The 57269-nt window shown below is 53.3% G+C and carries 56 protein-coding genes, 3 tRNA genes, 1 pseudogene and 1 other annotated feature (1 of these 61 only partly in view); of the genes and pseudogenes, 34 read left to right on the top strand and 26 right to left on the bottom strand.

Annotated features, from left to right (window positions below; translation table 11 throughout):
* Window positions 1-82: 82 nt before the first annotated feature.
* The 3 genes from yjiA to O9K67_RS21285 all read right to left on the bottom strand — a co-directional run bounded on the left by yjiA (window position 83) and on the right by O9K67_RS21285 (window position 3475).
* Window positions 83-1039: a GTPase gene (gene yjiA, locus O9K67_RS21295; protein WP_061497939.1), complete on the bottom strand. Its 957-nt coding sequence runs from the start codon at window positions 1037-1039 to the stop codon at window positions 83-85.
* 10 nt (window positions 1040-1049) lie between these two features.
* Complete coding sequence (locus O9K67_RS21290) at window positions 1050-1253, bottom strand: YbdD/YjiX family protein (RefSeq protein WP_061497937.1); 204 nt, start codon at window positions 1251-1253, stop codon at window positions 1050-1052.
* 68 nt (window positions 1254-1321) lie between these two features.
* Complete coding sequence (locus O9K67_RS21285) at window positions 1322-3475, bottom strand: carbon starvation CstA family protein (RefSeq protein ID WP_061497935.1); 2154 nt, start codon at window positions 3473-3475, stop codon at window positions 1322-1324.
* A 349-nt stretch (window positions 3476-3824) separates the two neighbouring features.
* On the opposite strand from O9K67_RS21285, the gene tsr reads away from it, so the two are divergent.
* Together tsr and O9K67_RS21275 are read left to right on the top strand one after the other, a co-directional pair.
* Complete coding sequence (tsr, locus tag O9K67_RS21280; RefSeq protein ID WP_061497933.1) at window positions 3825-5489, top strand: methyl-accepting chemotaxis protein; 1665 nt, start codon at window positions 3825-3827, stop codon at window positions 5487-5489.
* Between the two features lie 87 nt (window positions 5490-5576).
* Window positions 5577-6389, top strand: coding sequence for a GNAT family N-acetyltransferase (locus O9K67_RS21275; RefSeq protein ID WP_061497931.1), 813 nt, complete (start codon window positions 5577-5579; stop codon window positions 6387-6389).
* A gap of 3 nt (window positions 6390-6392) precedes the next feature.
* Here O9K67_RS21275 and opgB read toward each other — a convergent pair whose 3' ends face one another.
* The 8 genes from opgB to O9K67_RS21235 form a co-directional block, all read right to left on the bottom strand.
* Complete coding sequence (gene opgB, locus O9K67_RS21270) at window positions 6393-8684, bottom strand: phosphatidylglycerol--membrane-oligosaccharide glycerophosphotransferase (protein WP_061497930.1); 2292 nt, start codon at window positions 8682-8684, stop codon at window positions 6393-6395.
* A gap of 222 nt (window positions 8685-8906) precedes the next feature.
* Complete coding sequence (locus O9K67_RS21265) at window positions 8907-9398, bottom strand: DUF2501 domain-containing protein (RefSeq protein WP_061497928.1); 492 nt, start codon at window positions 9396-9398, stop codon at window positions 8907-8909.
* Window positions 9399-9474: 76 nt separating this feature from the next.
* A complete protein-coding gene (gene dnaC, locus O9K67_RS21260; RefSeq protein ID WP_061497926.1) occupies window positions 9475-10212 on the bottom strand; it encodes a DNA replication protein DnaC in 738 nt (245 codons plus the stop codon).
* Window positions 10213-10214: 2 nt separating this feature from the next.
* Complete coding sequence (gene dnaT, locus O9K67_RS21255; RefSeq protein WP_061497924.1) at window positions 10215-10754, bottom strand: primosomal protein DnaT; 540 nt, start codon at window positions 10752-10754, stop codon at window positions 10215-10217.
* A 135-nt stretch (window positions 10755-10889) separates the two neighbouring features.
* Window positions 10890-11318, bottom strand: a complete 429-nt coding sequence (locus tag O9K67_RS21250; RefSeq protein WP_020456446.1) for an organic hydroperoxide resistance protein — start codon at window positions 11316-11318, stop codon at window positions 10890-10892.
* Window positions 11319-11398: 80 nt separating this feature from the next.
* Window positions 11399-11848, bottom strand: a complete 450-nt coding sequence (locus O9K67_RS21245) for a MarR family winged helix-turn-helix transcriptional regulator (RefSeq protein ID WP_061497921.1) — start codon at window positions 11846-11848, stop codon at window positions 11399-11401.
* Between the two features lie 351 nt (window positions 11849-12199).
* Window positions 12200-12673, bottom strand: a complete 474-nt coding sequence (locus O9K67_RS21240; RefSeq protein ID WP_061497919.1) for a threonine/serine exporter — start codon at window positions 12671-12673, stop codon at window positions 12200-12202.
* Window positions 12664-13440 (bottom strand): threonine/serine exporter family protein, encoded by a 777-nt coding sequence (locus tag O9K67_RS21235; RefSeq protein ID WP_061497917.1) that lies wholly within the window; start codon window positions 13438-13440, stop codon window positions 12664-12666. Before O9K67_RS21235 ends, O9K67_RS21240 begins: the two co-directional genes overlap by 10 nt.
* Before the next feature lie 537 nt (window positions 13441-13977).
* Here O9K67_RS21235 and O9K67_RS21230 point away from each other — a divergent pair.
* Both O9K67_RS21230 and bglJ read left to right on the top strand, forming a co-directional pair.
* Entirely contained in the window at window positions 13978-14691 is a 714-nt protein-coding gene (locus tag O9K67_RS21230) for a helix-turn-helix domain-containing protein (RefSeq protein ID WP_061497915.1), read from the top strand.
* Window positions 14692-14711: 20 nt separating this feature from the next.
* Window positions 14712-15326, top strand: coding sequence for a DNA-binding transcriptional activator BglJ (gene bglJ / locus O9K67_RS21225; protein WP_061497913.1), 615 nt, complete (start codon window positions 14712-14714; stop codon window positions 15324-15326).
* Between the two features lie 51 nt (window positions 15327-15377).
* Here bglJ and O9K67_RS21220 read toward each other — a convergent pair whose 3' ends face one another.
* On the bottom strand, window positions 15378-15836 hold the full coding sequence (locus O9K67_RS21220; protein WP_061497911.1) for a YbaK/EbsC family protein: 459 nt from the start codon (window positions 15834-15836) through the stop codon (window positions 15378-15380).
* Between the two features lie 339 nt (window positions 15837-16175).
* Between O9K67_RS21220 and O9K67_RS21215 the strand changes: the two genes are divergently transcribed.
* Complete coding sequence (locus tag O9K67_RS21215; RefSeq protein WP_061497909.1) at window positions 16176-17516, top strand: PTS sugar transporter subunit IIC; 1341 nt, start codon at window positions 16176-16178, stop codon at window positions 17514-17516.
* Between the two features lie 42 nt (window positions 17517-17558).
* Here O9K67_RS21215 and fhuF read toward each other — a convergent pair whose 3' ends face one another.
* Both fhuF and O9K67_RS21205 read right to left on the bottom strand, forming a co-directional pair.
* Window positions 17559-18347: a siderophore-iron reductase FhuF gene (gene fhuF / locus O9K67_RS21210; protein ID WP_061497907.1), complete on the bottom strand. Its 789-nt coding sequence runs from the start codon at window positions 18345-18347 to the stop codon at window positions 17559-17561.
* Between the two features lie 102 nt (window positions 18348-18449).
* The gene (locus tag O9K67_RS21205; protein WP_061497906.1) at window positions 18450-19514 is read right to left on the bottom strand and encodes a GGDEF domain-containing protein; all 1065 of its coding nucleotides are present in this window, start codon (window positions 19512-19514) and stop codon (window positions 18450-18452) included.
* 216 nt (window positions 19515-19730) lie between these two features.
* Here O9K67_RS21205 and O9K67_RS21200 point away from each other — a divergent pair, with 216 nt between their 5' ends.
* Window positions 19731-20009 (top strand): DUF1435 domain-containing protein, encoded by a 279-nt coding sequence (locus O9K67_RS21200; RefSeq protein WP_061497904.1) that lies wholly within the window; start codon window positions 19731-19733, stop codon window positions 20007-20009.
* 33 nt (window positions 20010-20042) lie between these two features.
* Here the strand turns inward: O9K67_RS21200 and O9K67_RS21195 are convergent.
* The 4 genes from O9K67_RS21195 to rsmC form a co-directional block, all read right to left on the bottom strand.
* Window positions 20043-20129, bottom strand: a tRNA-Leu gene (locus tag O9K67_RS21195).
* Window positions 20130-20160: 31 nt separating this feature from the next.
* Window positions 20161-20247: transfer RNA gene (locus tag O9K67_RS21190), tRNA-Leu, on the bottom strand.
* 28 nt (window positions 20248-20275) lie between these two features.
* A tRNA-Leu gene (locus tag O9K67_RS21185) sits at window positions 20276-20362 on the bottom strand.
* Window positions 20363-20528: 166 nt separating this feature from the next.
* Window positions 20529-21557: a 16S rRNA (guanine(1207)-N(2))-methyltransferase RsmC gene (rsmC, locus tag O9K67_RS21180; protein WP_061497902.1), complete on the bottom strand. Its 1029-nt coding sequence runs from the start codon at window positions 21555-21557 to the stop codon at window positions 20529-20531.
* A 261-nt stretch (window positions 21558-21818) separates the two neighbouring features.
* Between rsmC and O9K67_RS21175 the strand changes: the two genes are divergently transcribed.
* The 8 genes from O9K67_RS21175 to O9K67_RS21140 all read left to right on the top strand — a co-directional run bounded on the left by O9K67_RS21175 (window position 21819) and on the right by O9K67_RS21140 (window position 28272).
* Window positions 21819-22232, top strand: a complete 414-nt coding sequence (locus tag O9K67_RS21175) for a DNA polymerase III subunit psi (RefSeq protein WP_061497900.1) — start codon at window positions 21819-21821, stop codon at window positions 22230-22232.
* Complete coding sequence (gene rimI, locus O9K67_RS21170; RefSeq protein ID WP_061497898.1) at window positions 22201-22641, top strand: ribosomal protein S18-alanine N-acetyltransferase; 441 nt, start codon at window positions 22201-22203, stop codon at window positions 22639-22641. Before O9K67_RS21175 ends, rimI begins: the two co-directional genes overlap by 32 nt.
* A gap of 16 nt (window positions 22642-22657) precedes the next feature.
* The gene (yjjG, locus tag O9K67_RS21165) at window positions 22658-23335 is read left to right on the top strand and encodes a pyrimidine 5'-nucleotidase (RefSeq protein WP_061497896.1); all 678 of its coding nucleotides are present in this window, start codon (window positions 22658-22660) and stop codon (window positions 23333-23335) included.
* A gap of 92 nt (window positions 23336-23427) precedes the next feature.
* Complete coding sequence (prfC, locus tag O9K67_RS21160) at window positions 23428-25017, top strand: peptide chain release factor 3 (protein WP_061497893.1); 1590 nt, start codon at window positions 23428-23430, stop codon at window positions 25015-25017.
* Between the two features lie 385 nt (window positions 25018-25402).
* On the top strand, window positions 25403-26020 hold the full coding sequence (osmY, locus tag O9K67_RS21155) for a molecular chaperone OsmY (protein WP_061497892.1): 618 nt from the start codon (window positions 25403-25405) through the stop codon (window positions 26018-26020).
* A gap of 128 nt (window positions 26021-26148) precedes the next feature.
* On the top strand, window positions 26149-26310 hold the full coding sequence (locus O9K67_RS21150; protein ID WP_007373037.1) for a DUF1328 domain-containing protein: 162 nt from the start codon (window positions 26149-26151) through the stop codon (window positions 26308-26310).
* Between the two features lie 118 nt (window positions 26311-26428).
* Complete coding sequence (locus O9K67_RS21145) at window positions 26429-27493, top strand: patatin-like phospholipase family protein (RefSeq protein WP_061497889.1); 1065 nt, start codon at window positions 26429-26431, stop codon at window positions 27491-27493.
* Window positions 27490-28272: a TatD family hydrolase gene (locus tag O9K67_RS21140; protein WP_061497887.1), complete on the top strand. Its 783-nt coding sequence runs from the start codon at window positions 27490-27492 to the stop codon at window positions 28270-28272. Before O9K67_RS21145 ends, O9K67_RS21140 begins: the two co-directional genes overlap by 4 nt.
* On the opposite strand, the gene O9K67_RS21135 is transcribed toward O9K67_RS21140, so the two are convergent.
* Together O9K67_RS21135 and O9K67_RS21130 are read right to left on the bottom strand one after the other, a co-directional pair.
* Complete coding sequence (locus O9K67_RS21135; protein WP_061497885.1) at window positions 28261-29124, bottom strand: YjjW family glycine radical enzyme activase; 864 nt, start codon at window positions 29122-29124, stop codon at window positions 28261-28263. The genes O9K67_RS21140 and O9K67_RS21135 overlap by 12 nt on opposite strands.
* The gene (locus tag O9K67_RS21130) at window positions 29096-30646 is read right to left on the bottom strand and encodes a YjjI family glycine radical enzyme (protein ID WP_061497883.1); all 1551 of its coding nucleotides are present in this window, start codon (window positions 30644-30646) and stop codon (window positions 29096-29098) included. Before O9K67_RS21130 ends, O9K67_RS21135 begins: the two co-directional genes overlap by 29 nt.
* 252 nt (window positions 30647-30898) lie before the next feature.
* On the opposite strand from O9K67_RS21130, the gene deoC reads away from it, so the two are divergent.
* From deoC to deoD, 4 genes are all read left to right on the top strand, one after another.
* Window positions 30899-31678: a deoxyribose-phosphate aldolase gene (gene deoC, locus O9K67_RS21125; protein WP_061497882.1), complete on the top strand. Its 780-nt coding sequence runs from the start codon at window positions 30899-30901 to the stop codon at window positions 31676-31678.
* A 96-nt stretch (window positions 31679-31774) separates the two neighbouring features.
* On the top strand, window positions 31775-33097 hold the full coding sequence (gene deoA / locus O9K67_RS21120) for a thymidine phosphorylase (protein WP_061497880.1): 1323 nt from the start codon (window positions 31775-31777) through the stop codon (window positions 33095-33097).
* A gap of 51 nt (window positions 33098-33148) precedes the next feature.
* Window positions 33149-34372 carry a phosphopentomutase gene (gene deoB / locus O9K67_RS21115; RefSeq protein ID WP_061497878.1) on the top strand — a complete coding sequence of 408 codons (1224 nt, stop codon included), beginning with the start codon at window positions 33149-33151 and terminating at the stop codon, window positions 34370-34372.
* 63 nt (window positions 34373-34435) lie between these two features.
* Window positions 34436-35155 (top strand): purine-nucleoside phosphorylase, encoded by a 720-nt coding sequence (deoD, locus tag O9K67_RS21110; protein ID WP_061497876.1) that lies wholly within the window; start codon window positions 34436-34438, stop codon window positions 35153-35155.
* 83 nt (window positions 35156-35238) lie between these two features.
* Here the strand turns inward: deoD and lplA are convergent, their stop codons facing one another.
* Window positions 35239-36255 (bottom strand): lipoate--protein ligase LplA, encoded by a 1017-nt coding sequence (gene lplA, locus O9K67_RS21105; protein WP_061497874.1) that lies wholly within the window; start codon window positions 36253-36255, stop codon window positions 35239-35241.
* 49 nt (window positions 36256-36304) lie between these two features.
* The gene (locus tag O9K67_RS21100; protein WP_061497872.1) at window positions 36305-36949 is read right to left on the bottom strand and encodes a YtjB family periplasmic protein; all 645 of its coding nucleotides are present in this window, start codon (window positions 36947-36949) and stop codon (window positions 36305-36307) included.
* A 118-nt stretch (window positions 36950-37067) separates the two neighbouring features.
* On the opposite strand from O9K67_RS21100, the gene serB reads away from it, so the two are divergent.
* Genes serB through nadR form a run of 3 tightly spaced genes read left to right on the top strand, consistent with a single transcriptional unit; the run spans window position 37068 to window position 40686 of the window.
* Entirely contained in the window at window positions 37068-38039 is a 972-nt protein-coding gene (gene serB, locus O9K67_RS21095; RefSeq protein ID WP_061497870.1) for a phosphoserine phosphatase, read from the top strand.
* Window positions 38040-38047: 8 nt separating this feature from the next.
* Window positions 38048-39430 carry a DNA repair protein RadA gene (gene radA, locus O9K67_RS21090; RefSeq protein ID WP_061500194.1) on the top strand — a complete coding sequence of 461 codons (1383 nt, stop codon included), beginning with the start codon at window positions 38048-38050 and terminating at the stop codon, window positions 39428-39430.
* Window positions 39431-39459: 29 nt separating this feature from the next.
* Window positions 39460-40686 carry a multifunctional transcriptional regulator/nicotinamide-nucleotide adenylyltransferase/ribosylnicotinamide kinase NadR gene (gene nadR / locus O9K67_RS21085; RefSeq protein WP_061497868.1) on the top strand — a complete coding sequence of 409 codons (1227 nt, stop codon included), beginning with the start codon at window positions 39460-39462 and terminating at the stop codon, window positions 40684-40686.
* Between the two features lie 11 nt (window positions 40687-40697).
* Here nadR and ettA read toward each other — a convergent pair whose 3' ends face one another.
* A complete protein-coding gene (gene ettA / locus O9K67_RS21080) occupies window positions 40698-42365 on the bottom strand; it encodes an energy-dependent translational throttle protein EttA (protein ID WP_071890613.1) in 1668 nt (555 codons plus the stop codon).
* A 218-nt stretch (window positions 42366-42583) separates the two neighbouring features.
* Between ettA and sltY the strand changes: the two genes are divergently transcribed.
* Together sltY and trpR are read left to right on the top strand one after the other, a co-directional pair.
* A complete protein-coding gene (sltY, locus tag O9K67_RS21075; protein WP_061497864.1) occupies window positions 42584-44524 on the top strand; it encodes a murein transglycosylase in 1941 nt (646 codons plus the stop codon).
* Between the two features lie 74 nt (window positions 44525-44598).
* Window positions 44599-44928 (top strand): trp operon repressor, encoded by a 330-nt coding sequence (gene trpR, locus O9K67_RS21070; protein WP_061497861.1) that lies wholly within the window; start codon window positions 44599-44601, stop codon window positions 44926-44928.
* On the opposite strand, the gene yjjX is transcribed toward trpR, so the two are convergent.
* Entirely contained in the window at window positions 44919-45434 is a 516-nt protein-coding gene (yjjX, locus tag O9K67_RS21065) for an inosine/xanthosine triphosphatase (RefSeq protein ID WP_061497860.1), read from the bottom strand. The genes trpR and yjjX overlap by 10 nt on opposite strands.
* 99 nt (window positions 45435-45533) lie before the next feature.
* On the opposite strand from yjjX, the gene gpmB reads away from it, so the two are divergent.
* Window positions 45534-46181, top strand: a complete 648-nt coding sequence (gene gpmB, locus O9K67_RS21060) for a 2,3-diphosphoglycerate-dependent phosphoglycerate mutase GpmB (RefSeq protein WP_061497859.1) — start codon at window positions 45534-45536, stop codon at window positions 46179-46181.
* Here gpmB and robA read toward each other — a convergent pair.
* A complete protein-coding gene (gene robA / locus O9K67_RS21055; RefSeq protein ID WP_061497858.1) occupies window positions 46178-47053 on the bottom strand; it encodes an MDR efflux pump AcrAB transcriptional activator RobA in 876 nt (291 codons plus the stop codon). The genes gpmB and robA overlap by 4 nt on opposite strands.
* A gap of 214 nt (window positions 47054-47267) precedes the next feature.
* On the opposite strand from robA, the gene creA reads away from it, so the two are divergent.
* From creA to creD, 4 genes are read left to right on the top strand one after another with little or no spacing between them, the layout of a single operon-like run.
* Window positions 47268-47741, top strand: a complete 474-nt coding sequence (creA, locus tag O9K67_RS21050) for a protein CreA (protein WP_061497856.1) — start codon at window positions 47268-47270, stop codon at window positions 47739-47741.
* A gap of 4 nt (window positions 47742-47745) precedes the next feature.
* On the top strand, window positions 47746-48441 hold the full coding sequence (gene creB, locus O9K67_RS21045) for a two-component system response regulator CreB (RefSeq protein ID WP_061497848.1): 696 nt from the start codon (window positions 47746-47748) through the stop codon (window positions 48439-48441).
* Window positions 48441-49865, top strand: coding sequence for a two-component system sensor histidine kinase CreC (gene creC, locus O9K67_RS21040; protein ID WP_061497846.1), 1425 nt, complete (start codon window positions 48441-48443; stop codon window positions 49863-49865). The genes creB and creC overlap by 1 nt, the downstream gene beginning before the upstream one ends.
* A gap of 57 nt (window positions 49866-49922) precedes the next feature.
* Window positions 49923-51302 (top strand): cell envelope integrity protein CreD, encoded by a 1380-nt coding sequence (gene creD / locus O9K67_RS21035; protein ID WP_061497841.1) that lies wholly within the window; start codon window positions 49923-49925, stop codon window positions 51300-51302.
* Between the two features lie 40 nt (window positions 51303-51342).
* Here creD and arcA read toward each other — a convergent pair whose 3' ends face one another.
* Window positions 51343-52059: a two-component system response regulator ArcA gene (gene arcA / locus O9K67_RS21030; protein ID WP_061497839.1), complete on the bottom strand. Its 717-nt coding sequence runs from the start codon at window positions 52057-52059 to the stop codon at window positions 51343-51345.
* Between the two features lie 94 nt (window positions 52060-52153).
* On the opposite strand from arcA, the pseudogene yjjY reads away from it, so the two are divergent.
* The 6 genes and pseudogenes from yjjY to thrC form a co-directional block, all read left to right on the top strand.
* Window positions 52154-52293, top strand: a pseudogene (gene yjjY, locus O9K67_RS21025) (YjjY family protein).
* A gap of 401 nt (window positions 52294-52694) precedes the next feature.
* On the top strand, window positions 52695-53381 hold the full coding sequence (locus tag O9K67_RS21020) for a tRNA/rRNA methyltransferase (protein WP_061497837.1): 687 nt from the start codon (window positions 52695-52697) through the stop codon (window positions 53379-53381).
* 210 nt (window positions 53382-53591) lie between these two features.
* Complete coding sequence (gene thrL, locus O9K67_RS21015) at window positions 53592-53660, top strand: thr operon leader peptide (protein WP_134319007.1); 69 nt, start codon at window positions 53592-53594, stop codon at window positions 53658-53660.
* Window positions 53599-53716, top strand: a sequence feature (Thr leader region). It overlaps the preceding gene by 62 nt.
* Before the next feature lie 24 nt (window positions 53717-53740).
* Window positions 53741-56203 carry a bifunctional aspartate kinase/homoserine dehydrogenase I gene (gene thrA / locus O9K67_RS21010; RefSeq protein WP_061497835.1) on the top strand — a complete coding sequence of 821 codons (2463 nt, stop codon included), beginning with the start codon at window positions 53741-53743 and terminating at the stop codon, window positions 56201-56203.
* Between the two features lies 1 nt (window position 56204).
* Window positions 56205-57134, top strand: coding sequence for a homoserine kinase (thrB, locus tag O9K67_RS21005; protein ID WP_061497833.1), 930 nt, complete (start codon window positions 56205-56207; stop codon window positions 57132-57134).
* A 3-nt stretch (window positions 57135-57137) separates the two neighbouring features.
* Window positions 57138-57269, top strand: the start of a protein-coding gene (thrC, locus tag O9K67_RS21000) for a threonine synthase (RefSeq protein WP_061497831.1). Its footprint extends 1155 nt past the window's final position; only the first 132 of its 1287 coding nucleotides appear in the window; its start codon is at window positions 57138-57140; the stop codon falls past the right edge of the window.

Below are 57269 nucleotides of genomic sequence, written 5' to 3'. Positions count from 1 at the left end.
TACGGTTCAGCGTTATTGTCCGGTTGTCCTTCCCATAGGAGGGGAGGGGATCGTACGGTTCAACATTATCACCGCGGTTTGCTTATTTCCGTAGATCCGCAAACGCTGCTCTGATTTCCTCTTCCGGCAACTGCACGCCGATAAACACCAGTGTGCTGTGTGGGGATTCATCGCCCCACGGGCGATCCCAGTCGGCGCTATACAGGCGTTGCACGCCCTGGAACAGCAGACGGTTGGGCTCGCCATCGATCCAGAGCATCCCTTTGTAGCGCAAAAGTTTTTCCGCAAAGCTCAGCAGCAGGCTCTCCATCACGCGGGAGACTTCGCTGATGTCCACCGGGTAGTCCAGTTCGACGACGATCGAATTAATGTCGTTCTGCTTGTCGGCAATAAAGTGGAAGCGTGGTTTGGCCGCCACCACGTTCTCTTCCAGCATAAAACCGTTGGTATTAAATAGCTGCGCCAGCTCGATATCGCCGTGAGTGACGGTGTAAAGCGGTGCGCGGGCGTTAATGCGGCTCAGCCGTTCGCGCAGTTTTTCGCTCTCGCCAGCCACATCGGTTTTGGTCAGCAGAATGCGATCGGCATAACCGACCTGCGACTGCGCCAGCGTGAACTGGTTCATCTGCTCATCGGCATGCACGGCGTCAACCAGCGCGATCACGCCGTCCAGCAGGTAGCGCTGGCAGAGGATCTCGTGGGAGAAGAAGGTCTGAATGATTGGACCGGGATCGGCCATACCGGTGCATTCGATCACCAGCCTGTCAAAGGCGATATCACCACGATCGAGGCTATCGAGCAGGTCCAGCAGCGCATCTTCCAGTTCATTGGAACGACTACAGCAGATACAGCCATTAGTCAGGGTTTTGATTTGCGTGGCGCGATCGCCAATCAGTTGATCGTCGACGGAGACGTCACCGAATTCGTTTTCGATAACGGCGATTTTGTAGCCGTGCTGCTCGTTGAGAATATGGCGTAAGAGGGTGGTTTTGCCTGCGCCGAGAAAACCGGTCAGCAGGGTCACTGCAATGGGGGTCATACATTCTCCTTTAGCAACAGCGGACGCCGCCCTTGCCGTCGCCGCCATAACGCGCCTGCTGGCGTTCGCGGAAAAATTCTTCATAGGTCATGTACGGTTTGTCCGGATGGTTGGTGTGCATATGCTCAACATAGTTGTCATAGTCCGGGATGCCAATCAGCATCTTTGCCGCCTGACCGAGGTACTTTTTTGCTTCGCCTAAGTTACCAAACATTATTTGTTCCGGATATATGTGGGGGCCGGATGGCTCCCCCTTAGAGGGAGCCATCCGGCCTGGTTACATCAATGATGGGAGGAGGTTTTCACGCCGCCTTCCGGCACTGGCACATACGGCGTCTCTTTGTCGGTACGTACCTTGTTGTTACGTACGTTCAACCAGGTTTTGATGCCGTAGAAGATGATGCTGTAAACCACCACCAGGAACAGAATACTCAAACCGGCATTGGTGTAGTTGTTCACCACGATATGGTTCATATTGGCAATCTGTTGCGCCGTCAGCTCGCTGCCGCCCGCGGCAATCTTCGCTTTGTACTGGTTAGCCATATACAGGAAGCCTTCCAGTTGCGGGTTGGTGCTGAACAGTTTCAGGCCCAGCGCCCAGGTGGTGCACAACAGCAGCCACATGGCAGGAACCACAGTAACCCAGATGTATTTGGTGCGCTGCATTTTCACCAGGATAACTGTGCCGAGCAGCAGGGCAACGGCAGCCAACATCTGGTTAGAGATACCGAACAGCGGCCACAGGCTCTTCACGCCGCCCAGCGGATCAACCACGCCCTGATACAGCAGGTAGCCCCACAGGCCCACGCAGCCCGCAGTACCAATAATGCCGGCAACCAGCGAGTCAGTTTTCTTCAGAACCGGCACGAAGTTCCCCAGCAGATCCTGCAACATAAAGCGGCCTGCACGAGTACCTGCATCCAGCGCGGTAAGAATAAACAGCGCTTCGAACAGGATACCGAAGTGGTACCAGAAGCCCATATCCGCCATTGGCATGATTTTGTGGAACACATGAGCGATACCCACGGCCAGCGTCGGCGCGCCACCCGCACGGTTCAGTACCGACGGCTCGCCGATGTCTTTTGCGGTTTGCAGGATCTGTTCCGGCGAAATCACAAAGCCCCAGGAGCTGACCGTTGCCGCCGCATGTGCGGTGACATCTTTCAACTGCGCCAGAATCATCGGCGCATTCTCACCACCCAGTTCATGCAAGTTCGGCATAGTAATACCGAGGCCTGCCGGCGGGGTGTTCATCGCAAAGTAAAGGCCCGGTTCGATAATGGACGCGGCAACCAGCGCCATCACCGCCACAAAGGATTCCATCAACATTGCGCCGTAACCGATAAAGCGGGCGTCGGTTTCGTTCGCCAGCAGTTTCGGCGTGGTGCCGGATGCGATCAGCGCATGGAAGCCAGAAACGGCGCCGCAAGCGATGGTGATAAACAGGAACGGGAACAGCGCGCCTTTCCACAGCGGGCCGGTACCGTCAATGTACTGCGTCACCGCTGGCATTTTCAGTTCCGGGTTGAGGATCACAATACCCAGCGCCAGACCGACGATCACGCCGATTTTCAGGAAGGTCGCCAGATAGTCACGCGGTGCGAGGATCAGCCATACCGGCAGCAGTGCAGAGATAAAGGCATAACCAATCAGCGCGAAGGTGATGGTGGTGTCTTTAAAGGTCAGCGCCGGGCCCCAGTACGGATCGTGAGCGATAATACCGCCGAACCAGATGGAGGCCACCAGCAGCACAATCCCGATAACCGAGACTTCACCCACGCGGCCTGGGCGCAGGAAGCGCATGTAAATACCCATAAACAGGGCAATCGGCACGGTAGAGCAGACGGTAAACACGCCCCACGGACTTTCCGCCAGCGCTTTCACCACGATCAGAGCCAGCACCGCGAGGATGATGATCATAATCAGGAAGCAACCAAACAGTGCAATGGTCCCCGGCACGCGGCCCATCTCCTCTTTGACCATCTCGCCAAGCGAGGCGCCGTTACGGCGGGAAGAGATAAACAGCACCATAAAGTCCTGCACGGCACCGGCCAGTACCACGCCTGCCAGCAGCCATAGCGTGCCCGGCAGGTAACCCATTTGTGCGGCCAATACCGGCCCGACCAACGGACCTGCGCCCGCGATAGCGGCAAAGTGGTGGCCAAACAGCACGTAGCGGTTGGTTGGCACATAGTTAAGACCATCGTTATTGATCACCGCTGGTGTGGCGCGGGTCGGGTCGAGTTTCATCACCTTTTGGGCGATGTAGAGGCTGTAGTAGCGATATGCCACCAGATAAACGGAGACGGAAGCGACCACGATCCACAGGGCGCTTACGTGCTCGCCCCGCCGTAACGCAATAACCGAGAGACAGAAAGCACCGATAATCCCGAGGATCACCCAGGGCACGTGCTTGAAGAGTTTTTTAGTATCCATATCAGACCTGGCTTTTAGCAGAAAAAGAGAATCGGATGTGAGGTGTCGTAAAGGCTGTATGCTGGCCACGATCATGACAAATTACGCGCGCGAAACGGCGACGATTTGGTTGAGTGGTTAGAAATGGACGCTAAGCGGTAATGGAATCGGAGTGAGCGGTTTTTACACGCGCTACGTGGCGGAAAATGTGTGATGGCGATCACTCGGAACCCTTGGTGGGCGCGGGTTGAGTACGTTTCAGGTCGGCTGCATTACGACTATTGTTTTGGTGAATATTAGCACGATGAGCCATAAAGTTTTCTTATTCCAGGCCGAAAATCTTACATCTGTCTATATGGAAAGAGAAAACATGTTAAATCGCATTAAACTTGTGACCAGTTTGTTACTGGTATTAGGATTATTTGGCCTTTTACAGCTCACCTCCGGCGGCTTGTTCTTCAACGCGCTAAAGCAGGACAAAGAAAACTTCACCGTATTGCAAACCATTCGTCAGCAACAATCTACGCTGAACGCCAGCTGGGTAGCGCTGCTGCAAACCCGTAATACCCTGAACCGCGCGGGTATTCGCTACATGATGGATCAGAACAATATCGGTAGCGGTGCCACTGTGTCGGATCTGATGCAGATTGCCAGCACTTCACTGAAACAGGCGGAAGTGAACTGGGCTGCTTACCAGGCGCTGCCGCGCGATCCGCGCCAGAGCGACGAAGCCGCAGCAGAGATCAAACGTAACTACGATATCTATCACAACGCACTGGCGGAGCTGATCCAACTGCTGGGTGCCGGCAAAATTAATGACTTCTTTGACCAGCCGACACAGCGTTACCAGGACGGTTTCGAGAAACAATACGTCAACTACTTGCAGCAGAACGATTCCCTGTATGAAACTGCCGTCAATGCGAGCGAAAGCTCCTATGGTTCTGCGATATGGATCATTATTACCGTCCTGATCGTGGTACTGGCGGTGATCGTCGGCGTATGGGCAGGGATCAAACGTGCATTGATTGCGCCGCTGAACCACCTGATCGACAACATTCGCCATATTGCCGGTGGTGATCTGGTGCAGCGTATTGAAGTGCAGGGCTCTAACGAAATGGGCGTGCTGGCGGACAGCCTGCGTCACATGCAGAGCGAGTTGGTGCGTACCGTCAGCGATGTGCGTAACGGTGCGAACGCCATTTACAGCGGCGCGAGCGAAATTTCGGTGGGTAACAACGATCTCTCTTCCCGTACCGAGCAGCAAGCCGCATCGCTGGAAGAAACGGCAGCCAGCATGGAAGAACTGACCGCAACGGTTAAACAGAACGCCGAAAACGCCCGTCAGGCTAGTCATCTGGCATTGAGCGCATCTGAAACCGCGCAGAAAGGCGGAAAAGTGGTGGACAACGTGGTGCAGACCATGCGAGACATCGCCGCCAGTTCGCAGAAAATTGCTGACATTATCAGCGTGATCGACGGCATTGCTTTCCAGACCAACATCCTGGCGCTCAACGCCGCGGTAGAAGCGGCGCGTGCAGGTGAACAGGGGCGTGGTTTTGCGGTGGTTGCGGGCGAAGTGCGTAACCTCGCGCAGCGTAGCGCCCAGGCAGCCCGTGAAATCAAGAGCCTGATTGAAGACTCCGTTGGTCGCGTTGAACTGGGCTCCACGCTGGTGGAAAGCGCCGGTGAGACGATGGATGAAATCGTCAATGCGGTCACCCGTGTGACCGATATTATGGGCGAAATCGCGTCTGCTTCTGATGAGCAGAGCCGCGGTATCGACCAGGTGGGTCTGGCGGTTGCCGAGATGGATCGCGTGACTCAGCAGAACGCCTCGCTGGTAGAAGAATCCGCTGCTGCTGCCGCTGCGCTGGAAGAACAGGCCAGCCGCCTGACGCAGGCAGTTGCCGTGTTCCGCATTCTGCAGGAACAGCGTAAAGCGGGGGCCGCCGCTTTCGCCAAAGCCGCACCGGTTGCCTCCCAACCGCGTAAAGTGGCCGCGACGGATACTGGTGACAACTGGGAAACCTTCTGATTGTTCTCTGCGCCCTGTAGTCCAGGGCGCATTCTCTCCAGGCTTCGCCGTGCTATTCTCTGGAAAAGCATTCTGCGGAGAAGCCTTATGCACCTCATTGCCGTTCCTGCCCTTCACTACAGTTGCGAGCAACTGGCCGCGATTGTCGGCGACTGCTTTGAAGGCTACAGCGTGCCGTTTTCGCTGCCGCCTGCGGTCTTTGCCCAGCGCTTTATTGCCGAAGGATTAAGTCTGGTGGATTCTTGCGTCTGGCTGGCGGATGAAACGCCTGCTGCCGTGGCGCTGATCACCCGACGCGGCGTCTCCGCCCGGTTAGCGGCATTTGCAATTCGCCCCGCGTACCGGGCGAAAGGGCAAGGAAAACGTCTTCTTGCGCCGCTAATGGCTGCGTTGCGCGAGCGGGGTGTCGTGAACATGCAACTTGAGGTGATTCAGGAGAATCATCCCGCCGTGACGCTCTATCGCAATCTGGGCTTTGTGATGACTCAGGAACTATACGGTTTTCAGGGCGCTGCGGATGCATCTGTGCAATCGGTGGCGTTACAGGCGCTTGACCCGCTGGAGGTGGTGCGCAAAGCGACGGGCGAGAGCAATGCTATGCTGTCATGGATGGTCGATCCCCTTTCTTCAGTGTCACTGCCTGCGCTGGCCTTTGAGTACCGCAAACATGCGTATGCGGTATTGGCTACCCATATGGAGAAGCCGCAACTGCGGTTTATCTATGTTGAGCCGGAGTACCGGCGTAAAGGATTCGCCAGCGAATTACTGCGCGCATTAAATCAGCGTTTCCCCGGACTGAGCACCTCTGTGGTCGTGCCCGCCCGTTTTACGCCGCTATTTACGCGTGCTGGCTATCTCCTTATGCCGATCAGTCAGTATGAGATGAAGGCCGACCTGTAGCGGTCAGCCTTCGCGATCAACGATTTTGAGTTCAACAAGGCCAATGCCCAGCTTGCGCGGTGAGTGACCAAGAATATTCCCCTCATTGCTGGATTGCGGCGCAGGCGGGGCAATCACTAGTGTGTTGCTGCGCGATGGATTGCTGAAACTCAGGGTTGTGGTACTCAGCTCGCTTCCCAGGGTTAATGTTTGCTCTTCAGAACCCACGCGCACCGGGATGGGGCGGTTAGCGTTAGGGCCAAACGCTTTGGCGGTGATGACCAGCGCGAATTTTTCTGGCAACGGGTGGTCGTACTCAATCTTCACTTCGTCGGCAAGATTTGCGTTGGACCAGCGTCCCCAGCTCTCCGGACGGGAGAGGCCGCTGAAGTGTTTGACGTCTTCCGGCGCGCCTGCAACGTTAAATACAAAACTGTCGGCTTTATAACGGATGCTATCGTCGACGATCTTCAGCGTATCCACGTTATGTTGGTAGCGTTCAGCGCTGATCACCGTCTCTTGAAAGTCGGTTTTCCCTTTCCATTGTGCTTTATCCACCTGCTGGACGCGCTGTTCTCCGCCAAGCTGCCCTTGTGAAACGCACCAATCGGTAGAAAGTGCCAGATCCGGCGACCACAAGCGCGCCATTTTGTAGCACTGATCGATCCAGACAAAGTTGTCGCGCGGGGCGAAATCCGCCAACTGGAAACGTAGTGGTGCGGAATATTCGCTTTCCGGCAGGGGCTCAATACGTTTATCCCCGACGCGCACCAGCAACGGCAACCGGAACTGGCTCCCGGAGAACGAGACCATTTGTTTATTCTGGTCGATAGTGAACGCTTTCATCTCGTTCGGGAAGTTCCACAGGCGAATGATCTCCGGCTTCCAGGCCAGCACTTTCTCTTTCATATTCAGGAACACGCCGGACAGTGACTGCCCGGAGAGACTGCTACGCCCAAGGCCAAGGTAGTTATCCCCGCCAAGGATATCCAGCACGGTGGCACCATTATCCAGCGTGCTGCGTTTGATGCCGGAGATATCCTGCTGGGGTTCATCACCTCGGATCACAAAAAAGAGATTACTGCGATCTGCTTTGTTCAGATATTTCCATGCGGTGTTGTTCATCGCCAGGTGGTCTGACGACACGACAATCACCGTATCCTTAAACCATGGCGATGCTTTGATCTTGTTAATCAGCGCGGCAATATGCTGCTGGCTACAGGTGACGGCGCTGAAGGACTGATTCGGCTTGCCGTCGTAGTGGTAGCTTTTGCGCGTGCAGGTGCGGGAAATAAACCCGTCCGGGTGGTGAGTGTCCACCGTCAGGGCAAACAGAGAGAAGCGCTTACCGGCGCGGGAAAGCTCTTCATACTGTCGCCATACCGCATCCAGCACGGTATCGTCATAGAAACCCCAGTCATTGCGGTAGTTCGGGTCGTCAACCTGCTTTTTAAGCTCTTCTGCACCGGTGAGATAGTCAAAACCGTGCGATTTCAGGAACACATCTTTACCGGCAAAGCGCAGGTTTGCCCCCTGAATAAAGTGATTCTCGTAGCCAGAATTTTTCAGGATGTCGCCAAGACACAGGTTTTGCGGAAAGAAGGTGGAAACGGATGCGGAGGCATTACCTTCAAACGGTGCGAACAGCGGAATGCCGCACTGAGACGACACCATGCCTGCAATCGTGTAGTCCGTACCTGGCAATTGCTGGGTGTGACTGAAGTCGATGCTTTCCTCTTTCAACGCGCCCAGTTCCGGCGTAAGCCCCGGAAACGCCTCATCATTAAAGTAGGTGCGCTCCAGGCTTTCACCATAGATATAGACCAGATTCAGGTGCGGGGACGGAATCGACTTTGCCGGTTCTTTGTAGTAAGTCAGAAAATCCGGATCGCCGCCGCGCGTCTGGGATTTCACCAGTTCTGTAATTTGACGAAATGCCGGGCTGGCATCCACGGAACCAAGCGCCAGCACCAGAGCCAGCAAGCTGTAACCCATATGATGTGGACGATGACAACGACGGCTCAGTACCCAACCGAGTGCGCAAAATACGGCAAACAGCGCCAGCGCGAGGCCCGCGCCGGGAAGCAGGTATTTGCTGACGCCAGCACCGGTCAGGCTGTTGGTCAGCGTATAGAGTACCGCATCGTTAATACCATCGCCGGTAAAATAGTGGCTGGCAAATAAGGTGATATTTAACAGGATAAAGAAACCGAGGACCAGCAACGTAGCGGTGAACCACCAGGTGTTACGACCCGCTTTCCAGGCGTAAGTCGCCACGGAGGCGAGAAACAAAGCAACAGAAAGCAATTCAGACAACCGTCATCCCCCATCAATGCCAGACATGTTGCTGGCTATTAATCTTTGTAACAGGACGTACAATTTAATATTCATGTCACATACCTGCAATTGTAGTGTCACTTTATTCCCGGTTTATTCAGAATTGGTTTAGAAAGGCGGCAGGGTGATCGCCGTCGCTTTGGCGACGAAAAGGTAGGGCAGGGGAAGAAAACGCCGCGTTGAGAGCAACGCGGCACAGGGTCAGGAGAGGAAGTTGACGCCCTGTTTGAGAACGATATCGCAGGCTTTTGATTTCACTTTTTCCGCCAGCGGCGTGTTGCCAATATTACTCAGATTCAGTTGCTCACCGTTTTTGGTGTTCAGCATTCCCTGAATCCCTTCCAGATAGTTGGTGTCCTGTTTTTGTTCCGTTGTTCCCAGACCCAGTTTATCCAGTACCTGATTTTTCACGTTTTCAGTGTTGGTCAGCGAGGAGAGTTTGTTTTTGGCGCACCAGGTCATGATACCTGCGGCGTTGTTCATGGTTCCGGCGCTGAGCGCCTGGTTGCCGCCGTTAAGCAGGCCGGTCAGGGAGGAGAGCGACAAACCGCCTTGTTGCGAGGCAGAATTATTCTGGCTGAGCTGGCCGGCAGCGCTGGAAAGCGTGTCCTGCCAGGACGCCGCATGGGCAAAACCGGTAAACAGGGTGCTGCTGATAACAGCGGTGCAAAGCAGGCGTTTGGCGAATTTCATGTCGTGCAGATCCTGATGTATGACGAGAGCGCCCAGTATACACCCGGGCGCGGGAAGCCTACGGAGGGGAAAACTCTCAATACTCTTTGCCGGTGACGCGGCTGCGATAACTCTCCCAGTTGAAGATCACCCACAAGCTATTGCCCAAGCGCATCCTGTCCATGACGCGTTCGCCCAGCAGTTTGTTCATCTCATCAAGGTTGCTGTTGGTCAGCATGCCGGTTGGGCGTTTGGATGATGAGCGGCGGTCGACAATCTGGTTAATGATCACTTTTTCGTAGCGGGACTCGGTTTGCATACCGATCTCGTCGATCACCAGCAGATCAACCGAACTTAAATCGTTCAGTAACTGCTCTTCGCTGCTTTCACGGTTGCCGAATGTCTCTTTCATGGCAGACATAATGTCGGCAACGGTAATGATCAGCACCGATTTGCCGCGTAATAACAACTCGTTGCAAATGGCGGCCGCAAGGTGATTCTTACCGGTTCCTGGCTTGCCAGAAAAGATAAAGCTGGCGATATTGCCCTCAAACTCTTCGACATATTGCCGTGCCTGACTCAGGGCGCGCATCTGACCTTCGGTTTCAATGCGGTAGTTGTCGAAGGAGCAGTTTTGATGAAGCGGACGAATGCCGGAGCGGTTAAAGGTGCGCTGCATTTTCATGGCGCGGTTTTCACGCTCCAGCGCCGCCGAACGGATTTCGCCCTGTTGTTTCTGCCAGGCCATTAACTCTTCGCCTGTTTTAAATGCAGGTTGGGTATTGGCGGGCATCATTTTTTGCAGACGTTTCATCAATTCGCCGACGTTTTTCATCGTTATCCTCTAAAGCCTGGTGGGATTTGACTGTCCGGTTCTGAAAGGGTGTTGATATCGCGCTTTGCTGCGCCATTCTGGCTGGCACGCCCTATTTGCAGGCTACGCGCCAGTTTTTGCTGCCATTGTACATGGTGGAAGACTTTGCCTTCCGCCTGCCAGTATGCGACGAAAGACGCCAGTTCTTCCGGCGTAACCGGCTGCGCCAGCGCGATGCCCCATAGCGCGGCCAGACGCTGGAAGTCAGCATCGGGCTGCCAGCCCGCATACATAGCAAATTTCCCCATTGGCACGTTTACCGGCGCGGCGCTGGGTTCTTCGTAGAACTGCGCATCTAATGCAATATCGCTGGCCGGGCGCGAAAGCTGCGCCTCCAGCGCCAGCAATTGCTCGAGTCGCTGTGGCGTAACGGCATAAAACGCGGGGCTGTTATTGGCAAAAACGGCGATTGCGCCACCTTCCGTGCGGGCCAGTACGCTGGCATGATCGCGCATAAGCTCATCAATGCCGATGACATTTGACGTCAGAATTCTGGAAGACATAACGCGTTCTCAAACTGGAATACAACGGATACGGTGCACTGCGTTTTCCACGCAGAGATAATGACACATAGTAACACAGGGAAGGGAAAGGACAGTACAGCAGGAAAAAGCCGGGTTGCCCCGGCTCTGAAGCGGTTATGCGATAATGTTCAGGGTCACATCGATGTTACCGCGGGTCGCGTTGGAATACGGGCAAACGATGTGCGCTGCGTCGACCAGTTTTTTCGCTTCTGCCGCGTCCATCCCCGGCAGGTGAATGTTCAGTTTGGCTTCGATACCAAAACCGGTTGGCAACGGACCGATACCCACTTCGCCTTCGATAAAGGCGTCTTTAGGCATGGCGATTTTGTCGCGGCCGGCAACAAATTTCATTGCACCGAGGAAGCAGGCGGAGTAGCCCGCAGCAAACAGCTGTTCCGGGTTGGTCACTTCACCGCCCGCACCGCCCATCTCTTTCGGTACGCCCAGTTTGACGTCCAGTACGCCGTCAGAAGAGGTTGCGCGGCCATCACGGCCGCCGGTGGCTTTGGCTTTGGCGGTATAAACGACTTTTTCTAAAGACATGACAGGTTCCTTATTATCTTGAGTGCTTGCTATAAAATAGCGTGCTATTTATCTGTTGGCGAAAACGCCCGTAAGGGCGCTTAAGCCAGGTGAAACCGCTGACGAAGTTGTTCCAGTTGCTGTTTGATGTCCCGCAGGGTTGCGTTGTCACACGCCATCGCGCAACTGATCGATTCCGGAATAGAGGCGGCTTGTTGCTGTAACGCGCGCCCACTTTCGCTTAATGTGATCACCACCTGACGCTCATCCTGGCGCGAACGCTGACGTGAAATCAGCCCGGCGCTTTCGAGGCGCTTTAACAGCGGCGTGAGTGTGGCGGAATCCAGAAACAGGCGTTCGCCAATGTCCGACACGGTCACATCGTCTTTCTCCCACAACACCAGCATGACCAGATATTGCGGATAAGTCAGGTTCATCGGCGCCAGTAGCTGCCGGTAAAGCTTATTCAGAGCCAGGTTTGTTGAGTAAAGCGCAAAGCAAAACTGGTTATCTAACGCGAGTTGCGCGTTCGGTGTCGTTTTCGTCTTCATGCAACGAATTTATATAGTGTGCGATTTAATTGCAAGTTATTTTTTGCGGGCAGGTATAACACAGCACAACCTGCACCGCCATGTTACGGTAATACTGACGCTGCGCGGTTGGCTCCTCCTTCTCTTCAAACATTGAAAAAGAGTCGCTCTGTTTGCCACGCAGTGAAAGCTGAGGCTGCTCATCAGGCGGTGAACATAATCTGCAAATAGAGGTTTTCTTTGGTTTTGACGTGATACACCACCCTCCGCTGGGGTGCTCGCCCGTTCGGCAATTTGTTCCATACGTACGACATTCAAACCCTTTTCCTCAGGCAGGGTGATGATCACCACGGCGGCGACAGAAAACAAATCTCAAACGCGTGGGCGTTTGCGGTAGATCCACAAGCCGGGGATCGATAGGCCAATAGAGAGCGCCCCCACAATCGACGATGCCTTAAGGAAGTTGGTCAACAGCAGGATCATTAACTCTTCGCTGTAGCCGAAATGACCAATTTTCACCGCTGAAATCATTGCCGTGTACGCGGAGATCCCTGGGAACATAGGGATTACCGCAGCGACGGTAAATACTTTCGGATGCGCCAGATACCAGCGCGACCAGCGAATACCAATACTGCCCACCAGCATAGAGGCCACGAACGTTGACCATTCAATGTTAAAACCCCAGTGCATCATGGCAAAGCGCGATCCGTGACCAATGGCCCCAAGAAGCGCACACCAACGCAGGGCGCGATGGGGAACATTAAATACCATGGCAAACCCAACGGCGGGGACTGCGGCCAGCACCATATCTTGCGCTAGCGCCACAAAAAACAGGATCACATCCATCCGCGTAGCCCCCATAACGTCATCGCCATCACCACGCCAATGCAGGTTGCGAGCGTTAATAAGCTGGCGATGGCCCAGCGCGCCAACCCGGTATTGATATGGCCTTTAAACATATCGGCGACGGAATTAATAAGCGGGAACCCCGGTACCAATAACAAAACACTGGCGGCCATGGCTACCGTTGATGAGTGGAGAAAATTCGGCAGAGTGAGCATCAAGCCCGAAACCGTCGTTGCAACAAACGCGGTCACACAGAAGTTAATTTGCGGGTGCATGTGCCGATTTGCCAGCACCAACCGTACATACATCGCAACGCTGCTGGCGCAAAAAGTGATAAATGCACCGTCCCAACCGCCATTATTGAGCTTGCAGAAGCAGGCGCAGGAAAGGCCTACCATCAGGGTGACCAGCCAGCGCGGGTAACGCAGTGGCTTTACCTGGGCAAAGCGTTTTTCAACGCCTTTTAGATCCAGTAGCTTGTGTTCGGTCAGGATCACAATGTGTTGTACCTCCGTCACGACATGCATATTGATTCCGCGATCGCTGTTCTTGCGTGTGGAGGTCAGGCATTGCCCGTCTTTGATGGTCGTCAGGACGATGGCATTGGATGAAATTAAACTCTCTACGCTGTCCATGCCCAGCGCCAGTCCCAGACGCGTTGATAACTCTTCCACCAGCGCGCTCTCTGCGCCGTGCTGTAACAAGAAAAGGCCACACTGAATACACAGGCGTGTAATTGCCCGCTGCGATGACTGGTCTGTTTGCATGGTTACCCTGGTACTGTTTGCAAAGGCGCTCACAAGAAGGGGGAGCGAAAAGTCTATATTTAGCACAGAATATGGGCTGAAGGGCGCTAAAGTAGATCAAGAACTGTGCATTAAATCACGATGAAGGCGTTTCATGATGCATTCCCGTTGTGGGTTAAGACCAGTTCAGGTCTGTTAGGGTATTAATGTTCTCATTGTGGAAAAACATGATTAATGAGCAGGTTAGGTATAAATTAATCTTAATTATTTATTAAATTTATGGGTTTTATCTTAATTATCCACGCATTGATTGTTTTAATTTCTTATTTTATTTTTTAATAATATCCGGGGTGTTTGAAAGGGCGTTGTGTTATGTTGACACATGAGTGGGCAATACTATAATTTTACAACGTTATATTTAATTGCTAATCATGCATTTTACTAATTTTTCACCGCGTCATCCTGACGAGATGTGGGACTATTTCGCATTAATTTCATCAGTCAAGTAAATATTAATAACGAGAATTGATAGAGCTCGCGAATGGAAGCGGAGGTTTTATGCTATCACTAAACAGTAAACATGGGGTTATTATAAGTCGAATGCCAGTATTCAGCGCCGGAATAGAGGGCATAGTTGCCCGACATTTTACTGAATATGAATTGGCCTGTTATTCATCCATAGAGGAGATTGCGCTGCAAAAATTACAGTGCGCCAGTATGGTTATTGTCGATTTAACAGGCGAACAGCGGTATGCGCGCAGAAATTGTCAGCAATACTATTCACTGCTCTCGCAATGCGATAATGCGCACTGGATTTTCTTTGTCTCCGGTAGCCTCTATCCGGTTGCGAAACAGCTTCTTTTACGTTCGCACACAACGTTACTTTCTGATGAGGCGTCGATTGCGGGCATTGTCACGACTATTCATGCGAGCTATGAGAAAAATGGAAAAATCAGCCAGACGCTTTTGATGCCCGCTGAAGAATTTATGGAAGAGAATTCTTCGATGGGAGATGCACTGACATTTTCCGAGCGAAAAGTATTACGTCTGTTGGGAAAAGGGTGGGGAATAAATCAAATTGCAACACTGCTAAAAAAGAGCAATAAAACTATCAGTGCGCAAAAAAATAGTGCAATGCGCAGATTATTACTGCGCAGTAATGCGGACCTGTACACATGGATTAATAGTACTCGGGGAATGAAAGAGCTCAATTTAGGAACGGCATACGGAGAGCGGAAAGAATGGGAAAGAATTGCACGAAAAGAAACGTAGCCATCATCGAAAAATGCATAATGAGTGAAGTGGGATTGCAAAATTTATTGAGTGATCCGACATATTGTCAATACTCGTTTCATTTCTATAAAAATTTTGCTGAATTCCGTCAGGCACTCAAACAGACGTCGTTTTTTTCTATCATTTATTCTCTTTTTGGACTGCGAGAAGAACGGCGTGAATGTTTAATGGGGCTGCATCTACTTTCATACTCGCATCCCGGTGTACAGCGTATCGTTCTGGTTGAGGACGATCGAGAGGCGCAATTGGTGGGGCTTTTTTCATCGTTGCGATTGCATGGCATTTTGAGTAAAACAGCGCCGTTGCCTCTCTTATTGGAGCAGCTTGCAACGCTCTTCGGTGAAACCCGGCATATCAATGACAATATGCTTAATCATTGGTATGTGAGCCAGTGTCGTACGCTCAGCCCGACGGAGCGGGCAATATTGAACTGTATGACGCGCGGTCTTTCCATGGCTGAAATCGCTTCACAGCTGGATCGCAATGTTAAAACCATTCGTGCGCACAAATTTAACGCGATGACAAAGCTGGGTGTTACGTCTGATGTGAGTTTGCTTAACGCTGCAGATATTCTGACATGGATGCCGCACGTTTACGGTCAGTATCCCAATTAGCCTTTCGCTTCTGGTGCGCCAGGCATCAAACCTGGCGCTGGTGCAACGAGACTACAGGCACACATCTATCCATTTGGCGCGGGTCAGTTCCGCCATTCTTTCTGGCGAGATACGCACGGCGCTGTGGATGGCTCCGGCAGCTGGCAAGACTTCCGGGTACTGTTTCAACGACACATCACAATATATTGCCAGAGGGTTTTCCAGACCGAATGGGCAGACACCGCCAACGGGATGGCCGGTAATCGTAACCACTTCGTCACTACTTAACATTCGCGCTTTCGCGCCGAAAGTATTTTTTAGCTTTTTATTATCCAGGCGCGCGTCGCCTTTGGCGACCACCAGAATGACTTCATTTTTTACTTTTAACGACAGTGTCTTGGCGATTTGTCCCGGCTCCACATGATGTGCCGCAGCAGCCAGCGCGACGGTTGCCGTGCTTTGGCTCAGTTCGATGATATCGATGTCGGGGGCATTGTCGGCAAAAAATTGCCGCACAGACTGCAAACTCATGATGTTCTCCTGCTTAAAACCGCTATTAATCTGTCACAAGCACGTTATTGCTGTAAATATCCCTCCTTAACAAACGCCTTACAACCAGATTATCGATCGCCTTCACAATCGCGGAAACCGGTTACAGTAACCGGTTGCAGTGTCATCAACCCGGGTTAATACTCATTTTGTCACTTCCCTCTGCCCAGAAAATTAAATAAAGAGCCGTCTATGAACGTATCCTGTTTCGTTGTAATGCTGGTTCAAACAACCACATGGTTTCACAGAGAAAAAATGGATCGCGACGCGGCAGAATATTCGCTGGTGCGCTTACTTTGTTAGTCTGACAGGAGATCTGCTATGTCTGCCAACCATGCTGCGTTTAACCTCATTTTCCGGTTTATAGAAAACTACGTCAGCCCGATTGCCGGGCGAATCTCTTCCCAACGCCATGTGATGGCCATCCGTGACGGGTTTATTTCCGCAATGCCGTTTATGATTGTGGGCTCGTTCCTGCTGGTCTTTGCCTATCCGCCATTTTCGCCGGACACCACCTGGGGTTTCGCCCGTGGTTGGCTTGATCTTGCGAAGCAGTATGAAGGGCGGATCCTTACGCCTTTCGATATGACGATGGGCATTATGTCTATCTATATCTGCGCGGCCATTGCTTACAATCTTGGTAAGCATTATGTGAAGTCGCATCAGTTGGATCCTTTTATGTGCGCCATGCTATCGCTGATGGCTTTCTTATTGGTCGCAGCCCCAAAAACCAACGGTACGCTGCCGGTGGATAGCCTTGGCGGCACCGGTATTTTCACCGCGATCCTGGTGGCGATTTATTGTGTGGAAATGATGCGTTTTCTAAAAGCGCATAACATTGGTATTCGCCTGCCCGATCAGGTGCCGCCGATGATAAAAAACTCGTTTGATTTGCTCATTCCTGTGCTGGTGGTAGTGCTGACGCTTTATCCGTTGAGTCTGCTTATCCAGACGCAGTTCAATATGCTGATCCCGCAGGCCATTATGGCGCTGTTTAAACCCTTGGTAGCGGCAGCGGATTCATTACCGGCCATTCTGCTGGCGGTGATCATTGGTCATTTACTGTGGTTCGCCGGCATTCATGGCGCTGCGATCGTTTCCGGTATGCTGCAAATGTTCTGGTTAACGAACCTTGGTTTGAACCAGACCGCGTTGGCGCAGGGCGCGCCGTTGCCGCATATCTTTATGGAAGCGTTCTGGACCTTCTTTATTGTGATTGGTGGCTCCGGGGCGACGATGGGGCTGGTCTTTTGCTACCTGCGTAGCCGTTCGGTACATTTACGCTCCATCGGGCGTTTGAGCGTCGTACCGAGTATGTTCAACATCAATGAGCCGGTTATTTTTGGCACACCCATTGTAATGAACCCGGTATTCTTTATTCCTTTCCTGCTGGCACCAACGATCAACGCCATCATTGCCTGGGCGGCGATGAAACTGGATCTTATCGGCAGAGTGATTTCCGTTGTGCCCTGGACCGCTCCTGCGCCTATTGGCGGCGCGTGGGCGCTGGGTTGGGATTTCCGGGCAGCAATTCTCGTGGTCTTGCTCGCTTGTGTGTCTGCGGTTATCTACTATCCGTTCTTTAAAGTGTACGAAAAACAGTTACTGGAACAGGAAGCAGAAGAAGCACAGCGCGCAGAAGACGATAAGCAGGTTGCATAAAGGCACAAGGAAAACAAAGGGGCGGAATAACCGCTCCTTTGTTTATGTTAACGTGCAGTCGCCGCACTGCTGGACATCTGGCAGACGATAGCGCTGGCAGCAAGTGCGGCGCACCAGTACACCGTCCCGCAGCACAACGGTGCGCCACAGCGGGTTGTCGCTGCCATCGGCAAGTTGTTTTTCAAAGAAGCAGGTCTGACGCAGCGCTGCGACACGCCCCTCACCAAGCACGGGGATCATATCCCCCAGGCACCAGTTAATCAGATAGCCCGTGTTGCTCCAGATAAGCTTACCGTTGATGTCTCCGGTGGCTTCCAGCGCCTGTACGACCGGGAGCATAGCGTATGTCGTCAGCGCGGAAATTCGTTGGGCATCGTTACAGGACGTTAATACGTCATCGGGCTGCACATCAATCCAGAAACACGCGGCACGGCCGGTTTCGTGAAACTCGACATGGAAATGTTCAGGTGTAAGGTCGATTGCGCGTTCCTGCATCAACAGCGCCAGTAGCAACGGCGGTACCATCAGCCCGAGATACCATTGCGCCCATAGTGATAACAGTGGCTTGTTTTCTCGCGGCTGCGTTAGCTGGTTGCGATAGATATGATCGGAATAGGTCGCAATAAGCGTTTGTAACGCGCTACCGCGTGACCATTCTGCCAGCGTCATGGTTTGGTAAGGTGCGGGTTCATTGAGATGAATAAAATCAAGCAGATATTCGCGATGGCTGGAGATAGTTTCCCGTACGGCATTCGCCAGCGAATCGCGCTCATTGTTGAGGCTCCCTCGCCAGGTAGCATTTTCAGCAATCGTTGCGGTACGTGAAGTCATGGCAGTAGCAGGATAAGAAATCTAAATGATAATGATTTTTAATCCTAACCACGGATAAAATCGATAGCAAGGTGTTTATCGTAAAATTAGCGCGGGAGCGCCTCAGGCGGGCTGTAATTCTTCACTTACGAGGATGTTGTTGCGCCCCATATGTTTGGCTTCATACAGCGCTTTATCGGCACGGGAAAGAGACGCTTCGATATCATTACCCAGCAATGGCGCAATCCCGATACTGACGGTGACGTTTGTGGCGACGCTTTCATTAAACATATGCGGAATTTTCAGATCATACACCTGCTGGCGAATACGTTCAGCGGTACGGCGTGCATCTTCCTGTTCTGCGTTATTAAGCAGGATCATAAATTCTTCGCCACCGAAGCGGGCAACAATATCGCGTGAGCGTACGGCATTGCGCAAGGCGGCAGAGACACGGATGAGCGCCTGATCCCCCATCATGTGGCCGTAATGATCGTTATAAGCTTTAAAGTGATCGATATCGAGAAGCAGCACATAGCGAGGGCTATCATCTACCGCCAGCATATTGTCGAGTTTATGCTGCAAACCACGGCGGTTGTACAAACCGGTCAGCGGATCCAGCATGCTCAAATCATTGAGTGTTTTGCGCTCCTGCATCAGCCGATTCATTAATGCCTGGGCAAAATGATCATTACGCTTTTGAATTGCATGCTGAATAGAGATGCCCAAAACCGGCAGTGCAAAAGAGTAGATCATTCTGAATTCGTTCTCTCCACTGCTTAGCCACAAACAGCTGACGAATACCGGTAACGAGTGAAATAAAAAGGCGAGGATATTATTTGAAAATGCAATGGTGCCTATAAACAGGATGCTCAACAAGGCGATCAGTAGAAAGGCATCAGCATTATCATTTATTAATCTGACTTTAGTGATTACATGCCACGCCCATAGACAGCCAAATATCAACGCAATAAGGGTGATATTAATTTTTCGGCTAGGAAAATAGTGGTGTAGCACTGGCAACACCAGGCTCGCCGCGAAAATGATGCATACGGGGATCGTCAGAATACGCAGGTGAGAGAGCGGCAGAGCGATAGAAAACAGCGCTGAGATCGCATTGAGTAACAGAAATAGACGCAGGGACAATCGATATTTCTTGTTACAGAGAGATTGCCAGGTTTGTAATGTCATACCTAAAAATCGTTGTTTATCCGTAATCTAACGGCGTGCTGATAGTCAAAAAAAGAAAATGTAACGCGATGAAACAGTTATCGCGAAAAATTAGTGATTTGGATTTTCATTTAAGTGGCGCTTAATTTATCACCTTACTGAATGCCTGTCATTAGAAGATGAGTGATCTTCATACTGACGCTTCGTATCGGGCTGACAAATGAGAAAACATATCATATGATATTGGTTATCATTATCGATATGAGAGATGAAAGCATGTTGCAGCGCGCGCTGGGGAGTGGATGGGGGATTGTCTTACCAGGCATTGTTGTGGCTATTCTGGCGCTTGCCGATCTGTCAGTTAACGCCTGGCGGGGAGTCATTGTGCTTGGTCTGTTGCTCACGCCAGCAATGCTGTACCACAAACGTTTACGGCATTTTGTGCTGCTGCCTTCAGGTGTTGCGCTGGTCGGTGGAATGATGCTGCTGCTGATGAATTTGAAAATGGTGTTGTAACAGGAGAGTCATACAGGGAGGGTATAAGATATCTGGTGCGAGGGGGGGGACTTGAACCCCCACGTCCGTAAGGACACTAACACCTGAAGCTAGCGCGTCTACCAATTCCGCCACCTTCGCACAGTCATCTTACTTTTTGATATTGCCTCGTTGGTGCGAGGGGGGGGACTTGAACCCCCACGTCCGTAAGAACACTAACACCTGAAGCTAGCGCGTCTACCAATTCCGCCACCTTCGCACAGTGCGAGCAATATCAGCGTGGTTTATGGTGCGAGGGGGGGGACTTGAACCCCCACGTCCGTAAGGACACTAACACCTGAAGCTAGCGCGTCTACCAATTCCGCCACCTTCGCATACCATCGATACTCTTGAAGTATCGCTACCACGGAGGCGCATTCTAGATGTTTTCAACTTTTCGTCAACAGTTAATTAAGCCAACGGAAGCTGATTGCTGTAAAAATGGGCGCTGAGACGCAGAGGAAGTGTAACCCGGTGAGTCGCACCCACCGGGAACAGCGATTATTTTATCGCCTGGCGTGTCATCACCGTACGGTAGACTTTAAAACGGCCGGTTTGTGCAATGACTTCATGGAAACCAAACGTCTGATCCAGTACATCCGGATACGGCAGGAAGGCGTTAGCGACAATACGCAACTCACCGCCACTGTTCAGGTGGCGAACGGCACCGCGAATCAGCGTCTGTGCAGCTTCCTGACTGGTCTGCAAACCATCGTGGAACGGCGGGTTGGAGATGATCATATCGAAACGGCCAGTCACTTCTGAGAAGACGTTGCTGGCAAACACATCCCCTTCGAAACCGTTCGCCGCCAGCGTTGCGCGACTGGCCTCTACCGCCGGAGCAGAGACGTCGCACAGCGTCAGACGCACTTTCGGCGAGTGGCTCGCCAGTACCGCCGCCAGGACACCTGCGCCGCAACCTACATCCAGCACTTTGCCCTTAGTATGCGGGGTAAAGGTCGACAACAGCAGCTGGCTGCCGACATCCAGCCCGTCGCGGCTGAACACGCCCGGTAGCGTTTTAATGGTCAAATCATCCAGTGCATATTCACCCCAGAATTCGTCCGGGTTGAAAGCTGGCGTTTTTTCCAGGCGGCCATGATACAAACCGCAGCGGCGGGCACTGTCGACTTTGTTCAGTGGGCAATACTCTGCCAGCATCTGCTCAGCGCTGCGTACGCCGCTACGGTTCTCGCCGACCACGAATATGTCGGCACCCACAGGCAGCAAGGAAAGCAGATTCATCAACTGAAACTGTGCTTCCGGTTTGTTCTTCGGCCAGTAATAAACCAGCGTATCGCAATCGCCAACCGTTGCGCTGTCGGCAACCAGACTATAGCGAGCGTGCTCGCCCATTTGCTGGCTTAGCGTTTGCCACTGGTGAAACTGTTGAGTCCAGGCGCGGCTTTCCGCGGTGTCCAGACGAGCGGGCAGGTCATCCTGCAAATCACCGGCAAAAAGAATGCGGCTGGGTTCGAAATCATCACTGTGGCGCAGCAAGACTTCACTTGCCGGGGTAAAAGCGGACATGGGGGGTTCCTCGTTAAATTCTGGCGGCGATTATACACGTTATCCTTCACGCTGCCTCTTTGTTGGCGTCGTCTTCGGCCCCCTGTCACTTACTGGTATAAGCTCCCGGGGTTCCTCATCCTTGCCGCCTCGGCGCATCGCGAATGATTGTGTGTACAGGGTGAGTATCCTTCACGCTATCTCTTTGTTGGTTGTGTCTTAATGGCGAACAGGCGCTGAGTTTGTTATATTTGCGCGCCTGACATACAGGAGTGTTTTGCTATGACTTCCCGACGCGACTGGCAATTACAGCAACTGGGCATTACCCAGTGGACTTTGCGCCATCCCGCGGTGTTGCAGGGTGAAATCGCCATCTCGTTGCCTGCGCATATCCGGTTGGTGATGGTTGCGTCCACGCTGCCGGCACTGACTGAGCCGCTGGTGAGTGATGTCTTGCGCGCGTTGACCATCACTGCGGATCAGGTCTTGCAATTGACGCCGGATCGCGTCGCGATGTTACCCCCCGGCAGTCAGTGTAATAGTTGGTTGCTGGGCGTCGATGGGCCGCTGGTGCTGGGCGGAGCACAAGTCTCAACGGCTCCGTACGATGAATTACGCGGCAACCCTGCGGCATGCGCCGCGTTATGGCAACAAATCTGCGAACATGAACACGATTTCTTCCCTCAGCACGACTGATTTAGCCCGCGCTTACGCGATTGAAACCCGGGCGCATGCTTTCCCCTGGAGCGAAAAAACACTCGCCAGCAATCAAGGTGAACGCTATCTCAACTATCGACTGATGGTGGGTGATGACATGGCGGCATTCGCCATCACCCAGGTCGTGCTGGATGAGGCCACGCTGTTCAATATTGCCGTCGATCCGGCCTGGCAACGTAAAGGATTTGGCCGACAACTGTTGGAGCATCTCATCCGCGAACTGGAATCCCGCGGCGTACTGACGCTGTGGCTGGAAGTGCGGGCCTCCAACACCGGCGCGATCGCGCTGTACGAAAGTTTAGGATTTAACGAGGCGACGATTCGTCGTAATTATTACCCCACGGCCAACGGGCGCGAGGATGCGATAATTATGGCGCTGCCTCTCTGATAATAAAGGTGATGTAATGAAATGGGACTGGATACTCTTTGATGCTGACGAAACGCTGTTTACGTTTGACGCGTTCGGTGGCTTACAACGGATGTTTCTTGACTATAGCGTGACATTTACCGATCAGGACTTTGCCGAATACCAGGCGGTCAATAAACCGCTATGGGTGGATTACCAGAACGGTGCGATTAGCGCTCTGCAACTGCAGCATCAGCGTTTTCAGGGCTGGTCTGAGCGTCTGAATGTGCCTGCAGGTTCGCTTAATGATGCGTTTCTCAACGCAATGGCCGAAATTTGCGCGCCATTGCCGGGGGCGGTATCGCTGCTTGATAGTCTGCGAGGCAAAGCGAAGCTTGGCATCATCACCAACGGATTTACCGCCTTGCAGCAAATTCGCCTGGAACGAACCGGCCTTCGCGACTATTTTGATTTATTAGTGATTTCCGAACAGGTGGGTGTCGCCAAACCCGATCCTAAAATCTTTGATTACGCACTGCAGCAGGCCGGTAACCCGGATCGTGCGCGGGTATTGATGGTGGGCGACACGGCGGAATCAGACATTCTGGGGGGGAATAACGCCGGGCTGTCGACCTGCTGGTTGAATGCGCACGATCGCGCTTTACCGGAAGGTATTAACCCAACCTGGACCGTGACCTCTCTAACCGAACTGGAGCATCTCCTGTGTAAACATTGATTGTCTGCACTCAGCCGTTGAGTACAATAGCCGCATTTTTCGTATTTCATCGCGTGGCCTGAGGCCGCGCAATTACACAGAAGATTTTCATTATGACGTTGTCTCCTTATTTTCAAGAGGTGGCGAAGCGCCGTACGTTCGCTATCATCTCGCACCCCGATGCTGGTAAAACCACCATCACTGAAAAGGTGTTGCTGTTCGGACAGGCGATCCAGACTGCCGGTACGGTAAAAGGCCGTGGTTCCAGCCAGCATGCAAAATCCGACTGGATGGAGATGGAAAAGCAACGTGGTATTTCCATTACCACCTCCGTAATGCAGTTCCCGTATAAAACCAGTCTCGTTAACCTGCTGGATACCCCCGGGCACGAAGACTTCTCCGAGGATACCTACCGTACGCTGACGGCAGTGGACTGCTGTCTGATGGTGATTGATGCCGCAAAAGGCGTTGAAGACAGGACGCGTAAGCTGATGGAAGTCACCCGTCTGCGCGACACGCCGATCCTGACGTTTATGAACAAACTTGACCGTGACATCCGCGATCCGATGGAGCTGCTGGATGAAGTGGAAAATGAGCTGAAGATTGCATGTGCGCCGATCACGTGGCCCATTGGCTGCGGCAAACTGTTCAAGGGCGTTTACCATCTTTATAAAGACGAAACCTACCTCTATCAGACCGGTAAAGGGCACACCATCCAGGAAGTCCGCATTGTTAAAGGGCTGAATAACCCCGACCTCGATAGCGCGGTGGGTGAAGACCTGGCGCAACAGCTGCGTGATGAGCTGGAACTGGTGCAAGGTGCTTCCAACGAGTTCGATAAAGAACTGTTCCTGAGCGGCGAAATGACCCCGGTATTTTTTGGTACCGCGCTGGGTAACTTTGGCGTGGATCACATGCTTGATGGTCTGGTGGAGTGGGCGCCAGCGCCGATGCCGCGTAAAACCGATACCCGTGAAGTCACTGCCAATGATGAGAAATTCACCGGCTTTGTGTTTAAGATCCAGGCCAATATGGATCCGAAACACCGCGACCGCGTGGCGTTTATGCGTGTGGTGTCCGGGCGTTATGAAAAGGGCATGAAACTGCGTCAGGTGCGTACCGGTAAAGATGTGGTGATCTCAGATGCGCTGACTTTTATGGCGGGCGATCGCTCTCATGTAGAAGAAGCCTATCCGGGCGACATTATCGGCCTGCATAACCACGGTACCATTCAGATTGGCGATACCTTCACCCAGGGCGAGATGATGAAGTTCACCGGCATTCCGAACTTTGCCCCGGAACTGTTCCGCCGTATCCGTCTGCGCGATCCGCTGAAGCAGAAACAACTGCTAAAAGGCCTTGTCCAGCTTTCTGAAGAAGGTGCGGTACAGGTCTTCCGTCCGATTGCGAATAACGACCTGATTGTTGGGGCGGTCGGTGTGCTGCAGTTCGATGTGGTGGTGTCACGCCTGAAGAGCGAGTACAACGTGGAAGCGGTGTACGAATCGGTCAACGTCGCCACCGCGCGTTGGGTTGAAGGCACTGACGTGAAGAAATTTGAGGAGTTCAAACGTAAAAACGAAATTCAGCTGGCCCTTGATGGCGGCGATAACCTGACGTATATCGCACCAACTATGGTCAACCTGAACCTCACTCAGGAACGTTATCCTGACGTCACCTTCCATAAAACCCGCGAGCACTAATCCTTGCGCGGAGCACGGTGTACGCCGTGCTCCATCACTTTTCCTGTCTTATTAGCCCGTTGCGGAAAGTTCTTAAAACCTGCCGTTTTTTCCTCTATTGCTCATTTTTTAACCGTTTGTCCGGGTTTTTTGGCAAGCGTGATCTATATTTAACAAAGTGATGACATGTTGGGTGGATAAAAGTCCTGTTCATTGCGTGTTTAATGGTCTTTTATTCACCCTTCCCATTGCGAATTGATATTAATAACTGCTTCAGGGCGATGTGTGACGGTGTTGTGACCGAAGCCATTGATTTCTGAACTGGGTGAGATTCACCACAGCAGTAGAGCAGCCACTGTTGCTGCTTGTAGCCCAAATTGTGGGCAAACCAATAGGAATGACATCGATGATTATGACAAGACTGAAGATTTCAAAAACTCTGCTGGCTGTGATGCTGGGCTCGGCTTTGGCAAGTGGTTCAGTCCTCGCGGCAGATACCACCACTGACAAAGCGCAAAACACAGCGTCCAGTGCAGGCGAAAAAATCGATAGCTCTATGAATAAAGTCGGTGGTTTCATGGATGACAGCTCCATCACCGCAAAAGTAAAAGCGGCGCTGGTGGATCATGAGAGCATTAAGAGCACCGATATTTCCGTCAAAACCGAGAAAAAGGTGGTTACGCTGAGCGGCTTTGTTGAGAGCCAGGCGCAGGCTGAACAGGCTGTTGCCGTGGCCAAAGGCGTGGAAGGAGTAGCGTCCGTCAGCGATAAGCTGCACGTTCGTGACGGTAAAAATCAATCAGTAAAAGGTTACGCGGGTGATACCGCAACAACCAGTGAAATCAAAGCCAAACTGCTGGCAGACGACGTTGTACCTTCCCGTAAGGTGAAAGTCGAAACCACTGATGGTGTGGTGCAGTTATCCGGTACGGTAGATTCACAAGCCCAAAGTGAACGCGCGGAAAGTATCGCCAAAGCAATAGATGGCGTTAAAAGCGTGAAAAACGATCTCAAAGTTAAGTAACGGTTCCTCAAAATGTCACAGCCCGGCGCTTGCCGGGTATGACCAACACGTACCCGGAAAACCGCGAGTGAGCATCCTGAGCGCTCACTTTATAGCGGTCGACATTAACTATGGTTAAGGAGAGTCTTATGTTTCGTTGGGGCATTATATTTCTGGTTATCGCGTTAATTGCCGCCGCCCTGGGTTTTGGTGGTCTTGCAGGTACGGCCGCAGGCGCAGCAAAAATTGTCTTCATCGTCGGTATTATCTTGTTCCTGGTTAGCCTGTTCATGGGCCGCCGGCGTCCATAGCGTATTACGCGCTTAAATTTCGGTTACATTAAAGCCAGTCCCTGTGACTGGCTTTGCTGTATCAGCAGGGGAATAATTGCGTTACTTTGTGCGATAACGCATCAGAAAGGAAAGCAGAGTGGGGCAGTATATTCCCGTAACGCTCGGCAACATTGCGCCGCTGGCGTTAAAACCATTTCGTCCCGGTCGTCTCGCACTGGTATGCGAAGGCGGCGGTCAGCGTGGCATTTTCACCGCCGGGGTGCTGGATGAGTTTATGCGCGCGGAATTTAACCCTTTCGATCTCTACTTTGGCACGTCTGCCGGTGCGCAGAATCTTTCAGCCTATGTTTGTAACCAGCCAGGCTATGCGCGCAAAGTCATTATGCGCTACACCACCAAACGGGACTTTTTTGATCCGGTGCGGTTTGTCCGTGGCGGTAACCTTATCGATCTCGACTGGCTGGTCGAGTCCACATCAAGCCGGATGCCTCTGGCGATGGATCACGCTGCCCGCGCCTTTGACACAGGTAAGGCCTTTTATATGTGTGCCTGTCGCCAGGATGACTATACGGCAGAATATTTCTCCCCGACGCATCAAACATGGCTGGATTTGATTCGCGCCTCCAGCGCTATCCCCGGCTTTTACCGTCCGGGTGTCATGCTGGACGGGGTAAACTATCTGGACGGCGGCGTCAGCGATGCCATCCCGGTGCAGGAAGCGGCGAAACGCGGAGCAAAAACGATCGTGGTGATCCGCACGGTGCCCTCGCAGATGTACTATACGCCGCAGTGGTTTAAGCGGATGGAACGCTGGTTGGGAGAAAGCAGTCTTCAGTCGCTGGTCAATCTGGTGCAGCATCATGAGAAAAGCTATTTAGCGATTCAGAAATTTATCGAAACCCCGCCGGGTAAGCTGCGTATTTTCGAAATCTATCCTCCAAAACTGTTGCATAGCATGGCATTAGGCAGCCGTTTACCTGCGCTGCGCGACGACTATAAACTTGGCCGATTGTGCGGGCGTTATTTCCTCGCTACGGTGGGTAAACTGCTGGCGGAGACGCCGCCGATCATGCGCCACCCGCCCGTGCCTGCGACCCGTGTGGTGCCGCCAGCACCGGTGGCTAACGATGCTATTGATACGCCGCTGGTTATTGCACCGCAAGCCAATGATTTTCCCATTAATAAAGAGGATACGGCGTGAGTTTTCGCTTTATCGATACGCACTGCCATTTTGATTTTCCGCCCTTTACCGGAGATGAAGCCGCCAGCATTGCCCGCGCAGCCGAGGTGGGCGTTGAGCGCATTATTGTTCCGGCCATCAGTGCAGACTACTTTGCCCGCGTTTGTGATTTGGCTTCTCAGCACACCGCGCTCTACGCCGCGCTGGGGCTGCACCCGATTGTAATTGAAGCACATACGTCGGAAAGCCTTGAAAAACTGGCGCATTACCTTGCCGCAAAGCCGGAAAAGGTGGTGGCGATAGGGGAGATTGGCCTCGATCTGTACCGTGATGATCCGCAGTTTAGTCGCCAGCAGCAGTTTCTGGATGCGCAACTACAACTGGCGAAACGCTTCGATTTACCGGTGATCCTCCACTCCCGTCGTACCCATGACAAACTGGCGATGCATCTGAAAAAACAGGATCTGCCGCGCCGGGGCGTGGTACATGGCTTTGCCGGAAGTTTACAGCAGGCGCAGCGCTTTATTGAATTGGGCTACTGCATCGGCGTGGGTGGCACCATAACCTATCCGCGCGCCAGTAAAACCCGCGACGTTATGGCGCGTTTACCGTTGTCTGCGCTGTTGCTGGAAACCGATGCCCCGGATATGCCGCTCAATGGTTTTCAGGGGCAACCTAATCGTCCGGAACAGACGGCGCGGGTCTTTGACACACTCTGCGAACTACGCCCGGAAGCACCCGATGTCATCGCACAGGCGTTGCTGGAGAATACGCGCCGGCTCTTTTCATTAGAGATATAGCGCCGGGAGCAGCACCGTTGTGACGCCACGTGCCAGCAGCGCGTCGGCCAGGGGTTCAATATCGTCGGCAGTTGCGCTGCGCCATGTTGCTGCCGTGCCGTAAACGCCGTGGCGATGAAACGCATTCAGACGTACGGGCACATTCCCTAACTGGTGGATAAACGCGGTAAGCGCATCAATGTGCGTCAGATAATCGCAGTGCTCCGGGATCAGTAGCAGGCGCAGCTCCACAAGCTTATTTTCGGCTGCCAGCAGGCGCAGACTGGTTTTTACCTGCGTATTCTCTCGCCCGGTAAGAAAACGGTGATGCTCGTTGCTCCAGGCTTTCAGATCGATCATTGCGCCATCACACACCGGTAACAGCTTACGCCAGCCGGTTTCACTGAGCAGGCCATTGCTGTCCACCAGATTTTTCAGATGGCGTAATGACGGATCCGCACGCATTGCGGTAAACAGCGCATGCAGAAAGGATAGCTGCAACGTGGCTTCGCCGCCGCTTACCGTGAGGCCTTCAATAAACAGTGCGGCGTTACGGATGTGAGCCAGTACGGCGTCCACACTCATTAGCTGCGCCATGGGCGTGGCCTGTTGTGGGCACCCATGCAGACAGGTGTCGCACTGCTGGCAAATATGCGCATGCCACTGAACCTGGCCGCCCGCCAGCGTTAATGCCTGATGTGGGCAAGTGGGCACGCATTCACCACAGTGATTACAACGCCCGATTGTCCACGGATTATGGCAGTTCTTACAGCGCATATTGCAGCCCTGTAAGAACAACGCCAGGCGGCTTCCCGGACCGTCGACGCAGGAAAAGGGGATGATCTTACTGACGAAAGCGCATCTGCTGTTCATAGCTTATTACGCGGGGTTGTCGTTCAAGGATGTGTGTGTGGCGTGCAGCTTCTTCACCCAACCAGGTGGTATTCGTTCGTGAACCCTCGGCGCGGTATTTTTCCAGATCCGAGAGGCGGACCATATAACCGGTGACCCGCACCAGGTCGTTGCCCTGCACATTAGCGGTGAACTCGCGCATCCCCGCTTTGAATGCGCCAAGGCACAATTGCACCAGCGCTTGTGGGTTACGCTTGATGGTCTCATCGAGCGTCAAAATGTCGCTGATACCTGCCTTGTACCATGCGTGGTGCGGCGCGACGGTCAGTAAATGTGTGATCGGATCTGGCTCCTCGCCATACGGCAGACGCGCCCCCGGCGTAGTACCCACATCGGAGCTGATGCCGGACTGCGCATGTAACATCGCGCGTTGTCGCCAGCCATGTTTCACCGGCGTGTTTTCTACAAAATCCGCCAGTTGTTTGCTTATGCGGTAGCCAAGGGCGTTGGCTTGTTCATCTTTGCCGTAGCATGCGCCCGGCAGGCTTTTCTCACACAGAATGTTTACCGCTTCTGCTAACCCATACATACCAAACATGGGCACAAAACGATTGGCGTCGATCAGACCCTCCCGCACCAGGAAGCTATGCTCAAAGAAACCAGATTGCTGGTAGAGAAAGTCACAGCGGGCATCAATGATGGCGATTTGTTGACGGCAGTAGTGGGGAAGCTGGCGGCTGAAAAAATCCTCCAGCGAGTCACTGCGTTGAGCGATGACTTTCAGATTGAGCCGCACCAGTGTGCTACCGCCGCCGCCCAGAGGCAGGGAATTGTAACAACTGACGATGCCATAACCGCCTTTTGTGAAAATATTATCATTCACCGGACCATTCGCAATATGCGGTTTGCTGCAAGTACAGATATTTTTCGCAACAGTCAGCAGCAGGTCATCAGGGGTGATTTGCGGATCATAAATAAAGGTGAGGTTGGGTGAAACCTGCTGTAGATCGGCATCCGCGCGCAAAATGGCGCGGGTAATGGGCGTGTCATATGGTCCAATATTGGCGTGCATAAACGCATCCGGCAGAGTTCTGTCGAGATAGCGCCAGAAACGTTTTATTCGGATATCGACTTCTTCTTGTGTTAGAATTCTAACATATGGTTGCAGCAGGGCATCCAGTTGCCCGAGGTAAACCGGCATGGAGGTTACCGACGGAACATGGTGATAAAGGATGGTCAACAGCGAGAGAGCGTCATCCAGATCCTGAGCGCCTTCCAGTTCCAGCCAGGCGGAACCGTTGGCAAGGAATTTGGCGTAATCAGGCAGAACGTAGCGTGGTTTGTACGGGGCATGTCCCTCAAACATATCGCAGATAGCGCCCTCATCAAGCGCCGCACGGGCGGCTTCTGGCAGAGCAGGATAGGGCAAGCTGTTCTCCGCCTCCAGGGCGAGAAAATGGCGTTTTTGTTCCACCGTGAGCGTTGGGCTGGTGACAATCTGTTGGCAACGCGACAGTGATAAAGGATCAACAGTCTCGGACATTATCGTTCCTCTCCTTCCTTAAGTGGTGCAGAGAGTCTAAGAAAATCGCTGTCTGTCGCTTTTGATCCCTGCCTACAGAAACGCAACCATGGTTGTTTTGAGCTTAATAATTTGATGAATGTCTCATTATGGTTTTGCAAAACTGCATTCAGTTTTCATTAACTGTGATGGGTGTCGAAGTGTAATGGTGGGTTAATGTTAGAATATTAACAGACCCGAACAAGAAATCGGCATTACGCCGTCGGAGAGAATATGACTGATTTAACTGCAAGCAGCCTGCGTGCGTTGAAACTGATGGACCTGACAACCCTGAACGACGATGACACCAATGAAAAAGTCATCGCGCTGTGCCATCAAGCGAAAACAGCGGTAGGCAACACGGCCGCGGTTTGTATTTACCCGCGTTTTATCCCGATTGCGCGTAAGACTCTGAACGCGCAAGGTACGCCGGATGTGCGCATCGCGACGGTCACGAACTTTCCACACGGTAATGATGATCTTGATATCGCGCTGGCTGAAACCCGTGCAGCCATTGCTTATGGCGCTGATGAAGTTGATGTGGTGTTTCCGTACCGCGCGCTGATTGCCGGAAACGAACAGATTGGTTTTGATCTGGTTAAGGCCTGTAAAGAGGCATGCGCAGCGGCGAACGTGTTGCTGAAAGTGATCATCGAAACCGGTGAATTGAAAGAGGAAGCGCTGATCCGTAAAGCCTCTGAAATTTCTATCAAAGCCGGTGCAGATTTCATCAAAACCTCTACCGGCAAAGTGCCGGTGAATGCCACCCCGGAAAGTGCGCGCATTATGCTGGAAGTGATCCGCGATATGGGCGTTGAGAAAACCGTCGGTTTTAAACCCGCAGGTGGCGTACGTACGGCAGAAGATGCGCAACAGTATCTGGCGATTGCCGACGAGCTGTTTGGCGCGGATTGGGCTGATGCCCGCCACTACCGTTTTGGCGCGTCCAGCCTGCTGGCAAGCTTGCTGAAAGCGCTGGGCCACGGCGACGGTAAAAGCGCCAGTAGCTACTGATGATTGCCTGATGGCGCTTCGCTTATCAGGTTGACCAAACCTGTATTTCGCCGGGCCGGTTCCGTGGCCCGGTCCTCTCATTCCTCAGGGGGTACCATGTTTCTCGCTCAAGAAATTATTCGAAAAAAACGCGATGGTCTCGCGCTGAGTGATGAAGAAATCCGTTTCTTTATCAACGGAATTCGCGATAACACCGTTTCCGAAGGGCAGATTGCCGCCCTCGCCATGACCATTTTCTTCCACGATATGACCATGCCGGAACGCGTGTCGCTGACCATGGCGATGCGGGATTCGGGCACCGTTCTGGATTGGAAACAGCTTGATCTCAACGGTCCGGTGGTCGACAAGCACTCCACCGGCGGTGTTGGCGACGTGACATCGTTGATGCTCGGCCCCATGGTGGCGGCCTGCGGTGGCTATATTCCGATGATCTCCGGGCGCGGCCTGGGCCATACTGGTGGCACGCTCGACAAACTGGAAGCCATTCCGGGGTTTGACATCTTCCCGGACGACCAGCGCTTCCGGGACATCATCAAAGAGGTTGGTGTAGCGATCATCGGGCAGACCAACTCCCTTGCGCCGGCGGATAAACGTTTTTATGCCACCCGCGACATTACCGCGACGGTGGACTCTATTCCGTTGATCACGGCATCGATTCTGGCCAAAAAACTGGCAGAAAGCCTGGATGCGCTGGTCATGGATGTGAAAGTTGGCAGCGGCGCATTTATGCCGACATATGCCCTTTCCGAACAACTGGCGGAGGCGATCGTGGGCGTAGCCAATGGCGCTGGCGTGCGAACGACTGCGCTGCTGACCGATATGAATCAGGTGCTGGCGTCCAGTGCGGGTAACGCAGTGGAAGTGCGCGAAGCCGTGCAGTTCCTGACCGGTGAATATCGCAATCCACGACTGTTTGATGTGACGATGGCGCTGTGCGTGGAGATGCTGATCTCCGGCAAACTGGCGAAAGACGATGCCGAGGCGCGGGCGAAGTTGCAGACGGTGCTGGATAACGGCAAAGCTGCGGAGGTATTTGGCCGCATGGTTGCCGCACAGAAAGGCCCGGTCGATTTCGTGGAAAATTACGCCAAATACCTGCCGACCGCGACGCTGAGCAAAGCGGTTTATGCCGAAGATGAAGGGTTTATCAGCGCCATGGATACCCGCGCGCTGGGCATGGCGGTGGTGTCGATGGGCGGCGGTCGTCGCCAGGCTACAGACAGCATCGATTACAGCGTTGGCTTTACAGAGATGGCCCGTTTGGGCGAGCGCGTGGATGGCCAGCGACCGCTGGCAGTGATTCATGCAAAAGACGAAGCAAGCTGGCAGGATGCGGCACAAGCCGTTAAAGCCGCGATTGTGATTGGCGACAGTGCGCCAAAAGAGACACCGACGGTCTATCGCCGCATCACCGAATAGCGATATACTGATCTGATCGCTTTTTTACAAAGCACAAGGTACGGAGAACATATGAAACGTGCATTTATTATGGTGCTGGACTCATTCGGCATCGGCGCGACTGAAGACGCGGATCGCTTTGGCGACGTGGGTTCCGATACCCTCGGTCATATTGCTGAAGTCTGTGCTAAAGGGGAAGCCGACACCGGACGTAAAGGTCCGCTGAACTTACCCAACCTTACCCGCCTGGGCCTGGCAAAGGCACATGAAGGGGCAACGGGTTTTATCCCTGCTGGGATGGACGCCAGTGCGGAAATCGTCGGGGCTTATGCCTGGGCGCACGAACTCTCTTCCGGTAAAGATACGCCGTCTGGTCACTGGGAAATCGCCGGTGTGCCGGTGCTGTTTGACTGGGGTTACTTTAGCGACACCGAAAACAGCTTCCCGCAGGAACTGCTGGATAAACTGGTGGCGCGCGCTAACCTGCCAGGTTATCTCGGCAACTGCCACTCTTCCGGTACGGTGATCCTCGATCAACTGGGTGAAGAGCACATGAAAACCGGCAAACCGATTTTCTACACCTCGGCGGACTCGGTGTTCCAGATTGCTTGCCATGAAGAGACCTTTGGTCTCGATAAACTGTATGAACTGTGTGAAATTGCCCGTGAAGAGCTGACCGAAGGCGGCTATAACATTGGTCGTGTGATTGCGCGTCCGTTTATTGGTGATAAAGCGGGTAACTTCCAGCGCACTGGTAACCGTCATGATCTCGCGGTGGAACCACCGTCAGCCACCGTGCTGCAAAAACTGGTGGATGAGAAAGCGGGCCATGTGGTTTCCGTTGGCAAAATTGCCGACATCTATGCCAACTGCGGCATTACGAAAAAAGTGAAAGCCACCGGGCTGGATGCCCTGTTTGACGCAACCGTGAAAGAGATGAAAGACGCAGGTGATAAGACCATCGTCTTTACTAACTTCGTTGATTTTGACTCATCATGGGGCCATCGTCGCGATGTCGCCGGTTATGCGGGTGGTCTGGAGCTGTTCGACCGTCGTTTGCCGGAACTGATGGAGCTGGTTGGCGAAGACGATATCCTGATCCTGACGGCGGACCACGGTTGCGATCCGACCTGGAAAGGTACCGATCATACCCGTGAGCACATTCCGGTACTGGTTTACGGTCCGAAAGTGAAACCTGGCTCGCTGGGTCACCGCGAAACGTTTGCGGACATTGGCCAGACGCTGGCGAAATACTTCGGTGTGTCTGATATGGAATATGGCAAGGCCATGTTCTGATGATTTTGGGCGGGATATTCCCGCCCTTGCTGCTTTAACGACAACGACATAAAGGAATTGACGATGGCTACCCCACATATTAATGCAGAAATGGGCGATTTCGCTGACGTAGTGTTGATGCCGGGCGACCCGCTGCGCGCAAAACACATTGCCGAGACGTTCCTCGAAGACTACCGCGAAGTGAACAACGTGCGCGGCATGCTGGGTTATACCGGTACCTATAAAGGCCGCAAAATCTCCGTGATGGGCCACGGTATGGGCATTCCGTCCTGCTCTATTTATACCAAAGAGCTGATCACTGAGTTCGGTGTGAAGAAAATCATCCGCGTGGGTTCCTGCGGTGCGGTGCGTATGGACGTGAAATTGCGTGATGTGGTGATCGGGATGGGTGCATGCACGGATTCCAAAGTGAACCGCATTCGTTTCAAAGATCATGACTTTGCCGCGATCGCTGATTTCGACATGGTGCGTAATGCCGTCGATGCAGCAAAAGCGCTGGGCGTAGATGCGCGCGTGGGCAACCTGTTTTCCGCCGATCTGTTCTACTCGCCGGACGGTGAAATGTTCGACGTGATGGAAAAATATGGCGTGCTGGGCGTAGAAATGGAAGCTGCGGGTATCTACGGCGTGGCGGCGGAGTTCGGGGCGAAAGCGCTGACTATCTGCACCGTTTCCGACCATATCCGTACTCATGAGCAGACCTCTTCTGCTGAGCGTCAGACGACCTTCAACGATATGATCAAAATTGCGCTGGAATCTGTCCTGCTGGGCGACAAGGCGTAAGTTTCTCTTCTAAGGGCAGGTTCTCTGCCCTTTTTTATCTCTTCACGAAACTGTTCATGCGCATTCACCACTGTCGGGGGCTGTTAACGCACCGCGCTGGCAATCCACGCCGAAAGCTGGCGTAGCTCCTGTTCCTGTTCCGGGAAATCCACCAACAGTGCGTCACACTCCTGCGCCAGCATGTCCGCCCGGTACAGGCAGCCCTGTAAACGCGCAGCCAGCGCTTCCAGCGGTGCCGGGTTCAGGCTGTCGGTAAACACCTGCGTGCGAGTGATGTGGCCTTTCTCAACGTCAAAATGCAACTCCACACCGCCCCAGCTAAAACGCTCATCCAGCAGATGGCTAAATGCGGGAGCCTGGCCAAAGTTCCACTCCCAACTGCTCTGGCGTGCGAAGGTTTCGGCGAAATTGGGCAGATCCGGCGTTTTATCCGGCGAGATAATCTCCGCGTCTACACGCTCACCGTAGTGAGCAAAAAACGCCTCTGTCACCGCGTCGCAAATTTGCTCGTGGGTAATGCCTGGCAGCAGATCCACCAGGTTCGCCACACGCCCGCGCACGGAGGTGATACCTTTGGCTTGCAGCTTTTTTTTGTCCGGATTCAGATAGTTAGCCAGACGACTGAGATCGGCATTTAACAGCAGGGTACCGTGGTGGAAACCCCTGTCTTTGGTTTCGCGGTATGCAGATCCAGAGACCTTGCGGTCGCCTTCTGCGGTTTTGACAACCAGATCGTTGCGCCCGGAAGCCTCCGCCACGATACCAAGCGAATTCAACGCATTGAGCACGATCGCCGTAGAGATAGTTTTATCGTATTCCGGTTTCCCGGCCATAAAGGTAAAGCAGGTATTCCCCAAATCGTGGAACACCGCACCGCCGCCGCTGCTACGACGCGCCAGGCGCACGTTGTCTTCTTCCATGCGCCGGGTATTGCACTCTTTCCACGGGTTTTGCGCCCGCCCGATCACCACCGTATCGGCATTACGCCACAGGAACAGCACCCGCTGCGTGGCGGGCATCTGACGGAAGATGCACTCTTCAACCGCCAGGTTGAACCAGGGATCATAAGAGTCAGAGATGAGCAGACGAAGCGTCGACATAGCAGATTTCCTTTCTGTAACATTCAGTTATCTTACCGGAGGCGGACCACTACTCTTTCTTTTCGGGTTCTTCTTCTTCCGGTACGGATTTGTTCGCCGTCAGCAAGAACGGCGATTGCTGCCAGCGGGTGCGTTTACCCTGTAATAAGGTGCGCGCCAGAATCACACCAATCGCCAGCGAGAGTAGTAGCATCAGGCGCAGAATATTGGTGGTGTTATCCACCTGTTTCGCCTCGGTCGCCAGCGTGTGCGTATCCAGCGTCAGGCGCAGGTAGCCCAGAGGACCGCTTTTACCCTGAATGGGTTCGACGATCTGTTGATTAAAGTAACCGCCCGCTTTTTTGCCATCCAGCGCCAGTCGGTCGCGGACATCAATGCTTTCGCCGGAACGTGCAACCAGATCGCCTTCGGCATCGTATACGCCCGCATCAAGGATGCGGCTCTCTTCGGTTAACTGATGCAGCACGATGCCGATGCGTTTTTCATCCGGGGTTTCGGTGCGCATCAACGGCGCGAGATTGAGCGTCACCTGGCGCGCCAGCGTTCTCGCCAGCTCTTCAAGCTGCGGGTTACGCTGGCGTTGGTGGTTTTGACTGAACCAGGACGCGCCCTGCATGAGCGCCACCAGTAACGCCAGACAGATCAGCACTGTCACTGCGCGGTGCAGTCGAAATTTAAGTTTTGCGCGAGCCATATTCCACCTGTTGAAAATTTAAGGCTTAATGTTGCCAGAAGCGCTGGTTACAAGGTAGCCTCATGCGTTATTTTCCCCTCCGATGCTTTCTGGCGCGAACGTTTTTACAGGAGCTTTAATGCCGAACAGTTTGACCTGGTGCGATCTGCCCGATGATGTTTCTCAGTGGCCGGGATTGCCGCTCTCTTTAAGTGGTGATGAGGTTATGCCTCTGGACTATCATGCTGGTCGTAGCGGCTGGCTTCTGTATGGGCGTCATCTGGACAAACAACGCCTGACAACCTACCAGCGTAAACTGGGTGCCGCCATGGTGATCGTCGCGGCCTGGGATGTGGAAGATTACCAGGTGATCCGACTGGCAGGATCATTAACGCCGCGCGCTTCCCGACTGGCGCACGATGAAGGCATGGACGTTGCGCCGCTGGGGAAAATCCCGCACTTGCGCTCGCCTGGGCTGCTGGTGATGGATATGGATTCCACCGCGATCCAGATTGAGTGTATTGATGAAATCGCCAAACTGGCAGGAACGGGTGAAATGGTGGCGGAAGTCACCGAGCGCGCGATGCGCGGCGAGCTGGATTTTACCGCCAGCCTGCGCAGCCGCGTGGCAACGCTGAAAGGTGCGGATGCCAATATTCTGTTGCAGGTCCGCGAAAAACTGCCGCTGATGCCGGGGTTGGTGCAACTGGTGTTGAAGCTGGAAACGCTGGGCTGGAAAGTGGCGATCGCCTCCGGCGGTTTTACTTTTTTTGCGGATTATCTGCGCGACAAACTGCGCCTGACGGCGGCAGTGGCGAACGAACTGGAGATCATGGACGGCAAATTTACCGGCCAGGTGCTGGGGGACATCGTCGATGCGCAATATAAAGCCAGAACCCTGAAACGCCTGGCGGAAGAGCACGAGATCCCAACGGCGCAGACGGTCGCGATTGGCGATGGAGCGAACGATCTGCCGATGATCAAAGCCGCCGGGTTGGGTATTGCTTTTCATGCCAAGCCAAAGGTGAATGAAAAGGCGGAAATTACCATCCGTCACGCGGATCTGATGGGCGTATTCTGTATTCTTTCCGGCAGTATCAATAAGAAATAGAGGTGAGTGTGGCGAAAGCTCCGAAACGCGCGTTTGTCTGTAATGAATGCGGTGCAGATTACCCGCGCTGGCAGGGGCAGTGCAGTGCCTGTCATGCCTGGAACACCATTACGGAAATACGTGTTGCTGCGTCGCCCACCGTGGCGCGCAATGAGCGTCTCGCTGGCTATGCCGGCAGTGCGGGCGTATCGAAAGTGCAAAAACTTGCCGATATCAGCCTTGAAGAGCTGCCGCGCTTCTCTACCGGTTTTAAAGAGTTTGACCGTGTGCTCGGCGGTGGCGTTGTGCCCGGCAGCGCTATCCTGATTGGCGGAAACCCTGGCGCGGGCAAGTCCACGCTGCTGTTGCAGACGTTGTGCAAACTCGCCGAACAGATGAAAACGCTGTATGTCACGGGTGAAGAGTCACTGCAACAGGTGGCGATGCGTGCTCACCGACTTGGATTACCGACGGCCAACCTGAATATGTTGTCGGAAACCAGTATCGAGCAAATCTGCATGATCGCAGAGGAAGAGCAGCCGAAACTGATGGTGATCGACTCCATTCAGGTCATGCATATGGCGGATATCCAGTCATCGCCGGGCAGTGTCGCGCAGGTGCGTGAAACAGCGGCTTACCTGACGCGGTTCGCTAAAACACGCGGCGTGGCGATTGTGATGGTCGGCCATGTGACGAAAGACGGTTCCCTGGCGGGACCGAAAGTGCTGGAGCACTGCATCGACTGTTCGGTACTGCTTGACGGTGATGCGGATTCCCGTTTCCGTACGCTGCGTAGCCACAAAAACCGTTTTGGCGCGGTTAATGAACTGGGTGTGTTCGCCATGACCGAGCAGGGGTTGCGCGAAGTGAGCAATCCCTCGGCCATTTTCCTCAGTCGTGGCGATGAGGTGACTTCCGGCAGCTCTGTGATGGTGGTGTGGGAAGGTACCCGTCCGCTATTGGTAGAGATTCAGGCGCTGGTGGATCACTCAATGATGTCAAATCCCCGGCGGGTTGCAGTAGGTCTGGAACAAAACCGTCTGGCGATCCTGCTGGCGGTGCTGCATCGTCACGGTGGGTTGCAGATGGCGGATCAGGACGTGTTTGTGAACGTTGTTGGTGGGGTGAAGGTCACCGAAACCAGTGCTGACCTTGCACTATTGCTGGCGATGGTTTCCAGTCTGCGCGACAGACCGCTGCCGCAGGATTTGGTGGTGTTTGGCGAAGTGGGGCTGGCCGGTGAGATCCGCCCGGTGCCAAGCGGCCAGGAGCGTATTTCGGAAGCCGCCAAGCATGGTTTCCGCCGCGCCATCGTTCCGGCGGCGAATGTGCCGAAAAAAATGCCGGAAGGGATGCAGATTTTCGGTGTGAAGAAGCTGGCGGATGCGTTAAGCGTCTTTGACGACTTATAATTGGCTAATGATTTTTGCAGGAGGCAATAATGTCGTCATTTGACTACTTAAAAAACGCCATTCGTCAGAAAGGCTGCACGTTACAACAGGTGGCGGATGCCAGCGGTATGACCAAAGGCTATTTGAGCCAGTTGCTGAACGCCAAGATTAAAAGCCCCAGCGCGCAAAAGCTGGAAGCATTACACCGCTTTCTCGACCTTGAATTTCCCCGTCGTGAGAAGAATATCGGCGTGGTGTTCGGCAAATTTTATCCGCTTCATACCGGGCACATCTACCTGATCCAGCGTGCCTGTAGCCAGGTCGATGAGTTACATATCATCCTTGGCTATGATGACACCCGCGATCGCGAGTTGTTTGAAGACAGCGCAATGTCGCAGCAGCCGACGGTAAGTGACCGTCTGCGCTGGTTATTGCAGACCTTTAAGTACCAGAAAAACATTCGTATTCATGCCTTCAATGAAGAGGGCATGGAGCCGTATCCCCACGGCTGGGATGTCTGGAGTAAGGGTATTAAGGCGTTTATGGCCGGGAAAGGTATTACGCCGAACTGGATTTACACCTCAGAAGAGGCGGATGCGCCGCAGTACTTGCAGCATCTGGGCATTGAAGCGGTGCTGGTGGATCCTAAGCGTACCTTTATGAATATCAGCGGCTCGCTGATCCGCGAGAACCCGTTCCGCTACTGGGAATATATCCCAACGGAGGTGAAGCCGTTCTTCGTGCGTACGGTGGCGATCCTCGGTGGTGAATCCAGTGGGAAATCGACGCTGGTGAATAAGCTCGCCAATATTTTCAACACCACCAGCGCATGGGAATTTGGCCGCGATTATGTGTTCTCGCATCTCGGCGGCGATGAAATCGCTTTACAATATTCCGATTACGACAAGATTGCGCTGGGGCACGCTCAGTACATTGATTTTGCAGTAAAATATGCGAATAAAGTGGCGTTTATTGACACCGATTTTGTCACTACGCAGGCGTTCTGCAAAAAATATGAAGGGCGCGAGCATCCGTTTGTTCAGGCGCTGATTGATGAATACCGTTTCGACCTGGTGATCCTGCTGGAGAACAATACGCCGTGGGTTAATGATGGGCTACGCAGCCTTGGCAGTTCGGTGGATCGTAAAGAGTTCCAGGATATGCTGGTGTCGATGCTGCGGGAAAACAACATTGATTTTGTGCGGGTGGAAGAAGCGGATTACGATTCGCGCTTCCTGCAATGCGTTGAACTGGTGAAAAAGCTGATGGGGCCGTAGCCCCATCAGATTTATTTCGCGATACGTTTGTACTTCATTCGTTTCGGCTCCAGCGCGTCTGCGCCCAGCGTACGTTTCTTGTACTCTTCGTATTCGGTGAAGTTACCTTCAAAGAACTCCACTTTACCCTCATCCTGATAATCAAGAATATGGGTCGCAATGCGGTCGAGGAACCAGCGGTCGTGCGAGATAACCATCGCACAGCCCGGGAACTCGAGCAGGGCGTTTTCCAGCGCGCGCAGGGTTTCAATATCCAGGTCGTTAGTCGGTTCATCGAGCAGCAGAACGTTGCCGCCAACCTGCAGCAGTTTCGCCAGATGCAGACGACCGCGCTCACCCCCTGACAGCTCACCTACGCGTTTGCCCTGATCGGTGCCTTTGAAGTTGAAGCGACCAACATAGGCGCGGCTTGGCATTTCGGTGTTGCCGATACGCATGATATCCAGCCCGCCTGAGACTTCTTCCCATACGGTTTTGCTGTTGTCCATCGCATCACGGAACTGATCCACCGACGCCAGTTTTACCGTATCACCCAGGGTGATGCTGCCACTGTCTGGCTGCTCCTGACCTGACATCATACGGAACAGTGTCGATTTACCCGCACCGTTCGGACCGATAATGCCGACAATGGCCCCTTTGGGTACGGAGAACGACAGATTATCAATCAGCTGACGATCGCCGTAGGATTTGCTGAGGTTGCTGACTTCCACCACTTTGTCGCCCAGACGCGGTCCTGGTGGAATAAACAGTTCGTTGGTTTCGTTACGTTTCTGGTATTCGGTATTGTTAAGCTCTTCAAAGCGCGCCAGACGGGCTTTGCCCTTCGACTGACGGCCTTTCGTACCCTGGCGAACCCACTCCAGCTCTTTCTCAATGGATTTGCGGCGCGCCGCTTCCTGAGAAGCTTCCTGCGCCAGACGCTGATCTTTTTGTTCCAGCCAGGAGGAGTAGTTGCCTTCCCACGGAATCCCTTCGCCGCGGTCCAGTTCAAGGATCCAGCCTGCAACGTTATCAAGGAAGTAACGGTCGTGGGTGATCGCCACCACGGTACCTTCGAAGTCGTGCAGGAAGCGTTCCAGCCAGGCCACGGATTCCGCATCCAGGTGGTTGGTGGGTTCGTCAAGCAGCAGCATGTCCGGCTTTTCCAGCAGCAGACGGCACAGTGCCACGCGGCGGCGTTCACCCCCGGAGAGGTTGGCAATTTTCGCATCCCAGTCCGGCAGACGCAGCGCGTCTGCGGCGCGTTCAAGCTGCACATTCAGATTATGGCCGTCGTGCGCCTGGATAATCTCTTCAAATTTCCCTTGCTGTGCGGCAAGCTTATCGAAGTCAGCATCCGGCTCAGCGTATTTGGCATACACCTCATCCAGACCTTTCAGCGCGTTAACCACTTCAGCCACAGCTTCTTCTACAGATTCACGTACCGTCTGTTCCGGGTTAAGTTGCGGCTCTTGCGGCAAATAGCCGATCTTGATTCCCGGCTGCGGACGGGCTTCGCCTTCAATGTCTGTGTCGATGCCGGCCATGATGCGCAGCAGGGTAGATTTACCGGCGCCGTTAAGACCCAGCACGCCGATTTTTGCGCCAGGGAAGAAGCTTAGCGAGATATTTTTCAGAATATGACGTTTCGGCGGGACAACTTTGCCGACACGATGCATGGTATATACGAATTGAGCCACGTTGGACTTCGCCTCTTTTTATCGTCATAGAAGGAGTATTCAACAGCGGAGTGTAGCCGTTTTCGACGCTTAAGCCCAGCCAGCTAAGCCCGGAGTGTTAAATCCCGTGAGAAAGGTAAAAAAGTGTTCGGAACATGGCGCGTTAAGGCCTGCCCGGTTAGCATTACATCATGACGCGGCATGACGCTGCCACTAAGAGAGAATAAGAGGAAAGAGCTGTGCAGAGAGCTAAACATACCGCCTGGCGATTTGCGGCGGCCTGCGTTTGTTTGCTGTCCCTCAGCAATGCGGCGCGTGCGGATTCACTGGATGAACAACGTAATCGCTACGCGCAGATCAAAACTGCGTGGGATAACAAACAGATGGATGTGGTGCAGCAACTGCTGCCGACGCTGAAGGCCTATCCGTTGTACCCCTATCTTGAATATCGCCAGATCACTGATGATCTGATGAATCAGCCCGCGATCACCGTCTCCAATTTTGTGCAGGCTAACCCCACGTTACCGGCGGCGCGTGCGCTGAAGTCCCGCTTTGTCAATGAACTGGCCCGCCGCCAGGACTGGCGAGGACTGCTGGCGTTCAGCCCGGAAAAACCGACCACCACTGAGGCGCAGTGTAACTACTACTTTGCTAAATGGAGCACCGGTCAGGCGGAAGAGGCCTGGGCCGGAGCAAAAGAGTTGTGGCTGACCGGCAAAAGCCAGCCGAATGCCTGTGACTCGCTTTTTGGCGCGTGGCGAGCCTCGGGTGCTCAGGATCCGCTAGCGTTCCTGGAACGCATTCGTCTGGCGATGAAAGCAGGCAATACTAAACTGGTCACACTGTTGGCCGGACAGATGCCGTCGGACTATCAGACTATCTCAACGGCGATCATTAATCTGGCCAACGATCCCGGTACGGTGATGGATTTTGCCCGTACAACCGGCGCGACCGATTTTACGCGCCAGATGGCGGCGGAAGCTTTTGAAAGTGTAGCGCGCCAGGATGTGGAGAATGCCCGGTTGATGATCCCGTCGCTGGTGCAGGCGCAACAGTTAAACGACGAACAAACCCAGACTTTGCGCGATATTGTCGCCTGGCGCTTAATGGGCAATGACGTCACCAGCGATCAGGCACGCTGGCGCGATGATGCAATCATGCGTTCGCAATCCATTTCGCTGCTCGAACGGCGCGTGCGTATGGCAATTGGCGATGGCGACCGCCGTGGGCTCAATACCTGGCTTTCCCGTTTGCCGATGGAGGCGAAAGAGAAAGATGAATGGCGATACTGGCAGGCGGATCTGTTGCTTGAACGCGGGCGAGACACGGAGGCCAAAGAGATCCTGCACGCACTAATGCAGCAGCGTGGCTTCTACCCGATGGCCGCTGCTCAGCGTCTGGGTGAGGATTATCCGTTGCAGGTGGATAAGGCACCGGGTAACCCCGATCCCGCGTTGGTCCAGGGCGCGGAAATGGCGCGCGTGCGTGAGCTAATGTACTGGGGGCTGGATAATACTGCCCGTAGCGAGTGGGCCAATCTGGTGACCAGCCGCAACCAACAGGAGCAGGCGCAACTGGCGCGTTACGCGTTTAATCAGCACTGGTGGGATCTCAGCGTGCAGGCCACCATTGCTGGCAAACTGTGGGATCATCTGGAAGAGCGTTTCCCGCTGGCCTACAGCGATCTTTATGCCCGTTACACCCGCGGCAAAGGGATCACCCAGAGCTATGCGATGGCAATTTCGCGCCAGGAAAGCGCGTGGAACCCCGCAGCACGTTCGCCAGTCGGGGCCAGCGGTCTGATGCAACTTATGCCTGGTACCGCAACGCACACGGTGAAGATGTTCAACATTCCAGGGTACAGTAATGCCAGTCAGCTCTTTGATCCGGAAACCAATATCAATATCGGTACCAGCTATCTGCAATATGTTTATCAGCAGTTTGGTAATAACCGTATTTTCTCCTCTGCCGCGTATAACGCCGGACCTGGACGTGTGCGTAGCTGGTTGAACAACAGTGGCGGGAAATTGGATGCGGTGGCGTTTGTTGAAAGCATTCCGTTTTCTGAAACCCGTAGCTATGTGAAAAACGTCCTCGCCTATGATGCGTACTATCGTTTCTTTATGGGTGAGAGAAAGCCTGCTGTGTTCAGTGATGCTGAATGGCAGCGCCGTTACTGATTTCTGTGGTTTATGCTATGCTGTGTACTCGCTTAAGAGTACACAGCACTGAACCCTGAGAGTGGCGGTAAATTATGACTCAGCAATCCCCTTATTCAGCAGCAATGGCCGAGCAACGCAACCAGGAGTGGCTGCGTTTTGTTGAACTGGTCCGGCAGTCTTATGAGAAGGATCTGCATATTCCGTTGCTTAATCTGATGCTTACACCGGACGAGCGTGAAGCATTGGGCACCCGAGTACGGATTATCGAAGAGCTGCTGCGTGGTGAGATGAGCCAGCGTGAGCTGAAATCCGAACTCGGTGCGGGCATCGCGACGATTACCCGTGGATCGAACAGCCTGAAGGCCGCGCCAGCGGATTTACGTTTGTGGCTGGAAGAGACCTTACTGAACGGTCAACGGTAAATCGCATTGTGAAACGGGCTGAGCGCGAGGATCACCGCCTGGTGGTAGACGCTCGCGCGGGTCAGTTTCCCGGCGGTGAACACGCCGATCGCGCCGTCCTTACGGCCAATTTCATCGATGCCTGTGTGGTGTGACATCACCGGTCCCAACGCTTCTCCTGCTCGTACTTTCTCCAGGATCACCGCCGGTAACGGAAGCGTAGCCGAGCGGGCTTCTCCGCGCTGGTGATGATTTTCAATCACCACCCAGCTAAAGGTGCTGTCGCCGTCTATACCGGCTTCAATGGCAACCCAAAAATCCGCTTCGGGTCGGATTTGCCGCGCGTTGGTAACACGATTTCGTGCGCCAGCCCGCGTTTCGTCACTGCCAAACGGCTGTTCCGGGACGCCACTATCGACGGAGACGGACTCAATATGGCAGGATCCCTCCCCGAAGATCTCGTTAAAAGCGTGCAGAATCGCCCGAATTTTTGCGGGATTGGTGGTAGCTGAGACAACATGGTGCATAATCTATACTTGGCTTGTCCGAAACGAGACGCGTTCTTTACTCCGGGCAGAGGCCTTCCTCAGAGAATAAATTCATCGCAGTATAATGGATAAAAAAGCATGTTACAGGTATACCTTGTTCGCCACGGTGAAACGCAGTGGAACGCCGAGCGTCGTATTCAAGGCCAGTCTGACAGTCCGTTAACCGACAAAGGGGAGCAGCAGGCCCGGCAGGTGGCTGAGCGCGCCAAAGCGTTAGGCATCACCCACATCATCGCCAGCGACCTGGGTCGAACGCGTCGTACGGCTGAAATTATCGCTGATGTTTGTGGCTGCGGAGTCACGCTTGAGCCGCGCTTACGCGAGCTGGATATGGGCGTGCTGGAGCGTCGCCACATCGAATCCCTGACGGAAGAAGAAGAGAGCTGGCGTCGCCAACTGGTGAATGGCACAGCGGATGGTCGTATTCCTGATGGTGAGTCTATGCAGGAGTTAAGTGACCGCATGCATGCGGCGCTGGCAAACTGCCTCGAACTGCCGGAAGGCAGCCGCCCGATGCTGGTCAGTCACGGTATGGCGTTGGGCTGTCTGGTCAGTACAATCCTTGGGCTTCCTGCCTGGGCTGAACGCCGTTTGCGTCTGCGCAACTGCTCCATTTCCCGTATCGATTATCAGCAAAGCCCGTGGCTGGCATCCGGATGGGTGGTGGAAACCGCAGGAGACGTCTCGCATCTGGACGCTCCCGCGCTGGATGAGTTGCAGCGTTAGCGGCGAATAGGCACCAGAAACTCGCAGCGGATGTGCGCTGGCGGCTCGCGGTCGCTCTCGCTGCCATCATGCTGCGGATAAAAGTGCTCAATATCCTGCCCTTTGCGGCGCGTAAGGTTGAGCATTGGCATACAGGTGCCATACACCGTCAGGATAAATGCCTGTACGCCGTCTGGGGAGCCTTCGTAGGAAAACGCGACATAATCGCCGCCTTCCAGCAGCACAGGTTCGGCGTTATTCAAATGCCCGTTCGCCATCTCCGGTGTTAGCGCTGTTGTGTAAAACACTTCCTGTTCGTCATCTTTTTCCAGGCTCGGGCGCGGTTCATGCAGGCCGTACAACTCAGACGGGATGGTCGGAGAGTTACTTAAAAAGTCACGCCAGAACTGAATACGCATCTGATTACGGAAATCAGAGATCTCTTCCAATGAACAGGTATAACTCTGTGTTGTACCAATCAGGTGCATCGGTGGCAGCGTAACGAATTCATGCTTCGGCAGGGCAAATTCCCCCAGACGCATTGGCGGGCGGATGCCAAAAGCACTCCAGTCTGGCGAACGGCGGTAAAGTGCCGGCGTAACGGCAAACTGTTTTTTGAAGGCTCGGGTAAAAGTTTGTTGTGAATCAAAGCGGTATTGTAGAGCTATATCCAGGATTGGGCGGGCGGTAAGACGCAGCGCAACGGCAGACTTCGACAAACGACGTGCACGGATATACGCACCGATGGCATGGCCCGTTACGTCTTTGAACATCCTTTGCAAATGCCACTTGGAATAACCTGCTTTTGCCGCCACATTGTCTAAAGACAAGGGCTGATCCAGATGGCCTTCCAGCCAGGCAAGTAAGTCGCGAATGATCCCAGCCTGATCCATATAATATCCTCTTCCTTAAAACAGCGGTTAACGCTTGATACAAGGGACGGATGATAGCGGGTTTTTTTTGCTTTAGCATTCAGTGTTTTTTTTGTGCACTGATGCGCATTGTGACTGATTTTCATCATAAATTTTGTAAATTGGTGATCTTCAAACGAATTCTCATCATAAAGATGAATAGTTACGTAACGTAATATTCAAAAATGGTAACAATATGAAATACACAAAGTTAATAGTTCCTGCATTGTTGTTGACGACGCTGAGTGGCGCACACGCAGAACAGATTGGATCGGTGGATACCGTCTTCAAAATGTTTGGCCCCGATCATAAGATCGTGGTTGAGGCATTTGATGATCCGGACGTGAAAAACGTAACCTGCTATATCAGCCGGGCGAAAACTGGCGGTATCAAAGGCGGCCTGGGGCTGGCGGAAGATACCTCCGATGCTGCGATCTCTTGCCAGCAGGTAGGGCCGGTTGAGCTGACGGATAAAATTAAGAGCGGCAAGGCGCAGGGCGACGTGGTTTTCCAGAAGCGTACGTCGCTGGTGTTCAAGAAATTGCAGGTTGTGCGCTTCTATGATGAGAAACGTAACACTTTGGCCTATTTAGCCTATTCCGATAAAGTGGTGGAAGGCTCGCCGAAAAATGCATTGAGCGCGGTACCGATCATGCCATGGAGTAAGTAACAGAATGCCTGGAGTGCAACCGCTGATCTGGCTGGTAGAAGATGAAATCAGCATCGCTGAAACGCTCATTTACATGTTGCAACAAGATGGGTTTAGCGTCACCGCCTTTGAGCGTGGACTGCCGGTTCTTGATGCCGCAGCACAGCGGTTACCGGATCTGGTTATTCTGGATGTTGGCCTGCCGGATATCAGCGGTTTCGAATTGTGTCGGCGGCTTCTGGCGCATGCGCCAGCGCTACCGGTGTTGTTCCTGACGGCTCGCAGTGATGAGGTGGATAAACTGCTGGGGCTGGAGATGGGCGCGGATGATTACATCGCGAAACCCTTTTCTCCACGGGAGGTCTGCGCCAGGGTGCGTACCGTACTGCGCAGGCTGCAAAAGTCGACGCTGCACAGCGATATGTTGCGGGTAGGGCAGTTTGAACTTGATGAAGCCGCCGCGCTGATTCGCTGGTGTGGTGAACCTTTGCTGCTGACGCGCTATGAATTTCTGTTGTTAAAAACGTTGCTCCTGGCGCCCGGGCGCGTTTTCTCCCGCCAGCAGTTAATGGATCAGGTATGGAGCGACGCGCAGGAGAGTTTTGATCGCACCGTCGATACCCATATCAAGACGCTGCGCGCCAAATTACGTGCTATCAATCCGGAAAGTAATCCGATCAATACGCATCGTGGTATGGGCTATAGCCTGGGGATCCGCTGATGCGTATAGGCATGCGTTTGCTGCTGGGCTACTTTCTTATCGTTGCGGTGGCGGCGTGGTTCGTGTTGTCGATTTTTGTTCAGGAGATCAAACCCGGTGTGCGCCGTGCAACGGAAGGTACGCTCATTGATACCGCGACGTTGCTGGCGGAACTTGCCCGTGAGGATCTGCGTACCGGCCATGCACAAGATGGCAGACTGGCGCAGGCGTTCTCAACCCTCAATCATCATCCGATCAATGCCCATATCAGCGGTATCCATAAAGTCCGCAATGAGTACCACGTTTATATGACCGATGCTGCGGGGCGTGTGGTGTTTGATTCGGCCGGGAAAGCATTAGGCGAGGATTATTCCCGCTGGAATGATGTCTGGCTTACGCTGCGTGGGCAATATGGTGCGCGCAGTTCGCAGGCTGTCGCTGGCGAGCCGCAAAGTGCGGTGATGTATGTTGCCGCACCGGTGAGCGATGGGGGGCGGATTATCGGTGTTGTTAGTGTCGGCAAGCCTAACAGTGCAATGGATCCGGTGATCAAACGCAGCGAGCGACGGATCTTATGGGCCGGTGGCGCGTTGTTGGGGATTGCATTGCTGATTGGCGCGGTGATGGTGTGGTGGATCAATCGTTCCATTGGCAAACTGGCGCGTTATGCTGATTCTGTAACGGAGGATCGTCCGGTTCCACTGCCGGAGTTGGGCAGCAGTGAGCTACGCAAGCTGGCGCAGGCGCTGGAAAGCATGCGTGTGAAGCTGGAAGGTAAAAATTACATTGAACACTATATTTATGCACTGACGCACGAGCTTAAAAGCCCGTTGGCGGCCATTCGTGGCGCGGCGGAGATTCTGCGTGAGGGGCCGCCGCCCGATGTCGCGTTGCGTTTTACCGACAATATCCTGCGGCAAAACGCACGTATGCAGCACCTGGTGGAAAAACTGCTGCATCAGGCCAAGCTGGAAAATCGCCTGGAAATTGCGTTTATGCCTGTTGATGTGGACACGTTATTTCGCCAGTTACAGGAGCAGCGCAGTGTCGCGCTTGCTGCGAAAGGATTGACGCTTCACTGCGAGCCGGGAAATGTCCAGGTGGCGGGAGATAGCGAATTACTGGCACAGGCGCTGGGTAATCTGCTGGATAACGCTATTGACTTCACGCCAGCCGGCGGTGTGGTGACGCTTCGTGCCAGCGATGAGGGTGCGGCGCGGGTGCTCTCAGTCAGTGACAGTGGTTCAGGTATTCCGGAGTATGCGCTGACGCGCGTGTTTGAGCGTTTTTACTCATTGCCACGGGAAAATGGGCAGAAAAGCAGCGGCCTCGGGCTGGCATTTGTTCGGGAAGTCACCCGTTTGCATCACGGTGAGATTATTGTGTCGAATCGTGCACAAGGCGGTTGCGAAGCCCGGCTGACACTTCACCCTCACTTCACATAACTTCAAATCCTTCACACATAGCCTCGCTACTCTGCGTACATCACAAAGGAGAAGGCTATGTTGAAATCCCCCCTGTTCTGGAAAATGTTAACCCTCGCGGGTTGCTTCTGTGTTCTGCTGATTCCGCTGACAATGCTCAGCAGTCTGATCGGTGAGCGCGCGAACTACCGTAATGACGTGACAGATACGCTGCGCCAAAGCAGTGCCGGCGCGCAGAAATTGATTGGCCCCTTGATTGCTGTTCCGGTAACGGAAACTGTAATTTCAATGGAAAGCGCTGGCGATAAAGATGCGCCAAAAGAGGTGCGTCGTAAGCACAGTTATATACGCATGTGGTTGCCGGAGTCGCTGATGGTCAACGGCACGCAGCAGGTCGAAACGCGCAAAATTGGTATCTACGACGGGCAAATCTGGCATAACGAGATAGATATCAAAGCAGAGTTTGACCCAAAGCGGTTGGATATAAAGCCCGGCGAGAACATCACCCTGGGTGAGCCGTTTATGGTATTAGCCGTTAGCGATGCCCGGGGAATTGGTCAGATACATACCACCCGCCTGAACGGCGAGGCGCTGAGCGTGGAACCCGGAACCGGGTTGATGAGTGAGTTGCAAGGGATCCATATGCCGCTTGCGGTGGAAAGCGTGAATAAACCCCTGCAACTGTCAATGTCCCTTAATCTGAGCGGCACTGGCGCGTTCTCGGTAGTGCCATTGGGCCGTAACAGTGAAATGACGCTGAATAGCGACTGGCCGCATCCGGGGTTTATGGGCGATTTCCTGCCTGAAAAACGGGAAGTGAGCGCCAGTGGTTTTCAGGCACACTGGCAAAGTAGCTGGTTTGCCAACAATCTGGACAGTAAAGTGCGCGATAACATCAGGCTTGCCGCCAGCAACGACTGGGTTCTGCCTGCATTTAGCGTCAATATCGCCACACCAGCGGATCAGTACCAATTAACTGACAGGGCTGTGAAGTATGCCGTGTTATTGATTGTACTGACATTTCTTGCGTTCTTTGTTTTTGAAAGCTTAACCGCGCGGCAGATGCACCCCATGCAGTACATGCTGGTTGGGCTGTCGCTGGTGATGTTCTATCTGGTGCTGCTGGCCTTGTCTGAACATACCGGATTTACGCTCGCCTGGATCATTGCCAGCCTTCTTGGCGCATTGCTGAATGGGATCTATCTGCAGGGTGTGATGCGAAGCTGGCGCGCCAGTTTACTGTTTACCGCTGCGCTGCTATTGCTGGATGGTGTGATGTGGGGGTTACTGAATTCAGAGGATAACGCGCTACTGCTTGGCACAGGCGTCTTGTTTGTGGCGCTAAGCACGGTAATGTTCCTGACGCGTAAACTCGACTGGTACAGGTTGTCGGCGGGCAGAAAAAAGACGAATGAGCCTGTCGCGGATGCTGAAGACGCATTACGTATCTGGAAATAAAAAAAGCGGCGCTGAGCGCCGCTTTTTCGTCTTTATTCACTTATTCCTGCAAATCGCCGCAGAAACGGTAACCTTCGCCATGGATGGTGGCGATGATTTCCGGCGTATCCGGGGTCGATTCAAAATGTTTGCGAATGCGACGAATGGTCACATCCACAGTACGGTCGTGCGGTTTCAGCTCGCGACCGGTCATTTTTTTCAGCAGTTCTGCGCGGGACTGAATTTTGCCAGGATTTTCGCAGAAGTGCAGCATCGCGCGGAATTCGCTGCGCGGCAGCTTATACTGCTCACCGTTCGGGCTGACCAGCGAACGGCTGTTGATATCCAGTTCCCAGCCATTGAATTTGTAGCTATCGACGCTGCGGCGTTCTTCGCTAACCGTGCCCAGGTTCATGGTACGGGACAGCAGATTGCGCGCACGGATAGTCAGTTCGCGTGGGTTGAACGGTTTGGTGATGTAGTCGTCTGCACCAATTTCGAGGCCCAGAATTTTATCGACTTCGTTATCACGCCCTGTCAGGAACATCAGCGCCACATCCGCTTGTTCGCGTAATTCACGCGCCAGCAGCAGGCCGTTTTTGCCTGGCAGGTTGATATCCATAATCACCAGATTGATATCATTGTCCGAAAGGATCTGATGCATTTCAGCGCCATCAGTCGCTTCAAAGACATCGTAGCCTTCTGCTTCGAAAATGCTTTTTAACGTGTTGCGTGTTACCAACTCGTCTTCAACAATAAGAATGTGCGGGGTCTGCATGTTTGCTACCTAAATTGCCAACTAAATCGAAACAGGAAGTACAAAAGTCCCTGACCAGCCTAGTGCATGTAGAAAATTAACATGACGGCGTAACATGACTAAAGTACGTATTGCGTTCTTGATGCACTTTCCATCAACGTCAACAACATCATTAGCTTGGTCGTGGGTACTATCCCTCTGAACCCGACAGTGTCAAAAACGGCTGTCATCCTAACCATTTTAACAGCAACATAACAGGCTAAGACGTAAATGACACCCAATAAAACTACGCTTCGTTGACATATATCAAGTTCAATTGTAGCACGTTAACAGTTTAGCGAAATCATGATAGCTAATTGCTAGCGTTTATTACAATTCTACAATAAACCAACTAGTTGCGAATATTAATTGATAAACACGACGAATCCAACACTATGGCAAGAACCTGTATTAAAATGCCATGAATAAACATAGGGATAAGTCCCTTCTGTTAACATCTTAGCAGGTAATATCACGCGTACACAGTTTAGCTTTTTTTAACCGTTATCAGGGGCTAAATCAGTGATTCCTGTTACAAAATTGTAAATTCGTGACGCGTAATATGCTGACATTGGTCATATATTGACGCGTGACTTCAGTAAAACAGAGAAGGTCAAATGAAGCTGGCAGTTGTGCTTGTTTCCCCTGCCCGAGCCGAAAATGTCGGTGCGGCAGCCCGGGCGATGAAAACCATGGGGTTTAGCGACTTACGTATTGTCGACAGCGATGCGCACAGACAGGAGGGCGCGCGCCGTGTTGCGCACGGCTCTGGCGATATCCTTGATAATGCTAGAACTTATTCGACACTGGCCGACGCGCTGGCCGATGTTTCGTTTACGATTGCGACCACTGCGCGCAGCAGAGCAAAGTTCCATTACTACGCGACGCCTGTGGAACTGGTTCCGCTTTTAGAAGAAAAAAGCACATGGCTTAGCACCGCGGCGCTGGTTTTCGGGCGGGAAGATTCGGGGCTGACAAATGAAGAGCTGGCATTGGCGGATATTTTAACCGGTGTGCCCATGGTGGCGGATTATCCTTCCCTTAATCTGGGGCAGGCGGTGATGGTTTACTGCTATCAATTAGCGTCGTTAATGCAACATGCTCCTGAAGGAGCAGCCCAGGTTGATGGTAATCAACTGCGGGCGCTGCGATTACGGGTACATGCTTTGCTGGAAAAATTAGCGGTTGCGGACGATATCAAAATGGCCGACTGGCTGGATCAACGTCTGGGGCTGCTGGCACAACGCGACACTGCCATGTTGCATCGATTGCTCCATGATATTGAAAAAAAATTGACCGAGTAAGCTGCTGTGATAAGTTTATTTTATAGTTAAAGTCACTGCGAGAGAAGGCCGTCCTGGTCTGAACAGGTTGTTTGGTAATCAAGTTTTAGCGTAGTTGCAACTGTTTAAAAAACAACCAAAATGAAAAATAAATTGACTTAAGCAGGCAGATACTTTAACCAATAGAGGATACAGCACAGACAGATAACAATGACAGAGCACACAACATCCATGACACGCATCAGCACGATTATCACCATTACAACCATCACCATTACCACAGGTAACGGTGCGGGCTGACGCGTACAGGAAACACAGAAAAAAGCCCGCACCTGAACAGTGCGGGCTTTTTTTTCGACCAAAGATCAAGGGGTAAAACCATGCGAGTCTTGAAGTTCGGCGGTACATCAGTGGCAAATGCGGAACGGTTTCTGCGTGTTGCCGACATCCTGGAAAGCAATGCCAGGCAGGGGCAGGTAGCAACCGTACTCTCTGCCCCGGCGAAAATCACTAATCACCTGGTTGCGATGATCGAAAAAACGATCGGTGGCCAGGATGCATTACCGAATATCAGCGACGCTGAACGTATTTTTGCTGAACTTCTGCAAGGACTGGCGGATGCGCAACCAGGTTTCCCCCTCGCACAGTTAAAAGCCTTTGTTGAACAAGAGTTCGCGCAGATCAAACACGTTCTGCACGGTATTAGCTTGTTGGGGCAGTGCCCGGACAGCATTAACGCCGCGCTTATCTGCCGCGGTGAGAAATTATCCATAGCCATCATGGCGGGTTTGCTCGAAGCGCGCGGACATAAAGTGAGTGTGATCGATCCGGTTGAGAAGTTACTCGCCGTTGGTCACTACCTCGAATCGACCGTTGATATTGCCGAATCCACTCGGCGTATCGCCGCCAGCCGTATCCCGCAGGATCATATGGTGTTGATGGCGGGGTTTACCGCCGGCAACGAGAAAGGTGAACTGGTCGTGTTGGGCCGTAATGGTTCTGATTACTCTGCAGCAGTGTTAGCGGCCTGCCTGCGTGCTGATTGTTGCGAGATCTGGACGGATGTTGATGGGGTTTATACCTGCGATCCGCGACAGGTGCCGGACGCCAGGTTACTGAAGTCGATGTCGTATCAGGAGGCCATGGAGCTCTCTTATTTCGGCGCTAAAGTTCTTCACCCCCGCACTATCACCCCTATCGCCCAGTTCCAAATCCCTTGCCTGATTAAAAACACCGGAAACCCGCAAGCGCCTGGCACGCTGATCGGCGCGACGTCGGATGAAGACGGTCTGCCGGTAAAAGGGATCTCCAACCTGAATAATATGGCGATGTTCAGCGTTTCCGGTCCGGGCATGAAAGGTATGGTCGGCATGGCAGCGCGCGTATTTGCAGCGATGTCGCGCTCCGGTATTTCGGTCGTGCTGATCACGCAGTCCTCTTCTGAGTACAGCATCAGTTTCTGCGTACCGCAATCGGATTGCGTTCGCGCTCAGCGCGCCATGAACGAGGAGTTTTACCTGGAGTTAAAAGAAGGCCTGCTGGAACCGCTGGCAGTGATGGAGCGTCTGGCGATCATCTCTGTTGTCGGCGACGGTATGCGTACATTGCGCGGGATCTCTGCCAAATTCTTCGCGGCGCTGGCTCGCGCCAATATCAATATTGTCGCGATTGCACAGGGCTCTTCCGAGCGTTCAATTTCTGTTGTCGTCAGCAATGATGATGCCACTACTGGCGTGCGTGTGACGCATCAAATGTTGTTTAACACCGATCAAGTGATTGAAGTGTTTGTTATCGGCGTCGGGGGCGTGGGCGGTGCGCTGTTGGAACAGATCAAACGCCAGCAGACCTGGCTGAAGAACAAGCATATCGACTTACGCGTTTGCGGCGTGGCGAACTCCAGGGCGTTGCTGACTAACGTACACGGTCTGGATCTGGATAATTGGCGTGAAGAGTTGGCTGCCGCGAAAGAGCCTTTCAATCTGGGGCGCTTGATCCGCCTTGTGAAAGAGTATCACCTGCTTAACCCGGTGATTGTGGATTGTACTTCGCACCAGGCCGTGGCCGATCAATATGCCGACTTCCTGCGTGAAGGTTTCCACGTGGTTACGCCGAACAAAAAAGCCAACACCTCGTCAATGGATTACTATCATCAGCTGCGTCGCGCAGCGGAGAAATCCCGTCGTAAATTCCTGTATGACACCAACGTTGGTGCGGGTCTGCCGGTGATTGAAAACCTGCAAAATCTGCTCAATGCTGGCGACGAATTACAGCATTTCTCCGGCATTCTCTCCGGTTCCCTGTCGTTTATCTTCGGCAAGCTGGATGAGGGAATGAGCCTGTCGGCAGCGACCAACATGGCACGCGAGATGGGCTATACCGAACCGGATCCGCGAGACGATCTTTCCGGCCAGGACGTGGCGCGTAAGCTCTTGATTCTGGCTCGCGAAACGGGCCGTGAGCTGGAACTGGCGGATATTGTGATTGAACCGGTATTACCTGCCACTTTTGATGATTCCGGTGATGTTGAGAGTTTTATGGGGCGTTTGCCGCAGCTTGATGATGCGTTTGCAGCGCGTGTAGCAAAAGCCCGTGATGCAGGCAAAGTTCTGCGTTATGTTGGCAATATTGAGGAAGACGGTACCTGCCGGGTGAAGATTGCCGAAGTTGATGGTAACGATCCGCTGTTCAAAGTGAAAAATGGCGAGAATGCGCTGGCATTCTACAGCCATTACTATCAACCGCTTCCGCTGGTATTACGCGGTTACGGTGCGGGTAATGATGTGACGGCGGCGGGTGTGTTCGCCGACCTGCTCCGCACCCTGTCATGGAAGTTAGGAGTCTGAGATGGTAAAGGTTTATGCTCCGGCCTCCAGTGCCAATATGAGCGTGGGTTTTGATGTACTTGGTGCTGCCGTAACGCCCGTTGATGGCACCTTGTTGGGCGACACCGTTTCGGTGGAAGCGGCGGATCATTTTAGTCTGCAAAATCTCGGTCGTTTTGCCAGCAAATTGCCGAGTGAGCCCCGGGAAAATATCGTCTATCAATGCTGGGAGCTGTTCTGCCGGGAGATTGGTAAGTCGGTTCCGGTGGCGATGACGCTGGAAAAGAATATGCCGATTGGCTCCGGTCTGGGCTCCAGCGCGTGTTCGGTCGTTGCCGCATTGGTGGCAATGAACGAGTTTTGCGGGAAACCGCTGGGTGATACCCGGATGCTGGCGCTGATGGGCGAACTGGAAGGGCGCATTTCCGGCAGTGTGCATTATGATAATGTCGCGCCCTGTTTCCTCGGCGGTATGCAACTGATGATCGAGGAAAGCGGCATTATCAGCCAGCAAGTGCCAGGCTTTGATGAGTGGTTATGGGTGCTTGCCTATCCGGGCATTAAAGTCTCGACAGCGGAAGCCCGGGCAATTTTGCCGGCACAGTATCGCCGTCAGGACTGTATTGCTCATGGTCGTCATCTGGCAGGCTTTATTCACGCTTGCTACAGCCGTCAGCCAGGTCTGGCGGCAAAATTAATGAAAGACGTGATTGCCGAACCATACCGCATGAAATTGCTGCCGGGGTTTGACCAGGCACGGCAGGCCGTGGCGGATATCGGCGCTGTGGCGTGCGGGATCTCCGGTTCCGGCCCAACGTTATTTGCACTGTGTGACAAACCGGACACGGCCCAACGCGTGGCTGACTGGCTGGGTAAACACTATCTGCAAAATCAGGAAGGCTTCGTTCATATTTGCCGGCTGGATACGGCGGGCGCACGAGTAGTGGGATAACCAATGAAACTCTACAATTTAAAAGATCACAACGAGCAGGTCAGCTTTGCGCAGGCCGTCACCCAAGGGCTTGGCAAAAATCAGGGGCTGTTTTTCCCTCACGATTTACCGGAATTCAACCTGACGGAAATTGAC

The organism is Kosakonia oryzendophytica, from assembly GCF_027886705.1.
Lineage (GTDB): Bacteria > Pseudomonadota > Gammaproteobacteria > Enterobacterales > Enterobacteriaceae > Kosakonia > Kosakonia oryzendophytica.
This window is presented reverse-complemented; position numbering and strand designations above follow the sequence as displayed.

Coding starts and splice junctions, on each gene's coding strand:
- arcA (WP_061497839.1), bottom strand. CDS start 52,059: ATGCAGACCCCGCACATTCTTATTGTTGAAGACGAGTTGGTAACACGC.
- thrA (WP_061497835.1), top strand. CDS start 53,741: ATGCGAGTCTTGAAGTTCGGCGGTACATCAGTGGCAAATGCGGAACGG.
- dnaT (WP_061497924.1), bottom strand. CDS start 10,754: ATGTCTTCCAGAATTCTGACGTCAAATGTCATCGGCATTGATGAGCTT.
- O9K67_RS21150 (WP_007373037.1), top strand. CDS start 26,149: ATGTTTCGTTGGGGCATTATATTTCTGGTTATCGCGTTAATTGCCGCC.
- tsr (WP_061497933.1), top strand. CDS start 3,825: ATGTTAAATCGCATTAAACTTGTGACCAGTTTGTTACTGGTATTAGGA.
- prfC (WP_061497893.1), top strand. CDS start 23,428: ATGACGTTGTCTCCTTATTTTCAAGAGGTGGCGAAGCGCCGTACGTTC.
- thrB (WP_061497833.1), top strand. CDS start 56,205: ATGGTAAAGGTTTATGCTCCGGCCTCCAGTGCCAATATGAGCGTGGGT.
- O9K67_RS21175 (WP_061497900.1), top strand. CDS start 21,819: ATGACTTCCCGACGCGACTGGCAATTACAGCAACTGGGCATTACCCAG.
- O9K67_RS21265 (WP_061497928.1), bottom strand. CDS start 9,398: ATGAAATTCGCCAAACGCCTGCTTTGCACCGCTGTTATCAGCAGCACC.
- creB (WP_061497848.1), top strand. CDS start 47,746: ATGCCTGGAGTGCAACCGCTGATCTGGCTGGTAGAAGATGAAATCAGC.
- deoA (WP_061497880.1), top strand. CDS start 31,775: ATGTTTCTCGCTCAAGAAATTATTCGAAAAAAACGCGATGGTCTCGCG.
- yjjG (WP_061497896.1), top strand. CDS start 22,658: ATGAAATGGGACTGGATACTCTTTGATGCTGACGAAACGCTGTTTACG.
- nadR (WP_061497868.1), top strand. CDS start 39,460: ATGTCGTCATTTGACTACTTAAAAAACGCCATTCGTCAGAAAGGCTGC.
- robA (WP_061497858.1), bottom strand. CDS start 47,053: ATGGATCAGGCTGGGATCATTCGCGACTTACTTGCCTGGCTGGAAGGC.
- O9K67_RS21205 (WP_061497906.1), bottom strand. CDS start 19,514: ATGACATTACAAACCTGGCAATCTCTCTGTAACAAGAAATATCGATTG.
- deoD (WP_061497876.1), top strand. CDS start 34,436: ATGGCTACCCCACATATTAATGCAGAAATGGGCGATTTCGCTGACGTA.
- creA (WP_061497856.1), top strand. CDS start 47,268: ATGAAATACACAAAGTTAATAGTTCCTGCATTGTTGTTGACGACGCTG.
- O9K67_RS21235 (WP_061497917.1), bottom strand. CDS start 13,440: ATGCAAACAGACCAGTCATCGCAGCGGGCAATTACACGCCTGTGTATT.
- O9K67_RS21215 (WP_061497909.1), top strand. CDS start 16,176: ATGTCTGCCAACCATGCTGCGTTTAACCTCATTTTCCGGTTTATAGAA.
- O9K67_RS21275 (WP_061497931.1), top strand. CDS start 5,577: ATGCACCTCATTGCCGTTCCTGCCCTTCACTACAGTTGCGAGCAACTG.
- O9K67_RS21290 (WP_061497937.1), bottom strand. CDS start 1,253: ATGTTTGGTAACTTAGGCGAAGCAAAAAAGTACCTCGGTCAGGCGGCA.
- dnaC (WP_061497926.1), bottom strand. CDS start 10,212: ATGAAAAACGTCGGCGAATTGATGAAACGTCTGCAAAAAATGATGCCC.
- O9K67_RS21285 (WP_061497935.1), bottom strand. CDS start 3,475: ATGGATACTAAAAAACTCTTCAAGCACGTGCCCTGGGTGATCCTCGGG.
- fhuF (WP_061497907.1), bottom strand. CDS start 18,347: ATGACTTCACGTACCGCAACGATTGCTGAAAATGCTACCTGGCGAGGG.
- O9K67_RS21200 (WP_061497904.1), top strand. CDS start 19,731: ATGATATTGGTTATCATTATCGATATGAGAGATGAAAGCATGTTGCAG.
- osmY (WP_061497892.1), top strand. CDS start 25,403: ATGATTATGACAAGACTGAAGATTTCAAAAACTCTGCTGGCTGTGATG.
- O9K67_RS21220 (WP_061497911.1), bottom strand. CDS start 15,836: ATGAGTTTGCAGTCTGTGCGGCAATTTTTTGCCGACAATGCCCCCGAC.
- O9K67_RS21130 (WP_061497883.1), bottom strand. CDS start 30,646: ATGTCCGAGACTGTTGATCCTTTATCACTGTCGCGTTGCCAACAGATT.
- rimI (WP_061497898.1), top strand. CDS start 22,201: ATGAACACGATTTCTTCCCTCAGCACGACTGATTTAGCCCGCGCTTAC.
- deoC (WP_061497882.1), top strand. CDS start 30,899: ATGACTGATTTAACTGCAAGCAGCCTGCGTGCGTTGAAACTGATGGAC.
- trpR (WP_061497861.1), top strand. CDS start 44,599: ATGACTCAGCAATCCCCTTATTCAGCAGCAATGGCCGAGCAACGCAAC.
- serB (WP_061497870.1), top strand. CDS start 37,068: ATGCCGAACAGTTTGACCTGGTGCGATCTGCCCGATGATGTTTCTCAG.
- O9K67_RS21240 (WP_061497919.1), bottom strand. CDS start 12,673: ATGGATGTGATCCTGTTTTTTGTGGCGCTAGCGCAAGATATGGTGCTG.
- yjiA (WP_061497939.1), bottom strand. CDS start 1,039: ATGACCCCCATTGCAGTGACCCTGCTGACCGGTTTTCTCGGCGCAGGC.
- O9K67_RS21135 (WP_061497885.1), bottom strand. CDS start 29,124: ATGAACAGCAGATGCGCTTTCGTCAGTAAGATCATCCCCTTTTCCTGC.
- rsmC (WP_061497902.1), bottom strand. CDS start 21,557: ATGTCCGCTTTTACCCCGGCAAGTGAAGTCTTGCTGCGCCACAGTGAT.
- deoB (WP_061497878.1), top strand. CDS start 33,149: ATGAAACGTGCATTTATTATGGTGCTGGACTCATTCGGCATCGGCGCG.
- lplA (WP_061497874.1), bottom strand. CDS start 36,255: ATGTCGACGCTTCGTCTGCTCATCTCTGACTCTTATGATCCCTGGTTC.
- creC (WP_061497846.1), top strand. CDS start 48,441: ATGCGTATAGGCATGCGTTTGCTGCTGGGCTACTTTCTTATCGTTGCG.
- gpmB (WP_061497859.1), top strand. CDS start 45,534: ATGTTACAGGTATACCTTGTTCGCCACGGTGAAACGCAGTGGAACGCC.
- bglJ (WP_061497913.1), top strand. CDS start 14,712: ATGAGTGAAGTGGGATTGCAAAATTTATTGAGTGATCCGACATATTGT.
- O9K67_RS21020 (WP_061497837.1), top strand. CDS start 52,695: ATGAAGCTGGCAGTTGTGCTTGTTTCCCCTGCCCGAGCCGAAAATGTC.
- O9K67_RS21100 (WP_061497872.1), bottom strand. CDS start 36,949: ATGGCTCGCGCAAAACTTAAATTTCGACTGCACCGCGCAGTGACAGTG.
- O9K67_RS21230 (WP_061497915.1), top strand. CDS start 13,978: ATGCTATCACTAAACAGTAAACATGGGGTTATTATAAGTCGAATGCCA.
- O9K67_RS21245 (WP_061497921.1), bottom strand. CDS start 11,848: ATGAAGACGAAAACGACACCGAACGCGCAACTCGCGTTAGATAACCAG.
- O9K67_RS21250 (WP_020456446.1), bottom strand. CDS start 11,318: ATGTCTTTAGAAAAAGTCGTTTATACCGCCAAAGCCAAAGCCACCGGC.
- yjjX (WP_061497860.1), bottom strand. CDS start 45,434: ATGCACCATGTTGTCTCAGCTACCACCAATCCCGCAAAAATTCGGGCG.
- creD (WP_061497841.1), top strand. CDS start 49,923: ATGTTGAAATCCCCCCTGTTCTGGAAAATGTTAACCCTCGCGGGTTGC.